Annotated in this window: 38 protein-coding genes and 3 pseudogenes (2 of these 41 cut by a window edge); 24 read left to right on the top strand and 17 right to left on the bottom strand. The window is 73.2% G+C overall.

The features are described from left to right. From ABD223_RS24735 to ABD223_RS24710, 6 genes are all read right to left on the bottom strand, one after another. Positions 1-129 carry the beginning of a long-chain-fatty-acid--CoA ligase gene (locus ABD223_RS24735; protein ID WP_344038856.1) on the bottom strand. Its footprint begins 1,596 nt before the window's first position, so 129 of the gene's 1,725 nt are visible here — the first part of the coding sequence; it begins with the start codon at positions 127-129; its stop codon lies off the left edge, out of view. Between the two features lie 787 nt (positions 130-916). Further along, a complete protein-coding gene (locus ABD223_RS24730) occupies positions 917-1,864 on the bottom strand; it encodes a DUF6114 domain-containing protein (RefSeq protein ID WP_344038855.1) in 948 nt (315 codons plus the stop codon). A 27-nt stretch (positions 1,865-1,891) separates the two neighbouring features. Beyond that, positions 1,892-2,500: a DUF6230 family protein gene (locus tag ABD223_RS24725; RefSeq protein ID WP_344038854.1), complete on the bottom strand. Its 609-nt coding sequence runs from the start codon at positions 2,498-2,500 to the stop codon at positions 1,892-1,894. A 184-nt stretch (positions 2,501-2,684) separates the two neighbouring features. Beyond that, positions 2,685-4,346 carry an FAD-binding dehydrogenase gene (locus ABD223_RS24720; protein WP_344038852.1) on the bottom strand — a complete coding sequence of 554 codons (1,662 nt, stop codon included), beginning with the start codon at positions 4,344-4,346 and terminating at the stop codon, positions 2,685-2,687. Further along, positions 4,343-5,242 (bottom strand): alpha/beta fold hydrolase, encoded by a 900-nt coding sequence (locus ABD223_RS24715; protein ID WP_344038851.1) that lies wholly within the window; start codon positions 5,240-5,242, stop codon positions 4,343-4,345. Before ABD223_RS24715 ends, ABD223_RS24720 begins: the two co-directional genes overlap by 4 nt. A gap of 55 nt (positions 5,243-5,297) precedes the next feature. Then, complete coding sequence (locus ABD223_RS24710; RefSeq protein ID WP_344038850.1) at positions 5,298-7,043, bottom strand: alpha-keto acid decarboxylase family protein; 1,746 nt, start codon at positions 7,041-7,043, stop codon at positions 5,298-5,300. Between the two features lie 825 nt (positions 7,044-7,868). On the opposite strand from ABD223_RS24710, the gene ABD223_RS24705 reads away from it, so the two are divergent. From ABD223_RS24705 to ABD223_RS24695, 3 genes are all read left to right on the top strand, one after another. Continuing rightward, positions 7,869-9,452, top strand: a complete 1,584-nt coding sequence (locus tag ABD223_RS24705) for a PHA/PHB synthase family protein (RefSeq protein ID WP_344038848.1) — start codon at positions 7,869-7,871, stop codon at positions 9,450-9,452. A 265-nt stretch (positions 9,453-9,717) separates the two neighbouring features. Then, complete coding sequence (locus tag ABD223_RS24700; protein ID WP_344038847.1) at positions 9,718-10,506, top strand: SDR family oxidoreductase; 789 nt, start codon at positions 9,718-9,720, stop codon at positions 10,504-10,506. A 219-nt stretch (positions 10,507-10,725) separates the two neighbouring features. Then, positions 10,726-11,829, top strand: coding sequence for a Leu/Phe/Val dehydrogenase (locus tag ABD223_RS24695; protein WP_344038846.1), 1,104 nt, complete (start codon positions 10,726-10,728; stop codon positions 11,827-11,829). Positions 11,830-12,101: 272 nt separating this feature from the next. On the opposite strand, the gene ABD223_RS24690 is transcribed toward ABD223_RS24695, so the two are convergent. Both ABD223_RS24690 and ABD223_RS43640 read right to left on the bottom strand, forming a co-directional pair. Continuing rightward, the gene (locus ABD223_RS24690) at positions 12,102-12,245 is read right to left on the bottom strand and encodes a hypothetical protein (RefSeq protein WP_344038845.1); all 144 of its coding nucleotides are present in this window, start codon (positions 12,243-12,245) and stop codon (positions 12,102-12,104) included. Between the two features lie 248 nt (positions 12,246-12,493). Next, a pseudogene (locus ABD223_RS43640) lies at positions 12,494-12,853 on the bottom strand (SAM-dependent methyltransferase); the annotation flags it as partial. A 227-nt stretch (positions 12,854-13,080) separates the two neighbouring features. Here ABD223_RS43640 and ABD223_RS24680 point away from each other — a divergent pair. The 5 genes from ABD223_RS24680 to ABD223_RS24660 all read left to right on the top strand — a co-directional run bounded on the left by ABD223_RS24680 (position 13,081) and on the right by ABD223_RS24660 (position 17,129). Beyond that, positions 13,081-13,512 (top strand): DUF6892 domain-containing protein, encoded by a 432-nt coding sequence (locus tag ABD223_RS24680; protein ID WP_344038843.1) that lies wholly within the window; start codon positions 13,081-13,083, stop codon positions 13,510-13,512. A gap of 207 nt (positions 13,513-13,719) precedes the next feature. Next, positions 13,720-14,649, top strand: coding sequence for an ABC transporter ATP-binding protein (locus tag ABD223_RS24675; protein ID WP_344038842.1), 930 nt, complete (start codon positions 13,720-13,722; stop codon positions 14,647-14,649). After that, positions 14,642-15,502: a hypothetical protein gene (locus ABD223_RS24670; protein WP_344038841.1), complete on the top strand. Its 861-nt coding sequence runs from the start codon at positions 14,642-14,644 to the stop codon at positions 15,500-15,502. The genes ABD223_RS24675 and ABD223_RS24670 overlap by 8 nt, the downstream gene beginning before the upstream one ends. Further along, complete coding sequence (locus tag ABD223_RS24665) at positions 15,499-16,410, top strand: ABC transporter ATP-binding protein (RefSeq protein WP_344038840.1); 912 nt, start codon at positions 15,499-15,501, stop codon at positions 16,408-16,410. Before ABD223_RS24670 ends, ABD223_RS24665 begins: the two co-directional genes overlap by 4 nt. Further along, complete coding sequence (locus ABD223_RS24660; protein ID WP_344038839.1) at positions 16,407-17,129, top strand: ABC transporter permease; 723 nt, start codon at positions 16,407-16,409, stop codon at positions 17,127-17,129. Before ABD223_RS24665 ends, ABD223_RS24660 begins: the two co-directional genes overlap by 4 nt. 152 nt (positions 17,130-17,281) lie before the next feature. On the opposite strand, the gene ABD223_RS24655 is transcribed toward ABD223_RS24660, so the two are convergent. Both ABD223_RS24655 and ABD223_RS24650 read right to left on the bottom strand, forming a co-directional pair. Then, positions 17,282-18,286: a hypothetical protein gene (locus tag ABD223_RS24655; protein ID WP_344038838.1), complete on the bottom strand. Its 1,005-nt coding sequence runs from the start codon at positions 18,284-18,286 to the stop codon at positions 17,282-17,284. A 130-nt stretch (positions 18,287-18,416) separates the two neighbouring features. Continuing rightward, positions 18,417-18,704 carry a hypothetical protein gene (locus ABD223_RS24650; protein WP_344038837.1) on the bottom strand — a complete coding sequence of 96 codons (288 nt, stop codon included), beginning with the start codon at positions 18,702-18,704 and terminating at the stop codon, positions 18,417-18,419. Positions 18,705-18,917: 213 nt separating this feature from the next. Between ABD223_RS24650 and ABD223_RS24645 the strand changes: the two genes are divergently transcribed. After that, positions 18,918-20,150, top strand: coding sequence for a PucR family transcriptional regulator (locus ABD223_RS24645; protein ID WP_344038836.1), 1,233 nt, complete (start codon positions 18,918-18,920; stop codon positions 20,148-20,150). Between the two features lie 133 nt (positions 20,151-20,283). Beyond that, on the top strand, positions 20,284-20,727 hold the full coding sequence (locus tag ABD223_RS24640) for a hypothetical protein (RefSeq protein ID WP_344038834.1): 444 nt from the start codon (positions 20,284-20,286) through the stop codon (positions 20,725-20,727). A gap of 204 nt (positions 20,728-20,931) precedes the next feature. On the opposite strand, the gene ABD223_RS24635 is transcribed toward ABD223_RS24640, so the two are convergent. Then, positions 20,932-21,546: an SDR family NAD(P)-dependent oxidoreductase gene (locus ABD223_RS24635; protein WP_344038832.1), complete on the bottom strand. Its 615-nt coding sequence runs from the start codon at positions 21,544-21,546 to the stop codon at positions 20,932-20,934. A gap of 190 nt (positions 21,547-21,736) precedes the next feature. Here ABD223_RS24635 and ABD223_RS24630 point away from each other — a divergent pair, with 190 nt between their 5' ends. Continuing rightward, complete coding sequence (locus ABD223_RS24630) at positions 21,737-22,402, top strand: TetR/AcrR family transcriptional regulator (protein WP_344038831.1); 666 nt, start codon at positions 21,737-21,739, stop codon at positions 22,400-22,402. A gap of 74 nt (positions 22,403-22,476) precedes the next feature. Here the strand turns inward: ABD223_RS24630 and ABD223_RS24625 are convergent, their stop codons facing one another. Further along, on the bottom strand, positions 22,477-23,610 hold the full coding sequence (locus ABD223_RS24625; RefSeq protein WP_344038830.1) for an epoxide hydrolase family protein: 1,134 nt from the start codon (positions 23,608-23,610) through the stop codon (positions 22,477-22,479). Between the two features lie 60 nt (positions 23,611-23,670). Between ABD223_RS24625 and ABD223_RS24620 the strand changes: the two genes are divergently transcribed. From ABD223_RS24620 to ABD223_RS24580, 9 genes are all read left to right on the top strand, one after another. Further along, positions 23,671-24,618, top strand: coding sequence for a helix-turn-helix transcriptional regulator (locus tag ABD223_RS24620; RefSeq protein WP_344038829.1), 948 nt, complete (start codon positions 23,671-23,673; stop codon positions 24,616-24,618). Between the two features lie 98 nt (positions 24,619-24,716). Next, entirely contained in the window at positions 24,717-25,370 is a 654-nt protein-coding gene (locus ABD223_RS24615) for a response regulator transcription factor (RefSeq protein WP_344038828.1), read from the top strand. 11 nt (positions 25,371-25,381) lie between these two features. Beyond that, entirely contained in the window at positions 25,382-26,476 is a 1,095-nt protein-coding gene (locus ABD223_RS24610; RefSeq protein ID WP_344038827.1) for a sensor histidine kinase, read from the top strand. A 267-nt stretch (positions 26,477-26,743) separates the two neighbouring features. Next, a complete protein-coding gene (locus tag ABD223_RS24605) occupies positions 26,744-27,235 on the top strand; it encodes a hypothetical protein (protein ID WP_344038826.1) in 492 nt (163 codons plus the stop codon). Next, entirely contained in the window at positions 27,232-28,266 is a 1,035-nt protein-coding gene (locus tag ABD223_RS24600; protein ID WP_344038825.1) for a peptidoglycan-binding protein, read from the top strand. The genes ABD223_RS24605 and ABD223_RS24600 overlap by 4 nt, the downstream gene beginning before the upstream one ends. Further along, positions 28,263-28,949 (top strand): ABC transporter ATP-binding protein, encoded by a 687-nt coding sequence (locus ABD223_RS24595; RefSeq protein WP_344038824.1) that lies wholly within the window; start codon positions 28,263-28,265, stop codon positions 28,947-28,949. Before ABD223_RS24600 ends, ABD223_RS24595 begins: the two co-directional genes overlap by 4 nt. Further along, the gene (locus ABD223_RS24590) at positions 28,946-30,145 is read left to right on the top strand and encodes an ABC transporter permease (protein ID WP_344038823.1); all 1,200 of its coding nucleotides are present in this window, start codon (positions 28,946-28,948) and stop codon (positions 30,143-30,145) included. The genes ABD223_RS24595 and ABD223_RS24590 overlap by 4 nt, the downstream gene beginning before the upstream one ends. A 210-nt stretch (positions 30,146-30,355) precedes the next feature. Further along, the gene (locus ABD223_RS24585; RefSeq protein ID WP_344038822.1) at positions 30,356-31,255 is read left to right on the top strand and encodes a diacylglycerol/lipid kinase family protein; all 900 of its coding nucleotides are present in this window, start codon (positions 30,356-30,358) and stop codon (positions 31,253-31,255) included. Positions 31,256-31,407: 152 nt separating this feature from the next. Continuing rightward, positions 31,408-32,334, top strand: coding sequence for an SAM-dependent methyltransferase (locus tag ABD223_RS24580; protein WP_344038821.1), 927 nt, complete (start codon positions 31,408-31,410; stop codon positions 32,332-32,334). A 28-nt stretch (positions 32,335-32,362) separates the two neighbouring features. Here ABD223_RS24580 and ABD223_RS24575 read toward each other — a convergent pair whose 3' ends face one another. Next, positions 32,363-33,550 carry a cytochrome P450 gene (locus ABD223_RS24575; RefSeq protein ID WP_344038820.1) on the bottom strand — a complete coding sequence of 396 codons (1,188 nt, stop codon included), beginning with the start codon at positions 33,548-33,550 and terminating at the stop codon, positions 32,363-32,365. A 441-nt stretch (positions 33,551-33,991) separates the two neighbouring features. Here ABD223_RS24575 and ABD223_RS24570 point away from each other — a divergent pair, with 441 nt between their 5' ends. Genes ABD223_RS24570 through desII form a run of 4 tightly spaced genes read left to right on the top strand, consistent with a single transcriptional unit; the run spans position 33,992 to position 39,128 of the window. Continuing rightward, positions 33,992-35,107: a cytochrome P450 family protein gene (locus tag ABD223_RS24570; RefSeq protein WP_344038819.1), complete on the top strand. Its 1,116-nt coding sequence runs from the start codon at positions 33,992-33,994 to the stop codon at positions 35,105-35,107. A 32-nt stretch (positions 35,108-35,139) separates the two neighbouring features. Further along, positions 35,140-36,411, top strand: coding sequence for an activator-dependent family glycosyltransferase (locus ABD223_RS24565; RefSeq protein WP_344038818.1), 1,272 nt, complete (start codon positions 35,140-35,142; stop codon positions 36,409-36,411). A 43-nt stretch (positions 36,412-36,454) separates the two neighbouring features. Beyond that, positions 36,455-37,660, top strand: a complete 1,206-nt coding sequence (locus tag ABD223_RS24560; RefSeq protein WP_344038816.1) for a dTDP-4-dehydro-6-deoxyglucose aminotransferase — start codon at positions 36,455-36,457, stop codon at positions 37,658-37,660. 25 nt (positions 37,661-37,685) lie between these two features. Next, a complete protein-coding gene (gene desII / locus ABD223_RS24555; RefSeq protein ID WP_344038815.1) occupies positions 37,686-39,128 on the top strand; it encodes a dTDP-4-amino-4,6-dideoxy-D-glucose ammonia-lyase in 1,443 nt (480 codons plus the stop codon). A gap of 62 nt (positions 39,129-39,190) precedes the next feature. Here the strand turns inward: desII and ABD223_RS24550 are convergent. The 4 genes and pseudogenes from ABD223_RS24550 to ABD223_RS24535 all read right to left on the bottom strand — a co-directional run. After that, positions 39,191-42,550, bottom strand: a pseudogene (locus tag ABD223_RS24550) (type I polyketide synthase); the annotation flags it as partial. Between the two features lie 25 nt (positions 42,551-42,575). Then, entirely contained in the window at positions 42,576-46,997 is a 4,422-nt protein-coding gene (locus ABD223_RS24545; RefSeq protein WP_425564015.1) for a type I polyketide synthase, read from the bottom strand. Between the two features lie 15 nt (positions 46,998-47,012). Further along, complete coding sequence (locus ABD223_RS24540) at positions 47,013-57,353, bottom strand: SDR family NAD(P)-dependent oxidoreductase (protein ID WP_425564014.1); 10,341 nt, start codon at positions 57,351-57,353, stop codon at positions 47,013-47,015. 20 nt (positions 57,354-57,373) lie between these two features. Continuing rightward, a pseudogene (locus tag ABD223_RS24535) lies at positions 57,374-57,671 on the bottom strand (SDR family NAD(P)-dependent oxidoreductase) (its annotated part continues 4,853 nt past the right edge of the window); the annotation flags it as partial.

Below are 57,671 nucleotides of genomic sequence, written 5' to 3'. Positions count from 1 at the left end.
TTCCGCGTAACTCCTCCTGTCGAACCCCTTCCCGTTCCACGTGGCCACGGTGGAAGGAGCGTGGACCGTGGCGCCGTGGCGCAGGATGCGGGCGATGGTCAGCGGAGCGTCCGGCATCGTGCTGTGCATGGCGTGCCTCCGGGATTCGATGCCTGCGTCGGGGGCGGCGGTTCCGCGAACGGTGCTGCCCGTTGGCACGAAGCTATTCCCGTGCTCTCCCGGCCTGCAATCCGCGCGCCGGTCTCATGTGGCCGCTCGCCGGGGGAGTCCGGGAGCCGGCGCGGACGGCGCCCACCACTGCTTCCCGGCAGATCAGCGCCGTCGGCGCCGACCCCGTCCGACCCTCCCGGCCGGTGCCGGTGCGCGGAGGAGCGGGGCGCGGTGTGGCCGGCGCTCGGATCACCCCACATGAACCAGGCTTCTCCCCGGCCTCCACATGAGACGAGGGGCGGCTATCGCATTGGCGGTGCGAGAGGGGCGCAGTGGAGTCACTCCTCGCGCCCGCTGCGCGCCGAGCACATCCCGCGCAACGACAACGACTCCCTGACAACGGACCACTGTCGGCGGGCTGCACCCACCACTGCTGCGCTCGTCTCCCCGGGCGGGCACGGCCTCGGGGGTTTCGCGGACGCCCCCCCGGAGCGCGCCCGGACCGCACCGGCTGTGGTCGGGCGGGTTCCGCCGGTCAGGCCGGGATGTCGTGGTCGTGGGGTCCTCGCCACCTGCCGGCCTCGTGGACCGCTCGTGCCGACGTGGTCCACCAATGCCGACAGGGTGGGTGGCCCGGACGTCTCGTCCGGGCCACCCACCCTGTCCTGCGCGCGATTCGGTTGGTCGAGCCCGGTGGCAACCGGAGCTTCGACCGGTCCCGGTCCCCCGCCCTCCGGTCGGTCACCTGCGCCGGTCGAGGAGCCGGTCAGGTGACGGTGATCTTCGCGGCGGGAATGGTCAGGCGGGCGTGCCTGAGATCGGTGTTGACCACGGTCACGTCGGTGAAGGTGAGACTGGGCAACACCAGCGGCGGAGGACGGTCCGGGGTGAAGTCGACGGGGAGGCCCACGAGGCCGAGCACGCTCAGGGTTCCCTTCAACCGCAGGGTGAGCAGCTCGATCGGCTGACCGGTGGCGGTCGAGACGCTCCCGGGTGGCGCGGTGATCCGACCCAGGTGGCCGTCGACCAACTCGCTCACCTGGACCAGGCTGGTGATGTCGATGCGATTGGCGGTGAACCTGAGCACCTCGACCTCCACGCCACCCACCCTCGTGGTGCTCACGCCGTGGTACCGCAGCCCGGTCAGGTGCAGGACGGAGGCCGTCAGCACCCACACCCTTCCGGACGGAACAGCGGTGGTGGCGGCGGAAGCCGAGGGGGAAGCGGCCGGGGCGCCGACCACCGCGCCGACGAGGAGGACCGCCACCCCGGCGAGCCGGGTCCGCGACGGGCCCGACCCACCTTCCTCGTCGCCATCCCGCTCGTCGGCGGTCGGAGGCGCCCAGGAGACGGCCAACGCCCCACCCACGAGTCCCAGCGCGGTGCCCACCAGGAATCCCCCGAGGTTGCTGCTGACCAGCGCGACCAGCGACACGAGGATCGCGGTGACGCCGGCCGCCACCCGGTACTGCGGCCTGCTCCACAACGACACCGCGCAGATCAGGAGCAGGGCGGCGATCAGCAGCGCCGACATCCCGCCCATGGTCCTGATCGAGAGCACCACGTCACCCAGGCGGAACGAGGCGTACGGCGGAAGCCCTATCACAGCGGAGGCGGGCAGGAGGAACATCCCGGCGCCGAAGGGCCGGTGCCGTCGCCAGCCCTGGAACGCCCGCCATCCGGCCTTGACCCGCCCGAGCAGCCCGCTGCTCATCAGGACGGCCGACGGCCGTGGGCGGACTCAGAAGCATTCATTCTGGCCACTCCTCAGCGACAGCGCGAGGTTCTTCAGCCGCAGGGTCTGGGCGTTGGTGCTCCACGCCGTCTGCCGGAGTTGGCCGATCGTCGCGTGATCGGCCTGCAACCCGAACGACCCCGCCCTGCCCTTCGCCGCTTCCGGCCCCTTGGACAACAGGGCGGCGTCGATGCCGATCTGGGTGTCGGTCAGGAGGAGGTCGCCGGTGAGCGAGGCGATGCCGATGATGATGTCCGTGGCTTCCATCCCGCCGGGCCCACCCGAGGCGAGCACCAGGGTGATGTCCCCGACCACGGGGACCTTCGGCAGGAACACCGACTGGCAGAAGTTGTCCAGCGTGGCCTTGCGGAAGGCGCCCACCGCGACGGCGTGGGCCCCATCGGCGCCCTGGTCGACATCGCCGTATTGGACGAAACCTTCGCCCACCAGCCTGTCGGCGCTGATCTTGAACGTGCCACCGGACACCGTGAACGACGCCGCGAGCGCTCCCTGCGACAGTCCCGTGAGCAGCAGTGCCGCTCCGGCCAGCCCCAGTCCGAAGACCCCGGCGAACCGGGCCCACCGCGTTCTTCCCCGTGATTGCGAGCGCTTCATGTCCCTGTCCTTCCTCGGTCGCCCGGTTGTCGGGCGAGGACCGCGTCCGCGGTGCGGGCCGTGACGGCGCCACGGCCCGTCGACCCGGCGAAGTGCCGCTCGCCGGGCCGCCGTTCGGACGGTGGAGATGTGCGGTGCGCCGACCTCGTCGGCCCACCTGTCGAACGGCGGTGTCACCGGTGGCTCACGCCAGCCTCCGGTGGATCGCGCGCCCGGCGACCCGGCCGGTGAAGATGCACCCGCCGAGGAATCCGCCTTCCAGGGCGTGATAGCCGTGCACCCCTCCGCCGCCGAACCCGGCCGTCTCACCGGCCGCGTACAAGCCGTCGACGACGGACCCGTCCGGGCGCACCACCTGCGAGTCGAGGTTGGTCTGCACACCGCCCAAGGTCTTGCGGGTGAACAGGTTCAGCCGGATCCCGTACAGCGGCCCGTGCGCGGGGTCGAGCAGCCGGTGCGGGCGGGCGGTGCGCATCAACCGTTCGACCTTGTACTCGCGCACGTTGCGCACCGACATCAGTTGCAGGTCCTTCGAGTACTCGTTGCGCACCTGGAGGTCGCGCGCCAGGGCCTCGTGCTCCACGCGCCCGAGGTCCAGCGGTGTCCTGGGGGTGAGCGCGTTCATCGCCTCCACGAGCGCGGGGAGCTCCCGGCCGACCACGACGTCCTCACCCCGTTCGAGGAAGTCGCGCACCGGCTTCATCAGGCTCTTCTTCACCCGCAGCAGCAGCAATGCGTGGTTCTTGTCGGTCACGTCGGGGTTCTCGGCGGACCCCGACAGGTCGAACTCCTTGTCCAGCATCGTCCGGGTCATGATGAGCCAGGAGTGGGAGTGGCCGTTCCGCCCCAGGTGTCGCAGCACGTTCCCCGACGTGTGGCCCGGGAACAGCGGCGGCGGCAGCCGCCGCCCCGTCGGATCCAGCCACAGGGCCGAGGGTCCGGGCACGAAGTGCGCCGCGTGGCGGGGCCAGACCGGGCTGTGGTGCCTGAGGCCCTCGGAGTAGTGCCACATGCGGTCCAGGTTGACCACCGAGCCGCCGGCACGCGCGGTGATCTCCAGCATCCGCCCGTCCACGTGCGCCGGCACGCCGACGAGCATCGACTCCGGGAAGGCGCCGAGGCGGCCGGTCGGCCAGTTGGCGCGGACCAGGTCGAGGTTCCCGCCCATGCCGCCCGCAGTGACGAGCACCGCTTGCGCTCGCAGCTCGAACGCGCCGACTTCCCGCCGGGTGGAGGGAGCGCCGCGCGGCGCGTCCGAAGGCGCCAGCAGCGCACCGCGCACACCGACCGCGGTTCCGCCTTCCACCACGATCTCATCGACCCGGTGCCGGTGCTTGAAGGTCACCGACCCGCGAGCGGAGGCTTCCAGCACGGGGTCGCGGAAGACCCGCACGACCTCGGGGCCGCACCCCCAGGCGACGTGCGCCCGGGGCACGGAGTTGCCGGGCCCGGTCGCGATGCCCGCGCCGCGCTCGAACCAGCCGACGTTGGGCATCAGGGTCAGCCCGAGCCCGCGCAGGTAGTCGCGCTTGCCGCCGGCGGCGAAGGCCAGGTACGACTCGGCCCAGGCGCGGGCCCAGTGGTCCTCGCGGTCGCGGTCGAAGCCCGCCGTGCGCAGCCAGTCGGACCGCGCCAGTTCCAGCGAGTCCTTGATGCACAGCCGCTGTTGCTCCGGGCTGTCCACCAGGAACAGGGCGCCCTGCGCCCAGTGCGCCTGCCCGCCGAGGTTGGCTTCGTTCTCCTGCTCCACCACGAGCACCCGCCGTCCGGCCCTGGCCAGCTCGAACGTCGCGACGAGCCCCGCCAGGCCGGCGCCCACGACGATGACGTCCGCCTCGTCGCTCATGACAGCCACTCCCCCCGGACCTGGTCGTCGCCCACGTCGGCGAGGAACCGCCGGACCGCCCGCACCAGCTCCTCAGGAGCCTCCGACGGCAGGAAGTGGCTGGCCCACGGGACCAGCGCCAGCCGTCCGCGGCCCAGTCTCCGACGGGCCGCGACGCCCTGCCAGAAGGGCAGCTGCCGATCCTGCATGCCCCAGGCGACCAGGGTCGGCATCGGCAAGTCGCCCAACCGGCCCAGCACGGGGTCGCGCTGCCCGAAGAACCCGACCGCGGCGCGTTGCGAGCGCAGGCTCGTCTCCAGCGCCACCGGCGTGGAGAGCACCCGTGCCTGGCTCGACCACCAGGCCGGGTGAATCCGCCATGGCCGGCACGACCCGAACAGCGCCACCGCTGCGGTGTGCAACCAGGGGCCCCGCGGCAGCACCGGGACCAGCCACACCGTCAGATCCCCCAAGGGGGTGACGGACTGGAGGATCGCGAGCGGGTTGATGGCGCGTCCCAGGCCGGCGGAGCCGACCAGGACCAGTGCCGGCACCCGACTCGGCTGGTCCAGGGCGGCGTGGATCGCCACCGCTCCTCCCAGCGAGTGCCCGATGAGCACGGGTCGCCCCAAGCCGAGGGCGCGGACGAATCGCCACACGAACGCCGCGAACGCCGGGGCGGAGGCGTCGGCGATCGGCTCGGTGTAGCCGTAACCCGGCAGGTCGACTGCGACGACCCGGTACCGGTCCGCCAGACCTCGGATGACGTCGTACCACTCCTCGGCCACGGAGCCCTCGCCCGGGATCAACAGGACGGGAGGACCGGTGCCGGCCTCCAGGTAGCGGCTGGCCGTGCCGTCCACGTCGATCCAGTGCTCCTCGATCTCCAGCGTTCGCTCGGCGGTGGAGGCGGTCATGGGGTTCTCCTTGCTCGAAGTGCGGACGCTGCGGACCGGGTGGTGGCGGCGTCGCTCACGGCACCCACTTCGCCTTGTCGGGGCGGTTGGCGATCATGCGGAGGAACGCCGGCGGCACGTCGTCCTTGAGGAGGAACGCCTCGATGAGGACGAGCCGGTCCGTGGTGGAGGCGGCTCGGGCGAGCGCCTTGTCCACCTCGGCCGGGGTGCGGGCGGACAGCACGAGCGGGTCCGGCACGCCGAGTGCGGACGGCATCCCGGACCAGCGCCAGCGGACCACTTCGTTGTAGACGGCCCGCCTTCCGTTGGTGGTCCGCTCGACCGTGTAACCGCGGTTGTTCACCAGGAGCACGATCGGGTTGAGCCGGTGGCGGCCGATCACGCCGAGCTCCGGTGCGGTGAGCTGGGCCGCTCCGTCGCCGATGAGCAGGAACCCGCGCCGGGACGGGTCGGCGAGCTGCCCGCCGAGCAGGGCGGGGACGGAGTAGCCGATCGAGGACCACAGCGGTTGCGAGACGAAGCGGGCGCCACTGGGGAAACGCTGTTCCGCCGCGCCGAAGAGCGCCGTGCCGCTGTCCGCGTAGACGCTGTGGTCGACCCGCAGGATCTCGCCCACGGCTTTCCAGAGGTGGGACTGGGTCAGCGGGACCCAGCGCCCGCACAACGTCCGGGTGAGAGCTGTGGCGGAGTTCTTCACCGTCGTCAAGAGGTTCGTCGTCGACGGGCTTTCCGAGGGCTGCGTGGCGGCGGACGGGTGGGCGGAGGCTCGACGGCGCTCCCCGATCAACTCGGTCAGCGCCGTCAGCGCAGCCGCCAGCGGCACGCCGGGGAAGGCGACGCCGTTCACCCGGGCGGTCGTCGGTCCCAGGTCGATGCTCTCACCCGGGTCGAATTCGTGCGTGAACTTGCCGGTGATGTGATCGGTGAGGAGCACACCGGCCATGATCAGCGGGTCCGCGCGGTCGATGGCGGCGCGGACGTCCGCCTTGCTCATGGCGCCCGAGTACAGCCCGAGGAAGCCGGGGGCGTGCTCGTCCACCACGGTCTTGCCGGCCAACGTCGTCGCGTGCGGGAGCGGACCGGACGCCAGCAGCGCGGCCAGCTCCGACCGGGCGTCGAACCGGTCCACCAGGAAGTCCGCCAGCACGGCGACCTCGTCCGCCCCGGCGAGCCGCGCCCGAGCCGCGGCGCGGAACGCGTCGAGGCTGTCGGGGTCCGCCACCTTCAGGTCCGGCGGTTCCAGGGGCGGGAGCGGCGACGCGGGACCGAGGGCGACGTCGCGCGGCACCCGCAGGTACCCGGGTCGGCGCTCCCGCAGGCAGGCCGTCACCACGCGGTCGACCTCGGCCTGGGCATTCTCGGGTCGCAGCACGGCGTCCGCGCACACCACCTGCCGGTGCGCTCGGGCGAACCGGTCGAGATCACCGTCCCCCATCGTGTGGTGGACCGCGCTGCCCGCCCGCTCGGTGGCCGTGGTCGGTCCGATCGCGATGTGGAGCACCGGGACGCGCTCGGCGTAGCTGCCCGCCACGCCGTTGATCGCGTTCAGCTCGCCCACCCCGAAGGTGGTCAGCAGCGCGCCGAAGCCGTTGACACGCCCGTAGCCGTCGGCGGCGTACGCGGCGCCCAGCTCGTTCGTCGTCCCGACCCACTCCACCCCGGGGTGTGCCACCACGCGATCGAGCACCTCCAGGTTGTAGTCCCCCGGCATGCCGAACAGGTGCCGCACCCCCAAGGCGCTCAGGCGGTCCAGGACGTGGTCGATCACCGTGGCGCTCGTTTCCGCTCGCCTGGTTGTCATGTGCTTCCTTCTCTCGGCGTGGGAACCGGCGTCGCACCGGTGTTCCGCCGGGGCGCCGTGCGCCCGGCTCGTCGGCTCGTGCGGACCGCGCGCCGGGGCGCGCCGGTGGAGCGTGCGCGCCCCGGCCGCGCGGTGGGGGGTGGTGGGGGAGGCGCCGGGGTGAACGCGTCGGCCGGGCCGGCGCCCACCGCGGTCACCTCGTCCCCGGTGTCCTGGACGGTGGAGCCGTGCCCCCTGCCGCGTGCGGTGGCGAGCGGCTCGGCGGGTGTGTTGCTGTGCATGGAGGTCCTCCAGGCCGATGCCGCTTCGGGGTGGCCGGATCCCGGATGTCCGGTTCCGCACCACCGACCGTATGCAACGATGCGACGCGCGTCGTCCGCCGGCGCTGTCTCGTGTGGTCGGTTGGTTCGCCACGCCTCACGCGCTCGTCGCCGCCGCCCACCCGGGCGCCTGCGGTTCGGGCCTGCGCCCGGAACCCCCGCGACGAAGCGGCCGGTGGCGGTCGGCGACGGTTTCGCCACGTCAGCCACCATCCACGTGAGACAGCACCCGGTTGACGCCCGCGGCGTCGCGATCGGGGCGCGGACCCGGCCGCGAGCCACCCCACTGCGCCTTTCACCCCTCCCCCAACACCCGGTGAAGCCGCGACCCCGCCGACACGCCTGTCGACGCGCACCGCGCGGTCCTACGTTGTGCACCAGTAGTGGCTGCCACAGGCTCGCAGCCACCCGCGCCCTCTGCCGCGGCGCTCGGACGGTGCCAGGGCTCCCACTGCCACCACAGCGACGTTCGATGGAACGGCCGATCCGGTGAGGAGCACGACCAGTGGAATCGAACGATCGCGAGACGCACGACCTGGGCGGGTCCGAACGCCCGAGGGCACGACCGGGCGTCGGAGCGGGGCGGTGGTACCGCGACCTGCTGACGGCGATCGAGGCCGGGCCGGGCTCCGATGACGGACGGTTCCGCGACCCCGCCTGGAGCTCTCCCGGCTACCGCTCCGTGCTCCGGGGATACCTGGTGTGGCGCCGACTGGTGCTGGCGAGCGCCGAGGCCCCGTTCGTGCCGGAGCGGCGCCGGCAGCAGGCGCGGTTCGTGGCGGAGGTCGTCGCCGAGGCGTCGGCTCCCCCCAACACCCTCATCGGCAATCCCGCGGCACTCCGCCGCGCTGTGGCCACCCGTGGCGCGAGCGTGGTCCGCGGCACGGGCAACTTCCTCGACGACGTGCTGCGCCGCCGGGGCCGCCCGGCCAAGGCGTCCCCGGGCGCTCATCACCTGGGCGTGGACCTGGCCGCCACCCCCGGCCGGGTCGTGCACCGCGACGACTTGATGGAAGTGCTCCAGTACGAGCCGCGAACCACGGAGGTTCACCGGGTCCCCCTGCTGCTCATCCCCGCGTGGGTGAACAAGTACTACATCTTCGACCTGGCCCCGGGCCGCAGCCTCGTCGAGTGGGCGGTCCGGGAAGGGTTCACGGTGTTCGCCGTCAGCCAGCGCAGCCCCCTGCCCCACCACGAGGCGATGGGGTTGGACGAGTACTTCCGACGGGTGCCGCTACGCGCGCTGGACGTGGCGCGGGAGATCACCGGGGCCGCGGAAGCCCACCTGGTCGGGGTGTGCGCGGGCGGGGTGCTCGCCGCGTCCCTCGCCGCCCGGCTCAAGGCGACCGGCGAGACGGGTGCGGCGTCGCTGACGCTGCTGATGTCCGCCCTCGACCACCCCTCGCCCGGCGAAGGCGACGACCAGTGGTCGGAGCTGGAGATCCGGCTGTTGACCCGTGCTTTGTCCAAACGGGACGGCATGGTCGACGCCGGCCGGATCAGCCTGCTCTTCGACCTGCTGCGCTCGCGGGACACGCTGTGGCAGCCGTCGATCTCAGGTTGGCTGCTGGGGGAGAGGCCGGAGCCCTTCGACATCTGGGCGTGGAGCGAGGACGGGGTGGACGTGCCCCGCCTCCTGTTCGAGCAGACGCTGCGGTTGACGACCGACAACGCGCTGGCCCGCGGTCGGCTGCGGATCGGGGGCGGGCCGGTGGAACTCGCCGCCGCCACCCAGGACACCTTCGTGGTCGCCGGTGTCCGGGACCACATCGTCCCCTGGCAGACGGTGTACGGCAGCGCGCGGTTGCTCGGCGGCGACGTCGCGTTCCACCTGGTGCCCTCCGGGCATGTCGGCGGCATCATCAGCCCGCCGCGGCCCAAAGCCGCCTACCGCACGGGACCGAGCCCCCTGCCGGTCGACCCCTCGGAGTGGTCGGCGGGTTCGGTGTCGCACCAGGAGTCCTGGTGGCAGGCGTGGACCCGCTGGCTCGCGCCCCGTTCCGGACCGCGGGTGCCCGCCACTGCCGTGGGGAGCGACCGGCACCCCGCCGGCGACCCCGCGCCAGGTCACCACGTACGGGCGCGTTGACGCCCATTCCCCTGTGCCGCGGGAGGCGCGCTGGGCGCCGCTGCGGCGTCGACTCCCACCGCGGAGGTGGGTCCGCTGCGCCGCCGACCGGACCGCCCACCGGCGCAGCACGACTGCGGTCGGGGAGCGGGCGCACGGGGTCGCGAACCACCCGTTGCCGAGGAGGCTCGGCCTGCCCTCGCCGTGCGGAGGGAGGTTCCGCGGGCACGGGCCTCCTCCGTCGCGCCCCCGGTCATCTGCCACAACGACACCAAGGAGTCGACTCATGATCCTCGACCGGTTTCGCCTGGACGGCAAGGTCGCGGTGGTGACGGGCGCCGGCCGCGGCATCGGCGCGGCGATCGCCGTCGCGCTCGCCGAAGCGGGAGCGGATGTCGTGCTCGCCGCGCGCACGCGGTCACAGCTGCTCTCGGTGGCGGAGGAGGTGCGGCGCAGGGGTCGTCGGGCGCATGTCGTGGAAAGCGACCTGTCCGACCCGGCTGCGGGAGCGGCGTTGGCCGGTATCGCCGTGGCCGAGTTCGACCGGCTCGACGTGGTGGTCAACAACGTCGGCGGTGGCCGGCCCGGTCCACTGGGGCGCAGTTCGACGGATGTCCTCGAAAGGGCCTTCCGCTTCAACGTGTCCACCGCCGACGCGCTGACGCGGGCCGGGGCTGAAGTGATGCTGCGCGGCGACGGCGGCGCGATCGTCAACATCTCGTCCGCGATCGGCCGCGTCGCCGGTCGCGGGTTCCTCGCCTACGGAACGGCCAAGGCGGCGTTGACGCACTACACCCGGCTCTCCGCCGCGGACCTGGCACCCAGGATCCGGGTCAACGCCGTGGCGCCGGGGACCGTGTTCACGTCGGCGTTGCGGAAGTTGGTCGGTGAGGAGGCGATGCGCGAGCGGGTCGAGGCGTCGACGCCGCTGCGGCGCATCGGCGATCCGCAGGACGTCGCGGCCGCGGTCCTCTACCTCGCCACGGACGCGAGCGCGTACCTGACCGGGAAGGTGATCGAGGTCGACGGCGGGCTGCACGCGCCCAACATCGACCTGGGCCTCCCCGACCTGTGAGCGCTCCCCCGCGAGGCCGGGCGGATCTCCTCGTCCCGACGTCCTCGTGGCAGCACGCCCGCATCCACGACGACCAGCTCGTCGCCGGCGTACCGGACGGTGCGTCCCGGCCGCGTCGTCCCCGCACCGGAGCGCTCGCTCCCAGCGGACGGGCTCGCGCCCGGCAACCGCGTCCGGTCCGCGGTGGTGACGACGTCCCCGTACACCAGGAGGAGCAGCATGAGTTCGTTCAGCGTCAGCGCGCCGACCGCCGTCCTCGGTTCGGCCGGCTTCGAGCACGAGCAAGTCATCCTGTGCCAGGACCGGGCATCGGGGTTGAAGGCCGTCATCGCCCTCCACTCGACCGCGCTCGGCCCGGCACTGGGAGGAACCCGCTTCCGCGCGTACGGGAGCGACGAGGAGGCCATCGCGGACGTGTTGGCCCTGTCGCGCGGCATGTCCTACAAGAACGCGGTCGCCGGCCTCGACTTCGGTGGCGGCAAGGCCGTCATCATCGGTGACCCGCTCCGGGTCAAGTCCGAGGAACTGCTGCTGGCCTTCGGCCGGTTCGTCGCCTCCCTCGGCGGCGCGTACGTGACGGGCTCCGACCTCGGCACCACCACGTCGGACATGGGCGTCGTGGCCCGGGTGTGCCGGTGGACAGCCGGCTCGTCGCGCGAGGGCGACGGTGTCGGGGAGACGGCGATCCACACCGCTCGCGGCGTGCTCAACGGCATGAAGGCCGGCGCTCACCACCGCTGGGGCACCTCGTCGCTGCGCGGTCGGGCGGTCGGCGTCGCGGGACTGGGCAAGGTCGGGCGCCCGTTGGTGGAACTCCTCGTCCGCGAAGGCGCGACGGTGGTGGTGACCGACGTGCTGGAGGAGGCGGTGGCCCGGGTCACCCGAGGACTTCGCGAGGTCGCCGTCGTCGACGACACCGACACCCTGGTCCGGACCCCCGGGTTGGACGTCTACGCCCCCTGCGCGCTGGGCGCGACGCTGAACGACGACGTCGCGCCTGTGATCACCGCCGAGGTCGTGTGCGGAGCCGCCAACAACCAGCTCGCCCACCCGCGCGTGGAGCGGCTGCTGGCCGATCGCGGTGTCCTCTACCTGCCCGACTACGTCGTCAACGCGGGTGGGGTGATCCAGGCCGTCGGTCAACTGCGCGGGCACTCGGCTCTTGAGACCTCGCTGAAGGTGGAGGAGATCTTCGACACCACGCTCGCGGTGCTGACCCGAGCGGCCTCCACGGGCGTCCTGCCCGGCGAAGCCGCCGACGGCATCGCCGAACAACGCATCACCGCCGCGGCGGGCAGGAGGCGATCGGGCGCGAAGCCCTGAACCCCGTGTCCCCCGGTGGCGGGATCGTCCCCGGACCGGGATTCCGACCGCGGGAACCGAGGCCCGGTGGTCGTCGGCGCCGACAGCGGGGAACGCCGCTCGCGGCGGGTGGACCGGTGGGCCGGGTCGGACCCGGACCAGCGGGTACCCGGTGCCGGCCCCGCCGCCGGAGCGGTTCCGGCCGCCCCGCGAGCTGCGTCGGGTGCGGTCCGGCGAGACCGCGCGGGCCTTGGTGCTCCGGCCGTAGTGCGTGATCAGTGGCTGATGGCCCCTCAGACCGGCCCGGGCGCGACATCGTGCAGGACGAAGGTGGCGAACCCGAGCTCACGCCGCAAGCCGCCGAGCCAGGTGTCACGGTGCTCGCGGGCGGCGGTGAGCGCCTGGTCGCGGTCCTCGGCGGTCGGGGCCGACCGCACGGCCCAGTCGACGAGCGAGCCGGTCCAGCTGAACTCGTAGTCGTCCCACCGGTCAGTGTGCTGACATGCCCGAAGGACGGCTCGAGGCCGTGCCGGTGGAAGGCCTGCACCAGGCCGGCGAGGTCGGGGACGGAGTCGGCCGGGAGTCCGAGCGCGGCCGTCGCCGCCGCGGACGGGGTCCCTTCCCAGGTCATCTCGCCGATCAGCGCCTGACCGCCGGGGCGCAGGTGCCGCCGGACGGCGACCAGCATGTCCTCCAACCCGCCGAAGGCGTGCCGGGCGCCGACGCAGAGCACCACGTCGAAGAGCCCGTCGTTCCAGGTGGCGGCGTCGGTCTCGATCCAGCGCACCCGGTCCGTCAGGCCGCGCTCGCCGGTGCGCCGGGCGGCCGAGGCCGGCAGCACGTGGTCGACCCCGACGCCTGTCGTCGCGGGATGGTCCAGCAGCACCTGTTGCAGCCACTCGCCCTCACCGCAGCCCAGGTCGACCGCGCGGGCGCCGACGGCGGGGCTCAACCACCCGACCAACTCGCGCAACCGGTCGGGCGCGACCGGGGCCGCGATGGGATGGCGCAGGTGCGCGATGTCGAAGATCTCCGATCGGTCCACCGAGCTGACACTAGTGCTCCAGCCGTTGTGCGTGATCCGCGGCTGATGGCGGCTGCTCGCCGTCGGCAGTGGCCGGCCTGGGCACGGGCTTGGCGCCGACGACGCCACCGGGTCCCCGCGACGGAGACGAGTTCGTCGTCGGGTGTGCCGGTGGGGCCGAAGCACGGGTGGACAGGAGGCGGTGTCGACTGCCCGGGTTGTCGGGGCGGTCTGGTAGAGAGTGGGGCATGTTCCGCGACTTCAACTTCAAGCTGCTGGTGATCGACAAGCTCATGTACCAGGACAAGGTGATCCAGCCACCTTTCCGGATCGCCGACGTCCTCCACGCCAAGGGCGCCACCGGCGACCTGTGGAAGTACCTGTACGAACAGGACCTGCTGTACACCGTCCTCGAGGAAGCCCGCCGGCACTTCACCGACTTGGCGATCACCCCCGACCAACTGGCCGCGGTGGAGGAACTGACCACCGACGGCGGCTTGGAGATCTACCACCAGTGCTCGCCGTTCTGGGACGGGGAGGACGACCTCTTCGACGTCACCTCACTGGACGACCTCGCCCTGCTGCCCAACCTCCGCGTGATCCACGGCGGCGACGAGGCCATGATGGCCGCCCCCGGCGCCGAGGACATCCTCAAGGCCCGCGGGATCGCCGTGGGGTGAGCAGCTTCCAGCCGGCACCTCGCGAAGGTGGCGATGGCGAAACCCGTCCCGAGCACGGCTGACGCGGAGTCGCTGGTGCTTCGGACATCGGGTAGCCGCTTCAACGGTGCGCTGACCGTATTGCCCCGTTCACCCTTAGGGGTCAGGCCGCCGGACTCAGGGGTGCGGCCGGATGTGGCGGGTGGACGGGCGGCCTAGGGTTCTCGTGTGCCACTCATCGAGACCACGGCGCTGGGAATGCGCTACGACGGCAAGGTGACCGCCCTGTCGGACCTGACGTTGGACGTCGAGGCGGGCGTAGTCGGCTTGGTCGGGGTCAACGGCGCGGGGAAGACCACGCTGATCAAGCTCGCGCTGGGGCTGCTCACGCCGACCAGCGGGCGGATTCGCGTGCTCGGCCTCGACCCGATCGCGGACGGGGAGCAGGTCCGGGCGAAGGTCGGCTACATGCCCGAGCACGACTGCCTGCCGCCCGACATGATCGCCGCGGAGTTCGTCACGCACATGGCGCGGGTCAGCGGCCTGCCCGCCGCGGCGGCGCGGGAGCGGGCGTCGGAGACGTTGCGGCACGTGGGGCTCTACGAGGAGCGCTACCGCCGGATCGGGGGGTACTCCACCGGCATGAAGCAGCGGGTCAAGCTCGCCCAAGCGCTGGTCCACGACCCCGAACTGCTGCTCCTCGACGAACCCACCAACGGGCTCGACCCGGCGGGCAGGCGGGCGATGCTCGACCTGGTGCACCGCATCGGCACCGAGTTCGGCATCTCGGTGGTGGTCTGCTCCCACCTGCTCGGCGAGATCGAGCGGATCTGCACGTCGCTGGTCGCCATCGACGCGGGCACCCTCCTGCGCTCGGCGACGCTGTCGTCGATGACCGGGCACAACGACCTGCTCGTCGTCGAGGTCGACGAGGGCGCCGAGCGGCTGGCCACCGCGCTCACCGCCGGAGGTGTGGACGTGCGCCGCGAGAACCGCGTGCTGACCGTCCGCCTCGGCCAGGACGACGGCGCGGTGTACGACCTCATCCGGGATGCCGTCGCCGACCTCGACCTCTGCCTGCACCGGCTCGAACGCCAGCGCTACCAGGTCGCCGACCTGTTCCGCGACCGCCCCGCCGAGGAGGTGTCCCATGCCTGAGTCCGGCGTCATCCACGACATCGGCTACCAGCGCTACACCGGCCCGAGGCTCGGCCCCGGCTACTCGGCCCGCGCGCTGTACGTCCACGGTGTCCGCAGCGCTTACGGCCTCGGCCGCAGCCCGTGGGCGAAGGTGTTGCCGATCGGGCTGATCGGCCTGGCCGGCCTCGCCTCGCTGATCATCGTGATCATCAACAGCCAGATGCCCCAGCCGGTCCTCGACTACGTCGGCATCGCCTCCACCTTCACCTTCGCCGCGGCGGTGTTCGTCGCCGTGGTCGCGCCCGAGCTGGTGTCCGTGGACCTGCGCACGAACCTGCTCCAGCTGTACCTGTCCCGCCCGCTGGGCCGGGCGAGCTACGCGCTGACCAAGGTCGCCGCGCTGGCCACCGCGACGTTCCTGCTGTTCGCGGCCCCCATGCTGATCATGTTCATCGGCATGGCCTTCAGCACCGACGACGGCGTCGCGGGGGTGGTCGAGGAGTTCGGCGGGCTGCTCGTCGGCCTCCTCGCCGCGGTCGTCCACGCCTCGCTGCTGGCGGCGCTGGGACTGCCGATCGCGTCGCTGTCGGGACGCCGGGTGTTCGCCACCGGCATGATCATCGGCGTCTTCCTGATCACCGCCCCGATCTCGGCCTTCCTGCGCGAGCTGGACCCCGGGACGATCGGCCGGCTCGCCGGGCTGCTCGACCCGAACAGCCTGCTCAACGGCGTGGACCAGTGGCTGTTCGGAGCGGATGTCAGCCTCGTCTCGATCGGCTCGTCCGGGCCGGTGTACGGCCTGGTCACAGTCGCGCTGACCGCGCTCGGCACGATGGCCGCGGTGTGGCGGTACAAGGGGGTGAAGTCGTGAACACCGTCGAACTCGCAGGTGTCTCCCGCTGGTACGGCAACGTGGTCGCGGTCAACGACGTGACGTTGTCGATCGGTCCGGGGCTGACCGGCCTGCTCGGACCCAACGGCGCGGGCAAGACCACGGTGCTGCACCTGATGGCGGGCCTGCTGGCCCCGTCGCAGGGCGAGGTCATGATCGGCGGTGAGCCCGCGTGGGCCAACCCCGCCGTGTACCGCGAGCTCGGCCTGGTGACCGAGCGCGAGAGCGTCCCGGGATTCCTCACCGCGTGGGAATTCGTCCTGGCCGGCGCCAAGCTGCACAAGCTCCCCGACCCGGCGGCAGCCGCCCGCGCCGCGCTGGACCTCGTGGACCTGCGCGACGCGCAGGACCGCCGGATCTCCACCTACTCCAAGGGGATGCGGCAGCGGTGCCGGGTCGCCGCGGCGCTGGTGCACGATCCGGACGTGCTGCTGCTGGACGAGCCGTTCAACGGCATGGACCCCCGGCAGCGGATGCACATGATGGAACTGCTCGACGGCATGGCCGGGCAGGGGCGGACCATCGTGTTCAGCTCCCACATCCTGGAGGAGGTCGAGCAGCTCTCCGGCACCGTGCAGGTGATCGTGGCGGGCAGGCTCGCCGCCTCCGGCGACTACCGGCACATCCGGCGGTTGATGACCACCCGCCCGCACGTGTTCACCATCGCCTCCTCCGACGACCGCCTCCTCGCGACAGCGCTGATGGGCGAACCGTCGGTCTCCGGGGTGAGCATCGCCGAGGCGGGCCTGCAGGTGCACACCAGCGACTACGGCGCCTTCACCCGCGCCCTGGCCAAGCTCGCCAGGGCACGGGACATCCGGCTGACCGCGATCCTGCCTTCGGACGAGTCCCTCGAGAAGGTCTTCTCCTACCTGGTGACCACATGAACCCGACGATCATCCGCCTCACGGCGAGGGCGCTCCTGGGCCGCAGGCGCGTGCTGCTGCTGCTCCCCATGCCGATCATCCTGATCGGGCTGACCCTGCTGGGCGTCGCCGGCGAGGACGAGCACGTGACCCCGTCCGAGTGGGGCCCGCTGGTCTTCTCCAACCTCGGGCTCGCGGTCATCCTGCCGCTCACCGCGTTGATCGTCGGCAGCAGCGCGCTCGGCCTGGAGATCGACGACGGCACCATCACCCACCTGATCACCAAGCCGCTGCCGCGCTCGGAGATCATCCTGTCCAAGCTCCTGGTGGCCTGGCTGGTGACCACCGCGGCCACCGCCGTGCCGCTGGCCGTCGCGGCCGTGATCGCGGGCTCCGGCACGCTGGCGGTCGGCCTGGTCGTCGGCACGGCCCTCGGCGCGTTGGCCTACAGCGCCCTGTTCCTCTCCCTGAGCGTGATGACCAAGCGCCCGGTCGCGGTCGGCCTCGTCTACATCGTGCTGTGGGAGAACCTGCTGGTGTCGTTCGTCGACGGCGCCCGGGTGTTCAGCATCCGCCAGCACGCGACGGCCATCGCGGACGCGATCGGCGACACCCCGCTGATCTCCTCGACGATGTCGGTGACGACCGCGTTGACCATGGCGTCGGTGTTCGTCGTGGCGGGCACGGTCGGCGCCACCCGACGGCTGCGGTCGTTCGCGTTGACGGGCGAGGCGAACTAGGGGTCCTCGCCCGCCGCCGAACCGGACCTCGTGCCGCGCTCGGCCCGGTCCCTCAAGAGCCGGCCTGAACGTCACCACCGGCGGCTCGACGTCCCCCCGGGGCGGTCGGGGTTCCACCGCGGACGGAACCGGTCCGGCACGGCGTGATCGGGTCAGCGGTGGCCGAAGGTGACGGTGAGGGCGTCGTTCGCGCCGATGAAGGCAATGCCCGTCACCCTCGCGGTGACCTGGCGCTGCTCCTCGTAGTAGGCGTAGGTCGCCGGACCACCCACGGCCTGGAACTCCACGGCCGGGACGGGCGAAGGCCGGTCGAGCAGGCTGTCGCCGATCAGCCCCACGTGGTCCTGCTCGTCGTCCAGCGCGGGCGGCCGGAGCACCACCGGGCGGGTGCCGGCGGACGCGGCGTTGCGGACGAAGTGCGGGCAGTCCGCCCCGACGTCGGCGGCGCTCAGGCAGGTGGCCAGGTGCTCGGAGATCCTGGTGTCGAGCTCGGCCCGCAGCGCCTCGGTCGTCGTGTACTCCAACCGACCCCGGCTGAACTCCTGCCCGCGCGAGGGCTGGTCGGGCCGTGCGGAAACCTCGGTGGGTTCGGCGGCGAGGTAGCGCGACCCGATCCCGCGCACCTCGTAGACCGCCGGGTAGGCGGGGACGGCACGCAGGTGCCCCGGCGCGCCGACCGGGACGGTGGCCGGGCCGATGCGAGCGGTGGAGGTGCGCGGCTCGTTGGTCTCCACGACCACGGAGGCCAACAGGGGGTCGAGGACCCGCCAGGTGTCCAGCACGCCGAACTCCGCCCCGGTCCGCTGCACCCTCAGCCGCGTCGAGGAGAACCCGGGTTCGGACAGCCTCCAGTCCACTTCCACCTCCACGACCTCCCCCCACGGCTGCGGGGAGGTCGTGCGCACGTCCCCGACCACGAGCCGTTGGCGAGCCGAGCTCAGCACCTCGTCGGTGAGCAACGCGGTCCGATCACCGGTCCCGGGGTCCACCAGCCCGTTGGCCCTGGTGGCGTCTCCCCGGGCGATCGCCTCGACGTACTCGCGCACCGCCGTGACAGGGACGTCCTCGTTGTGCGAGGACACCAGCGACCAGCCGGCGACCACCGCCACGGCGAACAGCCCCACCGACCAGCCGACCAACAGCCGCTTGCGCGTCACGCACACCCCCCACGCCTCCGCGTCCGCCTCACCCGGATGCGACGGGTGAAGGCGACCAGCGGTTCCGCGCCGGGCCGATCCGGTCACGACCGCTCTACCTGATCTTCGTCCGACTCGGGGCCGCCTGGGCTCACACCTCCGGGGCCCGTCCGGCAGCTTCCCGGGTCGTCCCCCGACCACGTGCGACGCGTGGACGACCCGGGGTGGAGGCGGCGACGACCAGGGCGAGCAGCGCCGCCGCCGCGCCGGCCGGCAGGACGGTGGTGGACGCGGCGGGGCCCGGGACTGCGCGCCCGCTCACCGTCGTGGTCCCGGCGGCGAGGAGCAGTCCGGTCACGAGCATCGACTCGCCGAACCCGTACCCCGCCGTCGCGGGCATTTGCCGGAGCTGGGTGAACACCAGCGAGTTGGTCGGCATTTCGACGAGCACAGCGTCGTCACATCACGCCAGAGCCCTTGGCACCGTGTGTTCCTCCGGTGGGCTCCGGTCGATCGGCGGCGGACCGGAGGTAGTGCTGGCTGTACCGGAGTTGTGCAGCACGAGGGATCGCGAGGCCGCCGGGACGGTGGCCACACTGTGCGTGTCAGTGCAAACCGCCCACTTCAGGGAGTGCGTCTTGCCGAAGGAGGCGTGCGCCGCCTTTCAGGAGGCATCGTGCGGGTGTCAGGCGCGCTGAACGTGGTGTGCACCAACGAGAAAGGCCGGACAGTGCCCGAGCCGCTCGCGGCCCAGCTCGCCCTGGTGGCGACACAGCTGTTGCAGCGGGCCGACGAGCTGGTGGCCGCGCAGTTGCGGGTGACCGGTGCGATCGGCTCGTATCGGGTGGTTCCCCCGTCGGAGGTCCAGCCGTCCGCGTACCGCAACGTCGTCCGCGTGGTCTGCGCCCTGCGCGGTGAGGACCACCTGCCTGCCGGCGTGGCGGCGGACGAGCGGGAAACCGGGCGGCGCCGGGCTTTGCAGGGCATACCCGGCGCGGATGTCCTGACCGCCTATCGGAGTTGCATCGCGTTGCTGCGCGACGAGTTCCTCCGGGTCGCCCAGGCCCGGGCAACCCCTGCCGACGCCGTGCTGCTCGGCACGCAGCGGATTTGGCGGCTTGGCGACCACTACAGCAACGAGTTCCTCGACGGTTACCGGGAGGCCGAGCTCGACCTCACCCGTCGTGCGGAGCAGCAGCAGACGATCCTGCTCGCCCGCTTGGTGGAGGGCACGATGACCACGGATCAGACGGTCGCGGCGGGGGTCGGGTTCGGACTCGCCGCGGACAAGCGCTACTGGGTCCTGCGGGCACGGTCCGACGGCGCCGATCCGCTCGCGCTCAGGCGGCGGCTGGAACGCGCGGCCGGTGCGCAGGACACGGCCCTGGTCGGCACCTACGGCGGTGACGTGGTGGCTGTGCTTTCCCGGCCCATCACCGGCGAACTGACCGACGACGTCACGGTCGGGCTGGCCGGCCCGACCGGACTGCCGCAGCTGCGCGCCGGATTCGCGGAGGCCACGCAACTGCTCGAGGTCGCCACCAGGTTCGGCCACCGCGGGATCGTGGACCGGGATTGCCTGGCGCTGCGGCTGGCGGTCGCGAAAGAGCCGGAGCTGGGAAAGCACCTCCACGCCCGGTACGTCGAACCGGTCGAGGCCAACAGCGCCATCGGCGAGGCTTTGCTCACGAGCGTCGAAACATATTTGACCCGGCGGCGGTCGATCCCCGAGGCCGCCACCGCCCTGTCCGTCCACGTCAACACACTGCGGTACAGGTTGGAGCGGTTCGCGACGCTGACCGGGGCGGACCTCCAGGACACGGACACCATGTTCGAGATCTGGTGGGCCCTCCAGTACCGAACCTTGTACGAACCTCCAATTTAAATCCGGCCGCCTCGTAGCACCGCACCTGTTCTTGCGCGAGGGTCGATCGCTACGGTTCTTTTGTCAGTTTTCGACGAACTGGCCCATGTGCGGCTGGGTTCTCCCGGCACATCGAAGACAGAAGGAGTGGCACATGAATTTCCTGACCAAACGGTTGCGCCCGGTGCTCGCCGGCCTTGCCGCTGCCGTTGTGGCCACCATGGCGTTCTCCCCCTCGGCCTCCGCCGAGGACAGGTACACGATGAGGATCATCCACGACGGGTACTACGTGGCCGACTTCTGCCTGCTGAGCCAGGCTTATGGCGCCAACAAGCCGGTCAGGGCGCAGTGCAGCGGGAACAAGGGCGCCAATGCCGACTTCACGATCTCCGTTCCACTGGGAGTCGGTGATCGGGTGTGGCTCGACATGAATGTCGTGGCGGGGAGGGACGTCAAGGGCATCACCGTCCACAACGGTCACATCCAGAACCTCGGGCGTCACGGGTACAACTTCAAGACCTGCCTGGCACAGGGACTCGTGAATTCGTACGACATCTTCTGCAACCGAGATGGCGAGCAGCCCGTGCGGTTCCACTAGAACGGGGTCGGATCGTCGTCCACCGGAAGCGCGGACGGCGCCACCTCGACGGTGAACGCAGCAAGATCGGGGGGCGGAGCTCGCTTCGCGGAGTGGGCTCCGCCTCCCGACGGCCGCTCCTCCTCGATCAGTGGAACTCCGGCTGCGCCGCTCCGATCGGCCTACCGCCGGACAGGGCGGGCAGGACGAACACCGCGCCGCTCGTCAGCCGCTGTAGGCGCGGGTGGCCACCTTCGGGTGGTGGCAGCGCAGGTTGGCGGCGATGACGCGGTCGAGCGCGCGGTCGGGCAGCACCCGGGTCAGGCGGGTGATCGGGGCGGCATCCCGGCCGGCGGTGTAGCGGGTGCGCGGTCTGCGGGTCGTCACGGCCTTCGCGACGACCCGGGCGGCGGCGTCGGCGGTCAGGCCCGATGCGGTGCCCGAGGCCGTCGGCGCGTCGGTCGCCTGGACCAGGCCGCCGTAGCGCTCGTGCTGCTCCGGCGTCATCCGGGCGGCCGGGTCGTTCGCCGTCGCGATCCCGCGGGTGGCCATCTCCGTGCGGACGCCGCCGGGCTCGACCACGACCACCCGCACGCCCAGCGGCGCGACCTCTCGGCGGAGCGAGTCGCTGACCGCCTCCAGGGCGAACTTCGCGCCGGCGTACGCGCCGTACGTGGCCATGGCGACCTTGCCGCCGACCGAGCTGATGTTGATCACGCGACCCCTGCCGCGCAGCAGCGCGGGCAGGAGCGCCCGGGTGACGGCGACGTGGCCGAACAGGTTGACTTCGAACACCCACCGCCACTGCGCCATCGGCAGGGCTTCGACCGGGGCGTTCACCTGGATGCCGGCGTTGTTGACGAGCGCGTGCAGCGCGCGCGGGTCGCCGGCGGGCCAGTTCGCGGGCGGCTGACGCGCCCATGCCCGTGGAGGCCCCGGTCACGACGACCAGCTTCCGATTTTCGGATGACGTTGTCACCTTGACGACGCCACCGGTTCAGATGACAGCGTCAACTGCATGATGGGCGTCATGGCCACCCGTGCGGAGTCCGCCGCCGCCACCCGCCGCGCCCTGCTCGACGCGGCCGCCGAGCTCCTCGACCTCGGCGGCCCCGAAGCGGTCGCCCTGCGCGAGGTGGGCGCGCGGGCAGGCGTGACGCGGGGAGCGCCGTACCGGCACTTCGCGGGCAAGGACAGCCTGCTGACCGCCGTCGCGGCCGAGGGCTGGGAACGGATCGGCGACCGGGTGCACGCCCTGCGGACCGACCCGGCCCTGCCGGCCTCCGAGAAGCTGCGCGGCGCCCTCCGCGCCCTCATCGGTGTCGGCCGGGACCAGCCACACCTCTACCAGGTGTTGTTCAGGCAGCGCGGAGACCGTCCCGGCGAACGCGGTGAAGGACTTGAGCGCGTTCGGCTCCAGCTGTGCGGACCGGAGGGCGACCCGGCCGCGGCCGTTCGCGCGGCCGGACGCTTCCAGGACGAGTTCCTGGCCATCGTCGCCACCCTCGTGGGGGAGCCGAACGCACCGCACTACGGCGCCCTGCTGCTCAGCAGCGCCCACGGCATCGCGGGCATGGAGCTCAGCGGCCACCTCGGCCCGGACAAGTGGCGCACCACCGCCGACGAGCTCGTCGACACCCTCGTCCGCATGGTCGCGGACACCGGTCACCGGGGTGACAGTCCGCAATTCGCCTGAGCCGGCCGAGGCAGTGGTCCCGACCTCCGATCCGCCTGTCCCGGACCGGGGGTCGGGAGGCCGTTGCCGGGAGGTCATCGCAGGGCGGTGAAGAAGGCCCGGATGTCGTCCACCACGATCTCCGGGACCTCCAGTGCGGCGAAGTGACCGCCCTCCTCGAAACGGCTCCAGTGCACGATGTTGGAGTTGTCCCGTTCCGCGAACACCTCGATGGTCTGGAAGTCGTCGGCGAACACGGCCACGCCGGTCGGGGCGGCGTTCACCGGGGCGGGGTCGTCGGCGGGGGCGGCCGCGTTGTCGAAGTAGGACCGGGCCATGCCCGCGGCGGCGTTCGCGAACCAGTTGACGGACACCTCGGTGAGGATGGTCTCCAGCGGCACCAGGGACGTGCCGTCGCCGAAGGAGTTGAACAGCTCGCTGTAGGCGAGCATCCCGATCGGCGAGTCGCTGAGCCCGGCCGCGACCGTCTGCGGCCTGCTGGCGTTCATGGTGTTGTAGCCGCCGACCTTCTGGAACCACCGCATGTGCTCCAGACCGGCGTGGTCCCGCGGTCCGAGTCGTTCGAACTCCGCGGGGTCGCCCGACGGGAAGGAGAACAGTTGCAGCACGTGCAACCCCAGGAAACCCTCCGGGGCGAGGACGCCGAGTTCGCGGGCGACCATCGCGCCGTGGTCGGAGCCGTGGACGCCGTAGCGCCGGTAGCCGAGCCTGCGCATGAGGGTGTCGTAGGCGCGAGCCACGCGGGCGGTGGTCCAGCCCGATTCGGCGACCGGGTTGGAGAAGCCGAAGCCGGGTGCGTCCGGCACGACGACGTGGAACGCGTCCTCGGCGCGCCCGCCGTGGGCGACGGGGTCGGTGAGCCTGCCGATCATGTCGAGGTAGTCGACCGACGAGCCGGGGTAGGTGTGCGCGAGCAGCAGCGGCGTCGCGCCCTCGTGCGGCGACTCGACGTGGATGAAGTGGATCGGCTGGTCCTCGACCTCGGTGATGAAGTGCGCGTGGGCGTTGACGCGCTCCTCGGCGGCGCGCCAGTCGAACGCGCGCCACGCCGCCACGGCCTCACGCAGGTAGTGGTTGGGGGTGCCGTGCTCCCAGGTGTCGCCCGGCGCCGGCCGCGGCAGGCGGGTGCGGTCGAGGCGGCCGGTCAGGTCGTCCAGCTCGGCCCGCGTGACCTCGATGCGGAAGGGGCGGATCTCCGTGTTCGTCATGACACAGACGTTAGAGTTCATATAGGAAAGTTTCGTTCCTATATGACGGAGGTGGTCGCAGTGACCGCGGACACATCGGCGCGGCTCCTCGCGCTCCTGGCGCTGTTCCAATCGCGCCCGTCGTGGAGCGGCGCCGAACTCGCCGACCGGCTGGGCGTCACGACCCGCACCATCCGCAACGACGTGGAACGCCTCCGCACGCTCGACTACCCCGTCGAGGCCACCCGCGGCGCGGCGGGCGGCTACCGGCTCGGGGCGGGCGGCAAGCTCCCCCCGCTGCTCCTGGACGACGAGGAGGCGGTGGCCGTGGCGATCGGGTTGCGCGCCGGCCGCGGCATCGCCGGGCTCGAGACCTCCAGCGCCCGCGCGCTGGCCAAGCTCGAACAGGTCCTGCCGCCACGCCTGCGGCCGGCGGTGGAGGCGCTGGCCTCGGTCGTCGACCACGCGCCGGAGAACACCGACACCGACGCCCCGGACCCCGGGGTCGACCCCGCCGTGCTGCGCACCATCGCGACCGCGATCCACGACGTCGAGTGGTTCCGCTTCGACTACCGCGACGCCTCGCTGCTCGTCGAGCCCTACCGCCTGCTCGCCTGGAAGCGACGCTGGTACCTCGTGGCCCGCGACCCGTCCAGTGGCGAGTGGGACGTCTACCGGGCGGACTGGATCACGCCGCGCATGCGCACCCACCGCCGGTTCGCCCCCACCTCCCTCCCCGACGAGGACTACACGAGCTTCACCATGCGCCGTGTCGCGTTCAGCGGCTGGCAGGTGCACGCGCGCCTGCGGATCGACGCGCCGGCCCAGGCCGTCCTCGACCGGATCCACCCGGCCGTCGGTGTGGTCGAGACGGTCACCGACACCACCTCGGTCCTCGTCACCGGCGCCGACTCGCTGGACACGATCGCCGCCTACGTCGGCATGCTGGGCATGGACTTCACCGTCGAGTCGCCCAGCGAGCTCAGACCACTGCTGCACGCCCTCGCCGAGCGCTACGCCCGCGCCTGACCACCGCGACCACCCCGGAGAGCGGGCGGCGTCGGCTCGTGGCGACGGCTCCGGCGGCGGAAACGCGGTGGAAACACCCCGCTCCCTATCCTGGACCGATGCGCGTGCTGCTGGCCGAGGACGAGGTGGAGTTGGCACACCTGGTGGCGATGGGTCTGCGCAAGCACGGGTTGGTGGTGGACGTGGTGCACGACGGGTTGGCCGCCGACGAACGGCTGACCTGCCACGACTACGACGTCCTCGTGCTCGACCGCGACCTGCCGGGCAGGCACGGCGACGAGGTGTGCGCCGCCCTGGTCGCGCGGGGCGGCCGCACGAAGGTCCTGATGCTCACCGCCGCCGGTTCGCTGGAGGACCGGGTGGACGGTCTGCGACTGGGCGCGGACGACTACCTGGTCAAGCCCTTCGAGTACCCGGAACTGGTGGCGCGGGTCCACGCGCTGTGCCGACGCAGCCAACCGGCGCTGCCGCCGGTCCTGGAACGCAGGGGCGTGCGGCTCGACGTCGCCGACCGGACCGTCACCCGCGACGGCCGCCCCGTGGACCTCTCGCCCAAGGAGTTCACCGTGCTGGCCGTGCTGCTGCGCGCGCGGGGAGCCGTGCTCAGCCCGGAGCGGCTGCTCGAACTCGCCTGGGACGAGCACGCCGACCCGTTCACCAACGCGGTGCGCGTCGCGATGTCCAAGCTGCGCGCCAAGCTGGGCGACCCACCGGTGATCGAGACCGTGCCGGGTGCCGGCTACCGCCTCTGAGGGACGACGACGTGCGAGTCACCATCCGGGTCAAGCTCACCCTGCTCTACGGCGGCCTCATCCTGGCCAGCGGCGCCCTGCTGCTCACCGCCGTGTACCTGGCCATGGACCGGCGGCTCGAACCGCAGTTGGCACAAGCGGTCCGGGGCACCCCCGCCTTGCCGGCGGGGGACGTCCAGGTCTATTCGCGCGACAGCGACCAGGTCGTCGAGGTGGCCCGCACGACCGCCCTCGACACGCTGATCGTCGTCTCGGGCCTGTGCCTGCTCGGCGTCGCCGCGCTGTCGCTGCTGGGCGGCTGGTGGCTGTCCGCCCGCGTGCTCCGCCCGCTGCACACCATCACCGCCACCGCCCGGCGGCTCTCGGCCGGCACCCTGCACGAACGGCTCTCCCTCGACGGACCGCGCGACGAGCTGATCGAGCTCGCCGACACCATCGACGGAATGCTCGACCGCCTCGAATCCGCTTTCCGGAGCCAGCGCCGCTTCGTCGCCCACGCCTCCCACGAGCTGCGCACCCCGCTCGCGCTGCAACGCGCGGCGCTCCAGATCGGCCTCGACGACAACCCGGCCCCCGACGTGGTCAGGACCCGGGAGCACCTGCTGGCCACCAACCGCCGCATCGAGCGCATCATCGACGGCCTGCTGCTCCTCGCCCGCAGCGACCGCGGCCTGGAGCACCGGGAACCGGTGAACCTGCGCGAGGTCGTCACCGAGGTCGTCGACCAGCACCGCGACCTCGCCGCGGAACACCGGGTCGAACTCGACGTCGAGGCAGCGGACGCCGCCGTACCGGGCGACCGCGTCCTGCTCGTCCAGCTCACCGCCAACCTGGTGGTCAACGCCATCCGCCACAACGCGCCCGGCGGCACCGCTTGGGTGCGCACCGACGGGCACGGTCGACTCGGCGTGGCCAACACCGGTCGCCACCTCCCCGAGGACCAACTCCCCCGGCTGTTCGAACCGTTTCACACCACCGGCGCCGGCGCCGGCCTCGGCCTGTCCATCGTGGACTCGATCGCGCGGGCGCACGACGGCGTGGTCACCGCCACGCCCCGCCCCGGCGGTGGCCTGCGGGTCGAGGTGGTACTACCGACCGGCTCGTGACCGGGGGTCACGTGCAGGCCGTTGATCCGCTCCAGGTACCACTCGTCCGCCGGCGTCGGGCCCATCCGCCCCGCCGGCCGCGTGATGCCGCCCTCGTCCCCTGCGGACACGCGCGACGAAGTGAGGTGCGTCGCACCGCGCGCGTTCGTACTGGCACCGCGAACAGCACCCCCGCCGCAGTTCCGGGCGCCCGCGGCGGAAACCGCCTGGAAACACCCCCCTCGGTAGACCTGTTCCCGACGGATCCGCGAACCGAGGAGGAACGACGTGGGAACACGCCTGGGAGCACTGGCGCTGCTGTTCGCCGCGCTGGTGGTCGGCTGCGGCGACACGACCGGGAGCGACAGCGGGAACGCCGCGCCCGACGAGAAGACCAAGGCGTTGAAGTACGCGCAGTGCATGCGCGACAACGGTGTCGACATGCCCGACCCGACGTTCGGGGAGGACGGGTCCGTCCGGGGCGGCGTGATGGCCCTGGGCAAGGACGACGACCCGACCGCGTTCACCAAGGCCCAGGAGGCGTGCGAGGAGTTCCAGTCACCCGCCCGCTTCGACCCGGACGACCCGAAGGTCGTGGAGGAACGGCTGGAGTTCGCGCGGTGCATGCGCGATCACGGCGTGGACGTGCCCGACCCCCAGGCCGGGCAGGGCATGGCGATCGACGAGGGCGGCGTGGACGACAAGACGCTCCAGGACGCCCTGACGGCGTGCGGCAAGGCCGGTTCCGTTCCCGCCGCACCCGCGGAAGGCGGCCGGTGAAGCGGCTCCCGGGGGTGGTCGCGGCGGCGGTGCTGGTCGCCGGCGCGGGTGGGGTGGCCGCCGTCGCGGTCGCCGGGCAGGACCGGGTCGCGGAGGTCGTGCCGGACCCGCCCGGCGGGACGGCCACCGCGGACCGGGGGGACCTGGTGCAGCAGGAGCAGGTCGGCGGCACGCTCGGCTACGCGGGCTCGTACCAGGTGACCGCGCGGGCCGGCGGGGTGCTCACCTGGCTGCCCGCACCGGGCTCGGTCGTGCGGCACGACGAGCGGGTGTTCGCGGTGGACGACCGGCCCGTCCCGCTGTGGCGCGGCGACACGCCGCTGTGGCGGCGGGTCGGGGCCGGTGTGGGCAAGGGCTCGGACGTGGCGCTGGTCGAGCAGAACCTCAAGGACCTGGGCCTGTTCTCCGGCACGCCCGACGACGCGTTCACCTGGACCACGGCGGCGGCGCTGCGCGAGTGGCAGCGGGCGAAGGGCCTGGAGCGCACCGGCGCGCTCGACGTGGGCGACGTGGTGGTGCTGCCCGGCGAGATCCGGGTCACCGAGGTGACCTCGGTGCTCGGCGCGGGCGCGGGTGGCCCGGTGCTGCGGGCCAGCGGCACCGGGCGGCTGGTGACGGTGGAGATGCCGGTCGCCAAGCAGGCCATCGCCCGCGAGGGCGCGGAGGTGGAGGTCCGGCTGCCCGGCGGCGCCCGGACGAAGGGCGCGGTCGCCTCGGTGGGGACGGTCGCGAGGAACCGCGACGACGGCACGGCGGTGATCGACGTGCTGGTCACGCTGGTCGACCCGGCGGCGGCGGGCGGTCTGGACGGCGCTCCGGCCACCGTGCACTTCACCACCGAGCGGCGCGAGGGCGTCATCACCGTCCCGGTCAACGCGCTGCTGGCGCTGCCCGGCGGCGGCTACGGCGTCGAGGTCGTGCGCCCCGGCGGCGTGGACCTCACTCCCGTGGAGCTGGGCCTGTTCGGCAACGGGCGGGTCGAGGTCACCGGCGTGGCCGAGGGCGCGGAGGTCAGGGTGGCCACGTCGTGACCCCGCCGGTGATCGAACTGGACCGGGTCGGCCGGACCTACCCAGGGCGCGTGCACGCGCTGCGGGGCGTGTCGCTGCGCGTGCGCGCGGGTGAGCTGCTGGCGGTGGTCGGCCCGTCGGGCTCCGGCAAGTCCACGATGCTCCAGCTCATGGGCACCCTCGACCGGCCGACCGAGGGCGTGGTGCGACTGCTCGGCCACGACGTGGCGCGGTGGGGCGACCGGCAGCTGGCGGCCGTGCGGGCGAAGCGGATCGGGTTCGTGTTCCAGCAGTTCCTGCTGACCGCGCACCTCACCGCGGCCCAGAACGTCGCCACCGGCCTGCTCTACCACGGCGTGGGCCACGCCGAGCAGGTGCGGCGGTCGACCGAGGCGCTGGAACGGGTCGGTCTCGGCCACCGCGCCGCGCACCGGCCCGCGCAGCTCTCCGGCGGGGAGAAGCAGCGGGTCGCCATCGCCCGCGCGCTGGTCTCCGGCCCGGCGGTCGTGCTGGCCGACGAGCCGACCGGCGCGCTGGACTCGGCCACCGGCGCGGGCGTGCTCGACCTGCTGCGGCAGCTCAACGACGAGGGCACCACGATCGTCGTGATCACCCACGACCTCGGTATCGCGGCGTCGCTGCCGCGCCGGGTCGAACTGCTCGACGGCCGGGTCCGCCACGACAGCGCGTCGGCGTCGCGGTGAGCGCCCCGCTCCCCCACCCGGCCCGCGTCCGGTTCTCCCAGCTGATCCGGGTGGGGCTGGTGGGCGTGGCCGGCCGGCCGGGCAGGGCCGCGCTGTCCGCGCTGGGCATCGCGATCGGCGTGGCGGCACTGGTGGCCCTGCTCGGCATCGGCGCGGCCGGGCAGGCGGAACTGGCCGCGAAGCTCGACGCGCTGGGCACGGACCTGCTCCGCGTGACCGCGGGCAAGACGGCGCTGGGCGAGGAGACCAAGCTGCCCCGCGAGGTCGTCGCGATGGTCGCCAGGGTGTCCGGTGTGCGCCAGGCGGGCGGCACGGGCGCGGTGCCCGGCGCCACCGTGCACCGCACCGACCTGACCGACCCGCGGTCCACCGGCGCGATCGAGGTGCTGGCGGCGCGACCGGACCTGCCGGACGTGGTGGGCGCGCAGGTGCGCACCGGCACGTGGCTCAACACCGCCACCGGCCGGTACCCGAGCGTGGTCCTGGGCGCCGCCGCGGCCGAGCACCTGGCGGTGGACTCGCCCGGCGCGCAGGTGTGGCTGGGTGGTCGGTGGTTCACCGTCCTCGGCGTCCTGGCCCCCGTCGACCTGGCGCCCGAGCTGGACCGGTCCGCCCTGATCGGCTGGGAGGTCGCCGAGCGGCTGCTCGGCTTCGACGGCCACCCCACCACCGTCTACGAGCGCTCCGACGACGACGCCGTGCAGCGGATCGCCGAACTGCTGCCGGGCACCGTCAACCCGCAGAACCCGAACGAGGTCGAGGTCAGCCGCCCGTCCGACGCCCTCCAGGCGAAGTTGGCCGCGCAGAGCACCTTCGCCGCCGCCTACCTCGGCCTGGGCGTCGTCGCGCTCGTCGTCGGCGGCATCGGCGTGGCCAACACGATGGTGGTGTCCGTGGTCGAGCGCCGAGCCGAGATCGGCCTCCGCAGGGCCCTGGGCGCGGGCAGGAGGCAGATCAGGACCCAGTTCCTCACCGAGGCCGTGCTGCTGTCCGTCCTGGGTGGGCTCACCGGCGTCCTGCTCGGCCTGGCGACAGCCGCCGGGTGGGCGTTGCGCAGCGGCTGGCCGATCACCGTTCCGGCGGCGGCGGTGGCGGCGGGCGTCGGCTCGTCGGTCCTGATCGGCTCCGTCGCCGGTTGGTTCCCCGCGGCCCGCGCCGCCCGGCTGTCGCCCACCGAGGCGCTGAACGCGGCCTGATGCCACCCACTCGGGTGAACCTGCCGGCCAGGACGTGCCCGGCGACCGCGATCAGGCGGTCGCCGGGCAGGTCGGGGCCGTTCGCGCGGCGCAAGCGGGGAACGTGATCGGCCTGGGCCGGGTTCGCAGTGCTTTGCGTGTCACTTCCACGTGTACGTTCGCCTGTCGGAGGGCATCCGGTCCGGTGTCGACCTCGTGAAGGTGGTTCGGGTGGATCCATGGCGTGACGGGCTTCATGTGGCGGTGGTCGTTCACCCCGGCGCCGTGGTGGACCACTCCGGATTGCGGGACCTGGTGTCGCGGAGCGCCCGGGACCGCGGCTGGTGCGAGCCGCGGTGGTTCGAAACCACCTGTGACGATGCCGGGACGGGGGTGGCGGCGCTCGCCCTGCGCGACCACCCGCGCCTGGTCCTGGCGTGTGGTGGGGACGGCACGGTGAACGCGGTGGCCTCCGGTTTGGCGCACACCGGGGTGGCCGTGGGAATAGTGCCGATCGGCACGGGGAACCTCGTGGCCCGGAACCTGGGGATCGGCAGTGGGGTGCGGGACGCCGTCGCGTCCGCGTTCGACGGGGCGGACCGCCGCATCGACATGGGCCTGCTGGACGAACGCCCTTTCGTCGGCATGGGCGGGATCGGCCTGGACGCGGAGATGGTCCGCGACACCTCGCCCAGGATGAAACGCCTCCTGGGATGGCCCGCATACGTGCCGGCGGTCCTCAAGGGCCTGAGATCAGGCGCCGGCCGGGTGGCCGTCCGGTTGGACGGTGGCCGTTGGCTGACCCGCCGCGTCCTGGGGGCGGTCGTCGGCAACATCGGCGCCTTGCAGGGCGGGGTCTCCCTCCTGCCGGAGGCAGATCCCGCCGACGGGCTCCTGGACCTGGCGTTGCTGCGCGACGTGCGCACCAGGGGTTGGCTCGTCACGGCGGGGCACCTGATCGGTTCCCGCCGGGTGGACGGGCCGGCGGTGGAGCGGTTCCGGTTCCGGCGCTTGGAGTTGCGCAGCAGTCGCCCCAAACCGTTCGAGGTGGACGGAGAAGTCTGCGGGACGACCAGGTCGCTGAAGGTCGAGGTGGACCCCGGAGCGCTCGTCGTCAAGGTGCCGGCGTGAACCCGGCGACCCCATCACCGAGCACAGACAAGCCGCCTGAGCAGCAGCGATGACTTTTCGAGCGGCGCACGACGCGGCACGTCCGTTGCGCGGACCTCGGCGGCCCTTGTAGCTTCGCGGTCGGTGGCGCTCGCGAAGCCTTGGGGGAGAACATGTTCGAGGCACGATCCGACTGGACCACGTCCGGTGTCGCCGGACTGAGCGCAGTGGTCAACTGCGCGGCCAGGGCCGTCGAGTCGACCCGCGCCGAGCCGTTGATCGACGACCCGCTGGCGGCGCTCTTCGTCGAACGCGTCCGCGTCCCCGCTGTGCTGCCCACCAGTGTGCGGGAGGTCGAGCGGTCCGGCGCCGCGGGAGCGATGGTGGCCTCCCGGTTCGGCGGGGTCAGGGCGCGGGTGGTGGACGACTTCCTGTTGGCCGCCAACGCCGACGGGATCTCGCAGGTGGTGGTGTTCTCGCCGGGGTTCTGCACTCGCGCGTACCGGCTGGGCTGGGGTGCCGGTGTGGACCTGTACGAAGTCGAGCAGCCGGAGCTGCTGGACGTGAAGGAAGCCGTGCTGCGGGAGAGCGGCGCGGTGCCGCGGGCTCGCCGGCACGGGGTGCGGGTCGATCCACGGCGGGAGGAGTGGGGGAGCGCGTTGTTGGGCGCGGGTTTCGACGTCTCCCGGCCCGTCGCGTGGGTGGCGGAAGGGATCCTGCTGTACCTGTCGGCACGGGGCGAGGAGCAGTTGTTCACCTCCATCCGCGAGCTCTCCGCCCCCGGCAGCAGGCTGGTGATGCAGTACATGCCCGCCGAGTTGATCAGGTGGTTCGCCGGGAACTCCGCGCTGACCGACACCTCCGCCACGCTGGGCGAGGACATCGGGAGTGCCAACTGGAACACCGAACCCCGGTTGTCCGCGCCCGACCGGCTGCGGCGCGAGGGGTGGGAGGTGCGGATCGACTCCACCGTCGAGCGGGCGCTCGCGCTGGGGGTGCCGATCCACGAGGAGTTCAGCGACACCGGCAACGACGCGGGCATCGAGTTCCCCGAGGTCGACGAGCCGGACGGGTTCCTCTTCGGCACGTCGGCGGGGTGAGACCGCGGCCGGTGACCGTGCGCGGGCGTCACCAGCCGACCGGCAGTCGCAACGGGCCGTGCACCAGCGAACCGGTGTTCCAGGTGGCCTCGCCCGCCAGGTGCAAGCCGGGGATCCTGGTCAGCAGCACGGCCAGCGCCTCCTGGAGTTCCAGCCTGGCGAGCTGCGCGCCGGGGCAGAAGTGCGCGCCGTGGCCGAAACCCAGGTGCCGGTTGTCCTCGCGGTCCAGCACGACCTCGTCCGGGTTCGCGAACCGCGCGGCGTCCCTGTTCGCCGCGCCGACGGAGACCAGCACCGGCTCCCCCGCGCGCACCAGCACGCCGCCGACCTCGACGTCCTCCTTGGCGTAGTTGGGGAACGAGCCGCCCGCGCTGAGCGGGACGAATCGCAGCAGTTCCTCGACCGCGGAGCCGATCAGGTCCGGCTCCGCGCGCAGCCGTGCCACCAGTTCGGGGCGGCTCAGCAGGACGTGCGCGAAGTTGCCGATCTCCGCCGTGGTGGTCTCGTGCCCGGCGATCAGCAGCCCGCCGCACAGGTCGAGCAGGTCCTCCTCGCTCGGCCTGTCCTGCGCGTCGCGTTCCCGTGCGAGGGTCGACACCAGGTCGTCACGCGGTTCGGCACGGCGTTCGCGCACCAGGTCGGCGAAGTACTCGCGCAGCTCGGCGCCGATCCGCACCCGTTCCTCGACGGTCAGCGGCGCGGTGGGCATCAGGCCCGCGCTCCAGTCGCCGAACCGGGTCCTGTCCGCCTCCGGCACGCCGAGCAGCTCGCAGATCACCGCTACCGGCAGCGGCATCGCGAAGTGCGCCATCAGGTCCGCGGGTGGTCCGGCGTCCTTCATCCCGTCCACCAACGATCCCGCGAGGCCGCGCACCCACCCGCGCAGCCGTTCGACGCGGTGCCGGGTGAACGCCTTCGCCGCGGGTGCGCGCAGCCAGGTGTGCTCCGGCGGGTCGGCCGACAACATGCCGGCGAGCTTGTACTCCGTCAGCCGCGGGTAGTCCCGCTCCACCGCGGCGGCACGGCTGAACCTGCCGTCCCCCATGACCAGCCGGACGTCGTCGTACCGCGTGGCGAGCCAAGCCGGTTCGCCGTGCGGCATCCGCACCCTGAGCAGGCCGGGCGAAGCCATCGCCGCCGCGTAGGCCGGCGCGAGGCCCGGCCCGGGCCCGGCCTCGAACGGGTACGGCACGGGTTCCTGGGCCACCGAGTCCATCAATCCCCCATTCCGCGCAATCGCGCGTTGTGATCACCGGCTGCCGGCGAAGGCACCGTTACTCGTGCGGGCAGATACCGGGCAACCCGTTGTGATGCACGACATAGCACCGCTTGCCACCGTCCTGCCTTTCGGTTAGCGTGCATGACAGAGAGCGCTGGTGGCAACACAGCGCGCAACCCGGAGGAGATGATGCGGATTACGCCGGGAACAGGTCCGACCGCGCGTTCCGTGCGCTGACGTCGCCGCACCGAATCATCGCCGCAAAATCACGCCCTGCGCGCGGCCTCCGTTTGCCGCGCATCTCGTGTTGCGCCGGATCTTTTATTTCGCACGTGCGTTTTCCGCCTGACGTTCCCGCTGCCAGGGGGGTGATCGGGAGATGCCCTCCCGTCGCAGTAGCACGAACCCGGGTGCCCGCTCGTGACGGCGGCGCCGCCGATGTTGACCCAGCCACCGCTCACCACCGCACCGGAGCAGGCCCCCGACCACGTGCTCGGGGCACACCTGCAGCAGTCCCGCGGTTTGCAGTGGCTGCACGCCGCCAACGGTGATCCGCACGCCCGGCTGTTGTGCGGCCTGGACGACTCCGCCGACGAGCTGCACCGGGAGATCCGCGACCGCGGCCCGCTCTGGCGAAGCCTGACCGGCAGCTGGGTCACCGCGAGTCACGCCGTCGCTGCCGAGGTGCTGGCGGACCCCGTCTTCGAGCAGGGCGTCGATCCCGTGCAGCACGTGCTCCCCGCGATGTCGTTCGACCCGGGCGAACCGCGGCTCGCACCGGACGCCGTGCACGCGTTGCTGCCCCGCGCACGTCAGGTCTGCGACGCCCTGCTCGGCCCGGTGGGCGCCGAGTTCGACCTGATCACCGACTTCGCGACCCCCGCGGCCACCGCGGTCGCGGCCGCCGTGCTGGGCATACCGGACGATCGGCACGACGCCTTCGCCCGCTGCTGCCGGGACCTCGCGGTCGTTCCGGACGGAGTGCTGACCGCACAGCCGCTGGACGTGGTGCGCAGAGCACAACGCGCGTCCGCCGAACTCGCCGGCACGCTCGCGGAGGGCGACCGGCGGCTCGGTCTCCTGCTCGCGACCGTGACGGTGCCGCTGATGGCGAACCTGACGGCGCAGTGCGTGGTGTCGCTGCTCCAGCACCCCGATCAGGCCTGGGGCGACGACGCGGTCGAGGAGACGCTGCGCCACAGACCACCGTGGCGGATCGAGTCCAGGGTGGCCGGGCGCGACGTGACCCTGGCGGGCCGGGACCTCCCGGCCGGCGCGCACGTCGCGGTGCTCCTGGCAGCCGCCGGACGCGACCCCGCCGTGTTCACCGAGCCGGACTCGTTCCTGGTCGGCCGGCCCGACGTGGACCGCCACCTCGCGCTCACCGGCGGTGCGCACCTCACCGCCGGCGCACACCTGGTGCGCGCCCACGCCCGCACGGCCGTGGCGTCGCTGCGGGACCGGCGCCCCGGGCTGCGGTTCGCCGGCCCCGTCCGCCGCACCCGCCGCACCGGCGTCACCGACGGCCTGGTCAGCGCACCTGTCCGCACCTGACGCCGCGACCCCACCGGAGAGGAGCCGACCCAGTGCGCGTGTTGCTGACCTCGTTCGCCCACACCACCCACTTCCAGCCGCTCGTCCCGCTGGCCTGGGCCCTGCGCGCCGCCGGCCACGAGGTCAGGGTCGCGAGCCAGCCCGCGCTGACCGACGTGATCACCGGGTCGGGGCTGATCGCGGTCGCGGTGGGACGCGACCACGAGATCGCGGCCGTGCGCGAGCGGATGGCCGGCGAGCCGAGGCTGAACCACCCGGCGACCGTCTTCCCCACGTCCCTGACCGAGCCGCTGACCTGGGAACACGCGCTTGGCATCGACACTTTGGCGGTTCCCTACTACTACGCGCTCGTCAACAACGACTCCATGATCGACGACCTGGTCGCGTTCGCCCGCGCCTGGCAGCCGGACCTCGTGCTCTGGGAGCCCACGACGTACGCGGGCGCGATCGCGGCGAGGGTCTGCGGCGCGGCGCACGCACGGCTGATGTGGAGCCCGGACGTCGTCGGCGACGCCAGGGTCAGGTTCCTCGACCTGCTCGCCCGCCAGCCCGCGGAACACCGGGAGGACCCGCTCGCGGAGTGGCTCACCTGGACCCTGCGCCGGTTCGGCAGCACGTTCGACGAGGAGGTCGTGACCGGCCAGTGGACGATCGACCCGACGCCGCCGAGCCTGCGACCACCGACGGGACTGCCCACGCTGGGCATGCGGTACGTGCCGTACAACGGGCCGTCCGTGGTGCCGCCGTGGTTGCACGAGCCGCCGGCGCGGCCCCGGATCTGCTTGACCCTCGGCATCTCCGCGCGGGAGGGCCTCGGCCCCGACCGGGTGTCGGTCCCCGAACTGGTCGAGGCCATCGCGACGCTCGACGTCGAGGTCGTCGCGACCCTCGACGCGACCCAGCGGGCACGGCTGCCCGCGGTGCCCGCCAACGTCCGGGTGGAGGAGTTCGTGCCGTTGCAGGTGCTGCTCCCGAGCTGTGCGGCGGTGATCCACCACAACGGGGCCGGCACGTACGCGACGGCGATGAGCTACGGGGTCCCGCAGATCATCGTCCCGGACATCTGGGACGGCGTGTACAAGGCGAAGGCAATAGCCGAATTGGGTGCCGGTGTGCACGTCGACAGCGCGGAATTGACGGTCGACGTCATTCGCAAGGCGTGCCTGCGCGCGCTGGAACCGGAGATGAAGGAGGCCGCGCGAAGACTGCGCGAGGAAATGTTGCGCGAACCGTCACCCGCCGAACTCGTCGGCGAATTGGTGCGCCTGGCGGACGAGCACGCGAGAACGCGAACACCGGGCTGAGAGGTGCGGCTGCTTTCGACGGGTCGAATTCCTGGGGAGACACGTGAAGCGAACCATCGAGGACCTTGCGCTGTTCGGCGGGCGCAAGGCGTTCCTGCACCCGCTGTACGTCGGCAGGCCGAACAAGATCGACCGATCCCGGTTGTTCGACCGGCTCAACTGGGCACTCGACAACCAGTGGCTGACCAACGGCGGCCCGCTGGCCCGTGAGCTGGAGGACCGCGTCGCCGAGCTCACCGGCGTGCGCCACTGCGTGGCCACCTGCAACGCGACCGCCGCGCTCCAGCTGCTGATCCGCTCGGCGGGGCTGACCGGCGAGGTGATCGTTCCGTCGATGACCTTCGCGGCGACCGCGCACGCGGTGCGCTGGCTCGGCCTCGACCCGGTGTTCGCCGACATCGACCCCGTCACCGCGTGCCTCGATCCCGCCGACGTGGCCGCGCGCATCACGCCGCGGACGTCGGCGATCATCGGCGTGCACCTGTGGGGCAGGCCCTGCGCGGTGGACGAGTTGGAGAAGGTCGCAGCGGACAACGGGATCCAGTTGTTCTTCGACTCGGCGCACGCGTTCGGTGTCACGACCGGCGGGCGCGACATCGGCGGTTTCGGCGGCGCCGAGGTGTTCAGCTTCCACGCCACCAAGGTCGTGAACTCGTTCGAGGGCGGGGCGATCGTCACCGACGACGACGGGCTCGCCGAACGGTTGCGCGCGCTGCACAACTTCGGCATCGGGCTGGGCGAGGTAAACGAGGCCGCCGGCACCAACGCCAAGATGAGCGAAGCCGCGGCGGCGATGGGCTTGACGTCGCTGGACTCGTTCGGCGAGGCGATCGCGCACAACATGGCCGGCTATGAGCTGTACCGGCGGGAGCTGGGCAGGATCCCGGGTCTCGGCCTCATCGAGTACGACGCCGAGGAGCGGCAGAACTACCAGTACGTGATCGCGCGCGTCGATCCGGAGACCAGCAGCCTGCACCGCGACCTGCTGCACGCGTTGCTGCACGCGGAGAACGTGATCGCGATGAAGTACTTCTCCCCCGCCGTGCACCAGATGGAGCCCTACCGCTCGCAGGCGCCGGTGAGCCTGCCGCACACCGAACACCTCGCGGACCAGGTGCTCGCGCTGCCGACCGGCACCACCGTGTCGCTCGAGGACATCCGCCGGGTGTGCAACATCGTGCGGCTCGCGATCACCCACGGCGCCGAGATCACCCGCAGGGCCGCTCGGCAGCAGAGCCAGTCCGCCTGATCACGACCGGAGAACGGACCCCGAGATGATCGTTTCCACGGACGCGAGCGACGACGTGATCGAGAACTGCGCCATGCCGCACGGTGATCCGGCCGCGGCGGTGCGCGCGGTCGACCGGTTGCTGGGGGCCCGGCGGCCGGACCCCTCGTCCGCCGCGGACCTGGTGCGGCTGGCCAGGATCTACGGAACCGAACCCTTCACGCCGCTGAGCGAGGCCGCGCGGGTGCTCGGCGCCGACCGGGAGCGGCTCACCGGTCTCGTCGCGCTGTTCCGCGAGATCCCCCAGCTCCGACGGGCGGCGGAGAACGGGCCCGCGGGCAAGTACTGGCACAACACGGTGCTGCCGCTGGAACGCAGCGGCCGGCTGGACGCGGTCGTGACGTCCACCCCCGCGTTCCCGTCGAGCGTGGGTTTCTACCCCGGCCCGACCTGCATGTTCCGCTGCCACTTCTGCGTGAGGGTCACGGGCGCGCGCTACGACCCGGCGGACCTGGTCCCGGGCAACGAGATGTTCGCGTCGGTGATCGACGAGCTGCCGACGGACAACCCGCACCTCGCCTACCTGTCCGGCGGCCTCGAACCGCTGACCAACCCCGGTGTCGGCGACCTGGTCGCCAGGGCGGGCGCGAGGGGTTTCGCCCTCACCACGTACACGAACGCCTTCGCGTTGACGGACCAGACGCTGGCGCGGCAGCCAGGGCTGTGGGACCTGCACGCGGTGCGCACCTCGTTGTACGGGCTGGACGACGCCGAGTACGAGGCCACCACGGGCAAGAAGAACGCGTTCAGCAGGGTGCGGGACAACCTGAAGCGGTTCCAGCGGTTGCGCGCGGAACGCGAGTCCCCCGTCCGGCTCGGCCTGAGCTACCTCGTCCTGCCGGGGCGGTCCGGGCGCCTCGTCGAACTGGCGGCGCTGATCGCCGAGCTGAACGAGGCAGCGCCGGCGCGCCCGCTCGACTTCCTCAACGTGCGCGAGGACTACAGCAGTCGTCCGGACGGCGCGTTGCCGCCGGCCGAGCGCGCCGAACTCCAGGACACGCTGCTCGCGTTCGACGAGCGCATCGCCCAGGTCGCCCCGACCCTCGACGTGGACTACGGCTATGCGCTGGAGTCCGTGCGGATGGGCGTCGACGCCCGGCTCCTGCGGATCGTGCCGGAGACGATGAGGCCCGGCGCGCACCCGCAGGTGTCGGTGCAGATCGACCTGCGCGGCGACGTGTACCTCTACCGCGAGGCGGGGTTCCCCGACCTGCCCGGTGCGACCAGGTACATCGCGGGCACGGTGGGACCGCGCACGTCGCTGCACGACGTGGTGGAGCGCTTCGTCACCAGCGGGTCCGTCGTCACGCCGGTCGCCGGTGACGAGAACCTCATGGACGGCTTCGACCAGGCGGTGACCGCGCGGCTCAACCAGATCGAGACCGACCTCGCGGACGGCTGGGGCGCCGCGCGCGGATTCCTGCGCTGAACCCCGTTCGGACGCGGTGAGCACGCCGGACCGGCGTGCTCACCGCGTCGTCCGGCGGGTCGTCAGGCCGAAAGCCAGGAGTGCACCGCGTCGGCGGTGGTCTGGGCGTGCCGGGTCATGACGCTGACGTGGTGGCCCGGCACGGTGACCGCCGTGTGCTCGCCGCCGGTCCACCGCGCCATCCACCCGTCCGGTTCTCCGTCCCAGGTGGACAGCGGGTCGCCCGCCCGCACCAGCAGCACCGGCGCCTTGGTCGGCCTGGGCTTCCAGTCGAGCAGCATCGAGTTGTAGGCGGCCATCGCGGTCAGCCCCGTCTCGTCGACCGGCCGGTGCGAGCGGTCGGACAGCCAGGTCAGCAGTTCGTTCTGCCACAGCTTCAACGGGCCGGGGTCGCCGGGCGGGTAGAGGTCGACCAGCACCAGCGCCTCCGGTCCCTCACCCAGGTCCTCCAGGCGCAACGTCAGCTCGTGGGCCATCGCGGCGCCCGCCGAGTGCCCGAAGAGGACGAACGGGGTGCCGATCCGGTGGTACAGCAGCGAGGTGGCCTGCACGTCGATCAGCTCGGCGAGGGAGGACGGCAGCGGCTCGCCCGCCACGAACCCCGGCTGGGGCAGCACCGACACCGGCTTCCGCCCCTCCAGGGCCGCCGCGAAGGCCTGGAACTCCCCGGGCCCCGAGCCGAGCGCCGTGCCCGCGCAGCAGACCAGTTCGAGGCCCGTGCCGGTGGTGAGGGGCACGGGCTCCGCCCGTTCGGCCGCATGGCGTTCCGCCGCCGTCCAGGTGGGCCGGAAGCGCGCGACCGGTGAGAGCATCTCCACCGCCTCCGCTCCCCTGCCCGCACGCACCGCCGCCGTGTAGGCCAGCACGAGCAGGCTTTCCGTGCTGGGGGGCGGGGGCCCGGTGGTGGCCGCCAGCGCGCGCATCGCGTCCGCGATCTCGCGCGCCGACCAGTTGTCCAGCACGAAGTTCCCGTCGACCGGCAGACCCGTCGCCGCGGCGAGCCTGGTAGCCAGGTCGACGGCGGCGAGCGAGTCGAAGCCGAGCTCCCACAGGTCGACCTCGCCGTCGACGACCTCACCCTCCTCGTGGCCGAGCACCTCGGCGGCCAGTCCGCGCACGAGCAGGAGCAGGTCGACGTCGCCCGCCCGTTCCGGCACGGGGGCCGCCCGCCTCGCGGGCGCCGGGGTGGCGTCCGGCTCGGTCCAGAAGCGCCGGCGGGAGAAGGGGTGCGGGGGAAGGCCGACCCGGCGCGCGGGTGCTCCCTCGAACAACGCCGTCCAGTCGACCGGCGTGCCCCGCACCCAGGCCTCGGCGACGCCGGTGAGCGCGGCACGCGCGGAATGCGCCGGCACGCTGATCACCGGCACCGCGTCGTGCGCCGGTTCCCGCGTGCCGATCGCCAGCACCAGGGACAGTCCCCCGGTGTCGATCAGGTCGGTCTCGTCGCCGGTTCGGTGGCCGTCGACGAGCGCCCACGCCTGCGCCACCGTCAGCTCGCCCGTGGCGCAGGCGAGCGAGATCTCGCCGATTCCCCGTCCCAGCACCGAATCCGGCGTCATGCCCCAGCTGCGCAGCAGGCGGTCGGTGGCGACCTGGGTGACGAAGGTGGCGAGGTGTCCCGCCTCACCCGTGGTCTCACCGAACAGTTCTTCGGTGAGCGCTCCGGTCACGTGCGCCGGGCAAGCGGCCACCAGTTCGTCCACGGCGGCCGCGAACACCGGGAACTCCGCGTACAGCGAGGTCACCGGGCCGGAGGTGCTCTCGGCGAAGTACCACGCCACCGCACCGGGTTCGGCCGATCCGACGACGGCGTGGGGGCTCGTCCCGGCCGCCAGTCCGGCGAACACGTCGCCCGCGGGCGGGGTGCCCGGTCCGGTGATCACGACGGCCCTGTGCTTGAGCGCACCGCCACCGCTCGCCAGCGACCAGCTCAGGTCGAGGGCGGCCTCCTCGTTCGCCAGGTCCCGTGTGCGCGCCGCTCGTTCCGCCAGCGCCTTCGCGGACCGGGCGCTGAGCACCCACGGCAGCACGGTCGGAACGCGGCCGGGCTCGCGTTCGGGCAGGGGCGGCGCCTCTTCGAGGACGACGTGCGCGTTGGTGCCGCTGACGCCGAACGAGGACACGCCGGCGCGGCGGGGGGCGCCGCCGGTCTCCCACTCGCGGGCGTCGGTCAGCAGCGCGACGTGTCCCGCGCTCCAGTCGACCTGGGTGGTCGGCGCGTCCACGTGCAGGGTCTTCGGCAGCTTCGCGTGGCGCATCGCCTGCACCATCTTGATCACGCCGCCGATGCCCGCCGCCGCCTGCGCGTGGCCGATGTTGGACTTCAGGGACCCGATCCGCACGGGCCGGTCCGGTGAGCGGTCCTGACCGTAGGTGGCGATCAGCGCCCGCGCCTCGATCGGGTCGCCCAGCCTCGTCGCGGTGCCGTGCGCCTCCACCGCGTGGACGTCGGCCGCCGTCAGCCTCGCGTCGGCCAGCGCCTGCCGGATGACGTTCTGCTGGGCGGGACCGCTCGGCGAGGTGAGCCCGTTGCTGGCGCCGTCCTGCGCCACCGCCGAACCGCGGACCACGGCGAGCACCCGGTGCCCGTGACGTCGCGCGTCGGAGAGCCTCTCCAGCACGAGCACGCCGGCGCCCTCCGCCCAGCCGGTGCCGTCCGCGGACTCGGCGAACGCCCGGCACCGGCCGTCCGCCGCGAGACCGCGTTGCCGGGCGAACTCCACGAACCCCGCGGGCGACGCGCTCACCGCGACCCCGGCGGCGAGTGCGAGGGCGCACTCGCCGCGGCGCAGCGACTGCGTGGCCAGGTGCACCGCCACCAGTGACGACGAACAGGCCGTCGCCACGGTGAGAGCAGGCCCCTCCGTGCCGTAGGTGTAGGCGATGCGCCCGGACAGCACGGCGTCGGCGGTACCGGTGAGCAGGTACCCGTCGGTGCCCTCGGGGGCACGGCCGGGGTCGGTGATGTAGTCCTGGTGCCCGGCGCCCACGAACACGCCGGTGCGGCTCCCCCGCAGGTCCTGCGGGGCGACGGCGGCGTGTTCCAGCGCTTCCCAGGTGGTCTCCAGCAGCAGGCGCTGCTGCGGGTCCATCGCGAGCGCCTCGCGCGGGGAGATGCCGAAGAACTCGGCGTCGAACTCGTCCGCGTCGTAGAGGAACCCGCCTTCGCGGCAGTAGGTCGTGCCCGGCACGCTCGGGTCCGGGTCGTACAACGCCTCCAGGTCCCAGCCCCGGTTCGTGGGGAACGGACCGATGGCGTCCCGTTCGGCGGCGACGAGGTCCCAGAGGTCGTCGGCGGACCGCACGCCGCCGGGGTAGCGGCAGCCGATGCCGATGATCGCGATCGGTTCGCGTTCCTGCCTGCGGAGCCGTTCGTTCTCCTTCAGCGAGGCCCTGAGCGCGTCGAGCAGCTGTGCCGGTGTGGTGGACATGGTGGGTCTCCTCGCTTCAGTGCCGGGGCGGGGTGCCACCGTGGGCCAGGGCGATCAGGGCTTCGGCGTCCAGCTCGTCCACGTGGGACGCGGGTTCCGGGTCGTCGCGCAACGAGAGCAGGCGGTCCAGCAGGCCGGACTCGCGCAGCCGTTCGACCGGCAGGGCGGCCAGCAGGTCGCGGATCCGGGCCTCGTCGCCGGACTCGGGGTCGCCGGTGAGGCGGGCTTCCAGCATCGTCGCCACCGCCGTCGCGTTCGGGTGGTCGAAAACGGTGGTGGACGGCAGGTCGAGGCCCACCGCCGCACCCAGCCCGGAGGCGAACTGCACAGCCGTCACCGAGGCGAAACCCAGGTCGCGGAACGCGGTCTCCTCCCCGATCTCACCGGGGTCGTCGTGCCCGAGGACCGCGGCGACCTGCCGGCGCACGAGGTCGAGCAACGCCCGTCCTCGCACGACGACCGGTTCCGCCGGTCCCTCCTCGTGCAGCTCGCTGAACAACCGGCTCGGGCGCGTGCTGGTGACGCGGGGGACGAACACCGCCCAGTCGACGTCGGCGACGGTGGTGACGGGTTCCCCGGACGCCACCAGCCGTGCCAGCAGGTCCAGCGCGGTCTGGGCCGCGAGCGGCCTCAGCCCGAGCCCGCGCAGGTAGGCGGAGCCCTGCTCGCCCGCCATCCCCGTGCCCGCCCACAGGCCCCACGCCACGCAGGTGGCCGGCAGTCCGGCCGCGTGCCGGTCCAGGGCCACGGCCTCCAGCGCGGCGTTCGCCGCACCGTAGGCGCTCTGCCCGCCCGCGCCCCACGTGCCGCTGCCGGACCCGAAGAGCACGAACGCGTCCAGGTCCAGGTCGCGGGTCAGTTCGTCGAGGTGGCGCGCACCGTCGACCTTGCCGGACAGCACCTCGGCCAGCAGGTCGTCGTCGGTGTCCAGGGCCGCGGCCGAGTGCGGGACGCCTGCCGCGTGGAACACGGCGTCCACCCGGTACCGGTCGAGGACGGCGGCCAGCGCGTCCCTGTCCCCGACGTCGCAGGCGATCTCCACCACCTCGGCCTCGCCCATGCCGGTCGCCTGACCGCCGGTGCGGCCGAGCAGGACCACGCGTTCGGCGCCGTTCGCGGCCAGCCAGCGCGCCAGCCTGCCCCCCACCGCGCCGAAGCCGCCGGTGACGAGGACGGTGCCGCGGGGCCGGTAGGACTCCCTGCCGGGTGGTGGCGCGGTAACCAGCCTGCGACCGAACGCGCCTGCGCGCCGGAGTGCCACCTGGTCCTCGTGGCCCTGTAGCGCCGGACCGAGTCGCACGGGGGTGTCGGGGTCGGGCGGCAGGTCGATCAGGCCGCCCCACAGGGTGGGGTGCTCCAGGGCCAGGCAGCGGCCCAGGCCCCAGACCTGGCTGGGTTCCACGGCCACCGCGTCGTCGGAGGTGACCGCCGCGGCGCCGGTCGTCACCGCCCAGACGCGGCAACCGGGATCGGCGGCGGCCAAGGCCCGGAAGGCCCGCAGGGTGCCGGACACGTCCGACACGACGATCACGCCCGCGGCCGGACCCGCTGCGGCCACCTCGTCCAGGCTCGTGGTCACGACTCGCGCGCCTGCTTCGCCCAGCGCCGCCGCACACCGCCGGCCGATCACCGATCCGGGCTCGCACAGGACGAGCCACGTGCCGTCCAGCGCCGGGGAGCCGGTTTCCAGCGGTCGCCAGGCCTCGCGGAGGACGAGCCCGGTGACGTCGGCCGGTTCGGCGGGGTCGGCGGTCAGCCAGTGGCGGCGGCGGTCGAAGGCGTAGGTCGGTGTCCTGACCGGGCGGGTGGGCGCGGTCGCGAACAGGGCGTCCCAGCGCACCGGCAGACCCCGCACCCACCCCTGGGCCGCGTTGGTGACCAGGGACGGGATACCGGGCTCGTCGCGCCGCAGCGAGCCGATGGCGCACACGCCGCCCGCGATGTCCGTGACGGCGCCGGTCAGCACCGGGTGCGCGGACATCTCCACCGCGCACGTGACGCCGTCCTCCACCGCCTGTCCGGCCGCCTCGGCGAACCGCACCGGGAGCCGCAGGTTGTCGTACCAGTAGGTGGCGTCCAGCTCGGTGCCGCTCAGGCGGCCCGGACGCACCGACGAGTACATCGGGACCGTCGCCGGGGCGGGGGTGATGCCCGCCAGCGCGGTCAGCAGGTCGTCGCGGACCGGTGCGACGCGTGCGCAGTGCGAGGCGTAGTCGACGGCCAGGCGGTGGGCGCGCACGTCGTTGCGGGCACATGCCTCGGCTGCCGCCGCCACGTCCGCCGGGTCGCCGGCCAGGACCGTCGCGAACGGGCTGTTGAGCGCGGCCACCTCCAGCGCGTGCTCTCCCGCCAACGTCGCGGCGGCCTGGGCGGGCAGGGCCACGGCGAGCATGGCGCCGGTGTTCGTCAGGTGGCGGGCGATCGCGGACGACCTCGCCAGCACCACCCGCATGCCGTCCTCCAGCGACAGGGCCCCCGCCACGACGGCGGCGGCCACCTCGCCCTGGGAGTGGCCGAGCACGGCGTCCGGGCGCACGCCCCAGGAGCGCCACACCTCCGCCAGCGAGACCATCACCGCGAAGCAGACGGGTTGCACGACGTCGACCCCCGCGAGGTGCGGTGAGGTCACGGCGTCGGTGAGCGACCACGGGACGCACCGCTCGCAGTCGGCCCAGCGCGCCGCGAACTCCGGTGAGTCGCGCAGCAGGTCCGCCGCCATCCCCGGCCAGTGCCAGCCCTGGCCGGGGAAGACCCACAGGACGCGGGCCCGGCTCCGCGCCACGCCGGTCAGCACGTCGGGGTGCGGGGTCGAGGACGCGAGCGCCGCCAGCGCGGCCGGGCCCGGGTCGAGCAGCACGGCCCGGTGGTCGAACGCGGTCCTGGTGCTGTGCAGGGCGTGCGCCACGTCGGTGGCCGGGGCTTCCGCGTGCTCTGCCAGCCTGGCCGCCTGTCCTCGCAGGGAAGCGGCCGACCGCGCGGACAGCACCCACGGCGCCCGGGGCACGCCGGGAACGAGGCGGGCGGGCACGTCGGACGCGGCCGGCGCCTGTTCGACGACCACGTGGGCGTTGGTGCCGCTGACCCCGAACGACGACACCGCGGCACGGCGCGGGCCCTCTCCCGGCCACGGCTGGGCGCGGGTGGCGAGCGTGATGCCCCCCGACCAGTCCACCTCGGTGGACGGCGTCTCCGCGTGCAGCGAGGCCGGCAGCACGCCCGCTCGCATCGCGTAGGCCATCTTCAGCAGGCCCGCCACACCGGCGGCGGCCTGGGTGTGCCCGATGTTGGACTTCACGGAGCCGAGCGGCAACGGCCGGTCCTGCGGGCGCTCCGCGCCGTAGACGGCAGCCAGCGCGGCGGCCTCGATCGGGTCGCCCAGCGCGGTCCCGGTGCCGTGCGCGTCGACCGCGTGCACGTCGGCCGGGGTGAGCCGGGCGTCGACGAGCGCGGCGCGGATCACCCGTTCCTGCGACGCGCCGTTCGGCGCGGTCAGGCCGTTCGACGCGCCGTCCTGGTTCACCGCCGAACCGCGCACCACGGCGAGCACTCGCCGCCCGTTCCTCAGGGCGTCCGAGAGTCGTTCCAGCACGACGACTCCAGCGCCCTCGGCCGGTCCGAACCCGGTGGCGCCCTCCGCGAACGCGCGGCACCTGCCGTCCGGGGACAGCGCGTTCTGCCGGGCGAAGCGGACGAAGACGTCGGGAGTGGCCATCACCGTCGCACCACCGGCCAGCGCCACGTCGCACTCGCCGGAACGCAGTGCCCGCACCGCCAGGTGCACCGCCACCAGGGAGGACGAGCACGCCGTGTCGACGGTGATCGCCGGGCCTTCGAGGCCCAGCGCGTACGACAGCCGCCCGGAGGTGAAGCTGTTCACGCCACCGGTGAGCAGCTGTGCCTCCAGCTCCGCCGACGGCCGGCGGACGCCCTGCGCGTAACCGCTGTGCCACGCGCCCACGTAGACGCCGGTCCGGGTGCCGCGCAGGTGCTCGGGCACGATCCCGCTGTGCTCCAACGCCTCCCACGAGGTCTCCAGCAGCACGCGTTGCTGCGGGTCCATCGCCAACGCCTCGCGTGGGGAGATCCCGAAGAACGCGGCGTCGAACTCCGTCGCGGCGTCCAGGAAACCGCCTTCACGGCAGTAGGTCCGCCCGCTCACGCCGGCGTCGTCGTCGAACAGGTCGTCGAGCGGCCAACCCCGGTCCTCGGGAAACCCGCCGACCGCGTCCACGCCGGACTCGACCAGCCGCCAGAGCTCCTCCGGCGACGTCACGCCACCGGGGAACCGGCACCCGGCGCCGACGACGGCGATCGGCTCGTGGGCCAGTTCCTCCATCTCGGACAGGCGTGCGGTGGTGCGCCGCAGTTCCGCGGTGGCCCGCTTGAGGTATTCGCGGAGCTTCTGCTCATCCGACATCCTGAAACCTCCTGTCCGCACTGCGCCCGGATCCGCTCACGACGCACCGAACCGCTGGTCGAGGTAGGCGAAGATGTCGTCGTCCGCCGCGCTCTCCAGGTCCGCCGCTCCCTGGTCGTGCTCTCCGAGCAGCGCCGCCCACTGCGCGGTGAGCGCCGCCAGCCGGGCGCCCACGTCCACCCCGCCCGTGTCCGGCGGGTGCTGCCCCGCCAGCGCGCGGACCGCGGCCTCCACCCGTTCCAGCTCCAGCACGACGGCAGGGCGTTCGACGGGGAACAGCTCCTCGTGCAGGAAGTCCGCCAGCGCCACCGGCGTCGGGTGGGCGAACACCAGGGCGGCGGGCAGGCGCAGCCCGGTGAGACCGGCCAGCCGGTTGCGCAGTTCCACGGAACTGAGCGAGTCGAACCCGAGATCGCGGAACGCGGTGCGCTCCCCCGCCTGCCCGGCGCGGCCCAGGACGGCGGCGGCGTGGGTGAGCACGAGGTCGAGCAGGACCTCCCGCCTGCGTTCCGGCGCGACACCGGCGAGGTCCGGCACGGTGGTCTCCTCGCGGCCTTCCGGCACCGCGGCGGCGTTGCCCGCACGCGATCGCGCGCGGTCGAACCTGATCGCCGCGACGGCCGGTGGGCCCGCCCGCAGCGCCGCGTCGAACAGCGGCCCGACCTCCCCCTCCGCCAGCGGAAGCACGCCACCACGCGCCATCCGCTCGCGCAGCGCGGTCTGGTCGATGTGACCTGTCATCCGGTTCGCCCCGCTGACCAGGCCCCACGCCGCCGCCACCGCGGGCACGCCGCGCTCGCGCAACCGCCCGGCGAACGAGTCGAGGAACCCGTTGGCCGCCGCGTAGGCGCCCTGCCCCGGCCCGCCGAGCACGGCGGCGGCCGAGGAGACCAGCACGAACGCCGTCAGGTCCAGGTGGGCGGTCAACTCGTGCAGGTGCACCGCCCCGTCCACCTTGGGCCCGCGCACCGCCGCCAGCTGACCGGTGGTCGCGGTCGCGACCGTGGCGTCGTCGAGCACCCCCGCCGCGTGCACCACGGCCGTCACCGGCCGATCGGCCAGCAGCGCGCGCACCGACTCCCGGTCGGCCACGTCGCAGGCGACGACCTCGACCTCCGCCCCGTGCGAGGCGAGCTCGGCGGCGAGGGCCGGCGCCTCACCCGAGCGCCCGGCGAGCACGAGGTGCCGGACGCCGTGCACCGCGACCAGGTGGCGTGCGATCACGCCGCCGAGGTGGCCGGTGCCGCCGGTGATGACCGTGGTGCCGTGCGGGGTGAACGACGGTGGCAGGACGCAGACGACCTTGCCGACGTGCCGGGCCTGGCTGAGCCCGCGGAAGGCGTCGGCGAGGCCGGACAGCTCGCAGGTGCGCACGGGCAGCAGCCGCAGCCGTCCGTCGCCGAACATCTCCAGCAGTTCGGCCAGCATGGCCCCGATGAGCTCGGGACCGGCGTCCACCAGTTCGAAGGCCTGGTACCGCGCGCCCCGGTGGGTGGCGGCCACCTCGGCGGCGTCGCGGACGTCGGCCTTGCCCAGTTCCACGAAACGGCCGCCGTCGGCCAGCACCGCGAGCGAGGTGTCGACGAACTCGCCGGTCAGGGAGTTCAGCACCACGTCGACACCACGCCCGCTCGTGGCGCGGAACGCCGCGCCGAACTCGGTGGTGCGGGAACTCGCCAGGTGCGTGCCGGGGACGCCGAGCCCGCGCACCACGTCCCACTTGCCGGGGCTCGCCGTGGCGTAGACCTCCGCGCCGATGCCGCGCGCCACCTGCACGGCGGCCATGCCGACGCCTCCGGCCGCCGCGTGGATCAGCACGGACTGGCCGCTCTCCAGCTCTGCGAGGTGACGCAACGCGTAGAAGGCGCTCAGGAACGCGGCGGGAACCGAAGCGGCGTCGGTGAACGACCAGTCCGGCGGCATGAGGGCCACGGTCCGCGCGTCGGCGACCACGAGGTCCCCGAACGCGCCGTCGAACAGGCCGAAGACCCGGTCGCCGACCTCGAACCCGCGCACGCCGGGCCCGACCTCGACGACGACACCGGCCCCTTCCACGCCCGTGCTCGCCTCGCCCGGGTACACGCCGAGCGCGATCAGGGTGTCGCGGAAGTTCAGCCCGGCCGCTCGCTGCGCGACGCGCAGCTGTCCCTCCTCCAGGGTCGCGCGGCCCTGTGGCGAGGCGACCAGGCGCAGGCCGTCGAACGTGCCGTCCCCGGTCTCCAGCCGCCATCCCGCCGCCGGTGGCCGCAGCGCACCGTCCACCGCGGAGGTCAACCCGGGCGCGCACACCTGTCCTGCCACGACGGCGTACCGCGGTTCGTCACCGGCGGCTGCCGCGAGCAGGACGGCGGGGTCCGCGGGGAACTGGTCGAGGAGCGTGATGCGGCCCGGTTCCTCCGACTGCGCCGAGCGCACGAGGCCCCAGACCGCGGCGGCCGCCGGGTCGCCGGTGGTGAAACCCTCGGTGACGATCAGCAGGTGGGCCGGTGTGGGTAGCCAGCGTTGGAGCAGGGCGAGCGCCCTGGTGGAGGCGTCACGGACCGCGGCGATCTCCGGGCCTTCGGCGCGCACGACGGCGAGGACGACGTCCGGTCGGTCCTGGACCAGTTCGGCGCCTGCCGCGCGCACTGCTGCGGCCAGCTCGTCGTCATCGCCCGCGATCGCCCACCTCCCGGCCGGGCGCACGGCCGGGAGCGCCGCGGGAACCCACTCCACGTGGTGGAGGAGCTCCTCGGCCGCCTCCACCAGCCGGCGCGGCTCGATCGCCGTCATCACCAGCTCACCGATCAGGCAGACCGGCCCTCCGGACTCGTCCGCGCACTGGACCCGGACCGCGTCCTCCCCCGCCCGCGAGACGCTGACCAGCAGACGCCTGCTCCCGCCGGTGCGCAGGCGGACGTCACGCAGCACGTGCGGCACCCTGATCAGGCCGTCGTCCGGGAAGAAACCGCCCAGTGCCGCGCACTGCACGGCCGCGTCGAGCAGTGCCGGGTGCAGGAGGAACCCGTCGGCACCGGTCCGCGCGGGCAGCTCGACCTCGGCGAGGACCACGCCATCGGCCAACCGACCCGACCGGACGCACCGGAACGCCGGCCCGTACTGGTACCCCTGATCGGCGAGGCCCAGGTAGAAGCCGTCGACGTCGATCGGGACGGCGGTCACGACCGGCACCTCCGCGTCCTCCGCGACGGACGGGGCCAGCACCGCCTGCGCGTGCTCGGTCCACTGCTCAGCGCCGGTGTCCGGACGTGAGTGGATCACCGCCGTGCGACACCCGTCGGCCTCGGGCGGGCTCACGACCAGCCGCAGCCACACCGCCTCCTCGCCGGACAGCGCGAGCGGCGCCGACAGCTCCAGTTCCCGCAGCCCGGCCGCGCCGACGCGCGTGCAGGCGACCAGGGCGAGTTCGGTGAACACGGCTCCGGGCACGACCACCTGGCCCAACAGCCGGTGGTCGAGCAGCCACGGGGTGGCGCCCGGGTCGAGCCTGGCGGTCCACACGACGCCGCCCGCGGGCAGGTCGAGGGCTCCTGCGAGCAGCGGGTGGCCCTCTTCGGTCAGGCCGAACGCGCCGGCGGCGGCCGCGGGCGCGGGCTGTTCCGCCCAGTACCGCTCGTGCTGGAAGGCGTACGTCGGCAGCTCCGCCGGCGGGCCGGGCGCGGTGGGCAGCAGTCGCGACCAGTCGAACGGCAGGCCGCGCACCCACCCCTCGGCCGCCGACCGCACCAGCCTGGCGAGACCACCCTCGTCCCTGCGCAGCGACCCCACGACGACGGACGGGTCGGGGTCGAGGACCTCCTGCACGGCCGGCACGAGCGCGGGGTGGCCGGAGATCTCCACGAAGCCGTCGAACCCGTCCGCGGCCAGCCGGCGGACCGTCTCCTCGAAGCGCACCCGCTGCCGCAGGTTGCGGTACCAGTACTCGGCGCCGGCCTCGGCGCCGTCGAGGACGCGCGCGTCCACCGTCGAGTACCAGGCGACGGACGCGGCTGCGGGGGCCAGGTCGCGCAGGGCGTCGACCAGCTCGTCGCGCACCGCCTCCACCTGGGCGCAGTGCGAGGCGAACCCGACCGGGATCCGGCGTGCCCGCACGCCGCGGCGGTCGCACTCCGCCAGCACCTCGTCGAGTGCCCCTCCCGAGCCCGCGACCGCTGTCGACGCCGGTCCGTTGATCGCCGCCACCGCCAGGTCCGCGGACCACGGCGCGATCAGCTCCGCTGTCTCGGCGCCGGACAGGGCCACCGACATCATCCCGCCCCTGCCGCCGAGCTCGGCGTCGATGATCTTGGCGCGGGTCGCGATGACCCTTGCGCCGTCGGCCAGGGAGAGGGCTCCCGCGACGACGGCCGCGGCGACCTCGCCCTGCGAGTGCCCGGCCACGGCGTCCGGTTCGACGCCCCACGACCGCCAGACCTCCGCCAGCGACACCATCACCGCGAAGCACTGCGGCTGCACGGTCGCCGCGGGGCCGTCCACGTCACCGCCCTCGCGCAGCCGGTCGAGGACCGACCAGCCGAGGTGCGGTTCGAGCGCGGCGGAGCACTCCGCAAGGCGGGCGGCGAACACCGGTGACTCCGCGAGCAGCCCGGTCGCCATGCCCCGCCACTGCCAGCCCTGGCCGGGGAACAGCCAGGCCGTCCGGCCGCCACCGCCCGCGACCTGGCCGATCACCGTCGTCGTCGCGGGTTCTCCCCCGGCCAGTGCGACGAGTTCGGTGGGCGCGTCCACGTGCAGGACGGCCCGGTGCTCGAACGCCGTGCGGGTGGTGGCGAGCGCGAGGGCGACCGGGACCGGGTCGAGGCCGGGCCGGGCGGCCAGTTTCGCCGCCTGCGCGCGCAGCCCCCGTGCCGACCGCGCGGACAGCACCCAGGGCACGGGCACGGGTTCTCGCGCGGCAACGGGGCGCGTCGCGGGCGGCTCCTCCAGGACGAGGTGGGCGTTGGTGCCGCTCATGCCGAACGACGACACCGCGGCCCTGCGCGGGCGTTCTCCCCGCGGCCACTCCTGGTTCTCCGCGAGCAGCGCGACGGAGCCGCTCGACCAGTCCACCACCGACGTCGGCCGGTCCGCGTGCAACGTCCTGGGCAGCACGCCGTGCTTGAACGCCAGCACCACCTTGATCACGCCGGCCACCCCGGCGGCGGCCTGGGTGTGCCCGATGTTCGACTTCAGCGATCCCAGCCACAACGGCCGTTCGCCCGGCCGTTGACCGTACGTCGCCAGCAGGGCCTGGGCTTCGATCGGGTCGCCGAGCTCCGTGCCCGTGCCGTGCGCTTCCACGACGTCCACGTCGGACGGTCCAAGTCCGGCGTCGGCGAGCGCGGCACGGATCACCCGTTCCTGAGACGGGCCGTTCGGCGCGGTCAAGCCGTTGGACGCGCCGTCCTGGTTGACCGCCGAACCCCGCACCAGGGCCAGCACCTGGCGCCCTTGCCGCAGGGCGTCCGAGAGCCGCATCAGCACCACGACGCCGACGCCCTCGGCGGCGCCGAACCCGTCCGCCGCGTCGCTGAACGGCTTGCAGCGCCCGTCGGGCGCCAGCGCGCCCTGCCGGGAGAACTCGGTGAGGACGTCCGGGGTGGACATGACGGTCACACCGCCGGCCAGTGCCACGTCGCACTCGCCGGAGCGCAACGCCCTCGCCGCCCAGTGCATCGCCACCAGCGACGACGAGCACGCCGTGTCCACGGTGATCGCCGGTCCCTCCAGGCCCAGCGCGTACGAGACCCGTCCGGACATCACGCTCGCCGCGTTGCCGGTGCCCCAGTACCCGGCCAGCTCGTCCTGGCGGGCGAGCGGCAAGTAGTGCTGGCCGTTGCCGCCGACGAACACGCCGGTCCGCGACCCGCGCAGCGCCCCCAGGTCGAAGCCCGCGTGTTCGACGGCCTCGACCGACACCTCCAGCAGCAACCGCTGCTGCGGGTCCATGGCCCGCGCCTCCCGCGGCGAGATGCCGAAGAACTCCGCGTCGAACAGGTCGGCGCCGTCCAGGAAACCACCGCGGGCGCAGTAGGTGGTGCCGGGGAGGTCCGCGTCCCCGGTGAGGTCTCCCAGCGCCCATCCCCTTCCGTCCGGCAGCCCTGACGTGCCGTCCCGTCCCGCGGACACCAGTTCCCAGAGGTCCGCGGGCGTGGCCACGGACCCAGGGAACCGGCATCCCATTCCCACGATCGCGATCGGCTCGTCGTCCGGAGCGGACTCGCCGGTCGCTTCGGGAGTCGCTCCCGCCGCACCGAGCAGCTCCACGAGGTGGTCGATCACCCGCTGCGGCGTCGGGTGGTCGAAGACCAGGGTCGCCGGCAGCGCGAGACCGGTGCCCGCCTGCAACCTGTTGCGCAGCTCGACGCCCCCGACGGAGGTGAGGCCCTGGTCCAGGAAGGGGAGGCCGGGTGCGACGGCCTGCCTGCCGTCGGCGCCGAGGACCGCCACGACCGCGTCCAGCACCAGACCGCGGACCTCCTGCCGGCGGCGTGCGTCCGGCAACGCGCGCAGTCGGCCGGCACCGCCGGTCTCCGACCGCGACCGCGCGCCTGCCAGCTCGTCGAGCAGGGACGACCGCCCGGCCATCAGCGTGGCGGCGAGGCGCTGCCAGTCGACGTCACCGATCATCGCGGTGCTCGCGCCGCTCGCGACGGCACGGCACAGCGCGTGGAACGCCTCACCGGGCTCCAGGGGGTTGATGCCGACCGCGCGCAACGCGTCCTCGTCCACGCCGGGATCCGCTCCCCGCCAAGGGGTCCAGGACACCGAGAGCGCGTGGACGCCCCTGGCGCGCAACCCGTGCGCGAGCGCGTCGAGCACGGCGGAACCCATGGCGTAACCGGCCTGGCCCGCACCGCCCCACACCCCGGAGACGGAGGAGAACAGCACGACCTTCGTCGGGTCGCCGTCCCGCAACAGGGTCGCGACGTGCCGTGCCGCCGAGGTCCTGAGGTCGACCGCCTCGGCCAGTGCGGAGGTGGACGTGCCGGTCAGCCGCGCGAACGGCGGCACGCCGGGCATCACCACCACCGTGCTCGGCCGCAGGTCTGCGACCAGTCGCGCGACGTCCCCGGCGGACGCGCGGACCACCCGCTCCGCCCCGGCCGCCCGCAGCAACCCGTCGAGCTCGGTCGTGACGCGCTCGTCCCGGCGTTCGTCGACCAGCACCACCGTGCCGCCGGGTCGCCACGGTTCGGTGGCGGGGATCCGCACGAGGCGGCGGCCGAAGACGCCGGACGGGCGCACCGCGACGTGGTCCTCGTCGGCGCCGAGCGCGGGGATCAGCGCGGCGGGCGAGCACTCCGCCGCCACGTCGAGGAGGGCGCACCGCGGTCCCGTCAGTTCGGCGGCCGCGACCCTGCCCAGCGCGCCCAGGAGCGCCCCGGTGTCCGAGACGGTCTCGCCGGCGTCCAGCGCGACCCCGCCGCGGGTGACGATCCAGCACCGGACCCGGCCGGTGAGTCCTCCCAGCAGCGCGAGCGTCGCGGCGACGGCGTCCGGCCCCGGCAGCGCCACCACACCGGTCAGGTCCTCCGGCAGCCTGCCGGACCCCGGTCGCCGCCGCACGACCTCCGCGCCGTGCTCGGCCATGCTCGCCGCCAGCCGCTCGGCGAAGTCGCCGGACCCGGCCACGAGCCACCGGCCCCGCAACCGGGCGCTTCCCGGCAGGGCCAGGCGCTGCCAGCCGACCCGGTGGCAGTGCGGGTCGAACGCCCGCTCGGCCGGCCGCCCCCGCAGCCAGAAGTGCCTGCGCTGGAAGGCGTACGTGGGCAGGTCGCGGGCCGGCGCCCGCTCGGGCAGGACGTCCGCCCAGCGCACGCCGAGGCCCCGCACCCAGCCGTGGGCGCAGGAGCGGACCAGCCCGCGCACACCGCCGTCACCGCGGCGCAGCGATCCCACCGCGCAGATCGGGACCGGCGAGGACTCAGCCGTCTCCTCGACGGCGTTGACCAGCACGGGGTGCGCGGACAGTTCGACGAACGTGGTGAACCCGTCGTCGAGCAGCGCCCGCACGGCGCCGGCGAACCGCACCGGCAGCCGCAGGTTGCGGAACCAGTGGCCGCCGTCCAGCCGGGTGCCGTCGATCACCGCGGCGTCGACCGCCGAGTAGATCGGGACGTGCGCGGACCGCGGCGCCACGTCCGCGAGCTCCTCGGCGAGCTCCGCGGCCACCAGGTCCGCGTGGGGGCTGTGCGAGGCGTAGTCGACCTCGATGCGGCGCGACCGCACGCCGCGGCGTTCGCACTCCCGCAGCAGTTCGGCGAGCGCCTCGGTGTCACCCGCCACCACGGACGACACCGGGCTGTTCTCGGCGGCCACCACCAGCCCCTCCCAGCGGGAGACCAGCTCCTCCGCCTCCGCCGCGGGCAACCCGACCGACGCCATCGCGCCACGGCCGGCCAGCCGGCGCGCCACGAGGCGGGACCGGCGTGCGATGACCCGCGCGCCGTCGTCGAGGCTCAGCGCTCCCGCCACGACCGCCGCGGCCACCTCGCCCTGCGAGTGCCCGACGACCGCGTCCGGGACGCAACCCCAGGCGCGCCACACCTCGGCCAGCGACACCATGAACGCGAAGCAGAGCGGCTGGACGACGTCCGCGCCGACCGGTTCCCCACCGCCGGTCGCCACCTCGGTCAGGGACCAGCCGACCAGCGGCGCCAGCGCGCGTTCGCACTCCGCCCAGCGCGCGGCGAACACCTCCGAGTCCTCGAGCAGCCGGGTGGCCATGCCGGCCCACTGCCAGCCCTGTCCGGGGAACACCCAGACCGTCCTGCCCGTCGCGAGCTCACCGGTGCCGACGACCACGTCCTCACGCACCCGCCCGTCGCGCAATGCCTCCAGCCCGTCCGCACCGGATTCCAGCACGACGGCCCGGTGCTCGAAGACCGACCGCGAGACAGCCAGCGCGCGCGCCACCCGGTCCCCGGCGACGTCCTGGCGCCCGGCGATCCAGTCGGCGAGACGGTCCGCCTGCGCGGTCAGGGCCTCCGCGGACCGCGCGGACACCACCCACGGCGCGGGGAAGTCGCCGGACGGCAACGGTTCCGGTTCGGATTCCGGGGCTTCCTCCAGGACCACGTGCGCGTTGGTGCCGCTGATGCCGAACGACGAGACCGCGGCCCTGCGCGGCCGTTCCCCCCGCGGCCACGCCTGCTTCCGCGCCAGCAGCTCGACCGAGCCGGACTCCCAGTCCACCACCGTCGTCGGCCGGTCCACGTGCAGGGTCGCGGGGAGGGTCGCGTGGCGCATCGCCTGGAGCACCTTGATCACGCCACCGACCCCGGCGGCGGCCTGGGCGTGGCCGATGTTGGACTTCAGCGATCCCAGCCACACCCGTCGTCCACCCCGGCCGTAGGTCGCCAGCAGGGCTCGCGCTTCGATCGGGTCGCCGAGTTTCGTGCCCGTGCCGTGCGCCTCCACGACGTCGACGTCTGACGTGGACAGTCCAGCGTCCTTGAGCGCGGCACGGATCACCCGTTCCTGCGACGGGCCGTGCGGCGCGGTCAAGCCGTTCGACGCGCCGTCCTGGTTGACCGCGGATCCCCGCACGACAGCCAGCACCGGGCGACCTTGTTCCAGGGCGTCCGAAAGCCTCATCAGCACCAGGACGCCGACGCCCTCGGCCCAGCCGGTGCCGTCGGCGTCGTCGGAGAAGGCCTTGCACCGACCGTCGCCCGCGAGACCACCCTGGCGGGCGAACTCCACGAAGATCCCCGGCTCGGCCATCACCGTCGCACCACCGGCCAGCGCCACGTCGCACTCGCCCGAGCGCAACGCCTTCACGGCCAGGTGCAACGCCACCAACGACGACGAACACGCGGTGTCGACGGTGATCGCCGGTCCCTCCAGGCCCAGGAGGAAGGAGATCCGGCCCGACGCGACGCTCCCGGCCGTGCCGGTGCCGAGGAAGCCCGCCGTCTCGGCGTCCTCCGCGGGGTGCCCGGCCGCGTAGTCGTGGTGCATCAGCCCCATGTAGACACCGGTGTTGCTGCCGCGCAACGACTTCGGGTCGACCCCGGCACGTTCGACCGCTTCCCACGACACTTCGAGCAGCAGGCGCTGCTGCGGGTCCATCGCCACGGCCTCGCGCGGCGAGATCCCGAAGAACCCCGCGTCGAACTCGCCCGCGTCGTGCAGGAAACCACCGACGGCGTCGGAGTCCCAGCCCCGGTCGACGGGGCACGCGCCGACCGCGTCCGTCCCCGAGGAGACGAGGTCCCACAGCTGTTCCGGTGTCCGGGCACCACCCGGGTACCGGCACCCGGCGCCGACGATCGCCACCGGCTCGCGCACGCGGTCGCCCAGCACCTTCACCTGCTCGCGCGCGGTGTGCAGATCGGTCATCGCCCGGCGCAGGTACTCGCGGAGCCTGCCCTCGCTGGTGTCAGCCATCACGTTCCCCTGAGTCGCCGCTTTCACAGCTTGAAGTCGTTGTCCAGCAACCGGAACAGCTCGTCCTCGGACGCCTCCAGCAGGTGCCGTGCCATCGGTTCCGGGGTGGACGGCGCCAGCTCGGCCAGCACGTCGCCGAGCCGTGCGACCACCTGGTCGCGGCCGCCGCCATCGAGCGCCGACACCCGGTCGCGCACGCGGTCGATCAGCTCCATCACCGCGCCGAGGTCCTCCCGCGGCACCCCGCCCTCCGCGACGACGAACTCGACCAGCTCGGCCGGCGTGGGGTGGTCGAAGACGGCGGTCGCGGCCAGCCGCACG

Source organism: Saccharothrix xinjiangensis (assembly GCF_039527585.1).
Lineage (GTDB): Bacteria > Actinomycetota > Actinomycetes > Mycobacteriales > Pseudonocardiaceae > Actinosynnema > Actinosynnema xinjiangensis.
The sequence above is the reverse complement of the archived record's forward strand: the minus strand, read 5'-3'. Positions and strand labels throughout refer to the sequence as shown.

Excerpts from the sequence above, each read along its gene's own strand:
- ABD223_RS24730 (WP_344038855.1), bottom strand. The coding sequence starts at position 1,864 with ATGAGCAGCGGGCTGCTCGGGCGGGTCAAGGCCGGATGGCGGGCGTTC.
- ABD223_RS24725 (WP_344038854.1), bottom strand. The coding sequence starts at position 2,500 with ATGAAGCGCTCGCAATCACGGGGAAGAACGCGGTGGGCCCGGTTCGCC.
- ABD223_RS24720 (WP_344038852.1), bottom strand. The coding sequence starts at position 4,346 with ATGAGCGACGAGGCGGACGTCATCGTCGTGGGCGCCGGCCTGGCGGGG.
- ABD223_RS24715 (WP_344038851.1), bottom strand. The coding sequence starts at position 5,242 with ATGACCGCCTCCACCGCCGAGCGAACGCTGGAGATCGAGGAGCACTGG.
- ABD223_RS24710 (WP_344038850.1), bottom strand. The coding sequence starts at position 7,043 with ATGACAACCAGGCGAGCGGAAACGAGCGCCACGGTGATCGACCACGTC.
- ABD223_RS24700 (WP_344038847.1), top strand. The coding sequence starts at position 9,718 with ATGATCCTCGACCGGTTTCGCCTGGACGGCAAGGTCGCGGTGGTGACG.
- ABD223_RS24695 (WP_344038846.1), top strand. The coding sequence starts at position 10,726 with ATGAGTTCGTTCAGCGTCAGCGCGCCGACCGCCGTCCTCGGTTCGGCC.
- ABD223_RS24680 (WP_344038843.1), top strand. The coding sequence starts at position 13,081 with ATGTTCCGCGACTTCAACTTCAAGCTGCTGGTGATCGACAAGCTCATG.
- ABD223_RS24670 (WP_344038841.1), top strand. The coding sequence starts at position 14,642 with ATGCCTGAGTCCGGCGTCATCCACGACATCGGCTACCAGCGCTACACC.
- ABD223_RS24660 (WP_344038839.1), top strand. The coding sequence starts at position 16,407 with ATGAACCCGACGATCATCCGCCTCACGGCGAGGGCGCTCCTGGGCCGC.
- ABD223_RS24650 (WP_344038837.1), bottom strand. The coding sequence starts at position 18,704 with ATGCCGACCAACTCGCTGGTGTTCACCCAGCTCCGGCAAATGCCCGCG.
- ABD223_RS24640 (WP_344038834.1), top strand. The coding sequence starts at position 20,284 with ATGAATTTCCTGACCAAACGGTTGCGCCCGGTGCTCGCCGGCCTTGCC.
- ABD223_RS24630 (WP_344038831.1), top strand. The coding sequence starts at position 21,737 with ATGGCCACCCGTGCGGAGTCCGCCGCCGCCACCCGCCGCGCCCTGCTC.
- ABD223_RS24625 (WP_344038830.1), bottom strand. The coding sequence starts at position 23,610 with ATGACGAACACGGAGATCCGCCCCTTCCGCATCGAGGTCACGCGGGCC.
- ABD223_RS24615 (WP_344038828.1), top strand. The coding sequence starts at position 24,717 with ATGCGCGTGCTGCTGGCCGAGGACGAGGTGGAGTTGGCACACCTGGTG.
- ABD223_RS24580 (WP_344038821.1), top strand. The coding sequence starts at position 31,408 with ATGTTCGAGGCACGATCCGACTGGACCACGTCCGGTGTCGCCGGACTG.
- ABD223_RS24575 (WP_344038820.1), bottom strand. The coding sequence starts at position 33,550 with ATGGACTCGGTGGCCCAGGAACCCGTGCCGTACCCGTTCGAGGCCGGG.
- ABD223_RS24570 (WP_344038819.1), top strand. The coding sequence starts at position 33,992 with ATGTTGACCCAGCCACCGCTCACCACCGCACCGGAGCAGGCCCCCGAC.
- desII (WP_344038815.1), top strand. The coding sequence starts at position 37,686 with ATGATCGTTTCCACGGACGCGAGCGACGACGTGATCGAGAACTGCGCC.